The organism is Jeotgalicoccus huakuii, assembly GCF_036665975.1.
GTDB lineage: Bacteria > Bacillota > Bacilli > Staphylococcales > Salinicoccaceae > Jeotgalicoccus > Jeotgalicoccus marinus.
On record NZ_JAVIYN010000007.1, the window covers coordinates 1 to 57671 of the forward strand.

The 57671-nt window shown below is 36.4% G+C and carries 62 protein-coding genes, 1 pseudogene and 2 riboswitches (1 of these 65 running past the window's edge); of the genes and pseudogenes, 36 read left to right on the forward strand and 27 right to left on the reverse strand.

Annotated elements, in window-relative coordinates; genetic code table 11:
- Positions 1–512, forward strand: a 512-nt coding sequence (locus V6E76_RS04875; RefSeq protein ID WP_499797719.1) for an NAD(P)-dependent oxidoreductase, incomplete at its 5' end; no start/stop codon positions are given.
- Positions 513–572: 60 nt separating this feature from the next.
- Here V6E76_RS04875 and V6E76_RS04880 read toward each other — a convergent pair.
- On the reverse strand, positions 573–1331 hold the full coding sequence (locus tag V6E76_RS04880; RefSeq protein ID WP_026865974.1) for an SDR family NAD(P)-dependent oxidoreductase: 759 nt from the start codon (positions 1329–1331) through the stop codon (positions 573–575).
- Positions 1332–1464: 133 nt separating this feature from the next.
- On the opposite strand from V6E76_RS04880, the gene V6E76_RS04885 reads away from it, so the two are divergent.
- Together V6E76_RS04885 and V6E76_RS04890 are read left to right on the forward strand one after the other, a co-directional pair.
- Positions 1465–2001, forward strand: coding sequence for a DUF1697 domain-containing protein (locus V6E76_RS04885; protein ID WP_026865973.1), 537 nt, complete (start codon positions 1465–1467; stop codon positions 1999–2001).
- A 48-nt stretch (positions 2002–2049) separates the two neighbouring features.
- Entirely contained in the window at positions 2050–2544 is a 495-nt protein-coding gene (locus tag V6E76_RS04890) for a dihydrofolate reductase (RefSeq protein ID WP_026865972.1), read from the forward strand.
- Between the two features lie 56 nt (positions 2545–2600).
- Here the strand turns inward: V6E76_RS04890 and V6E76_RS04895 are convergent, their stop codons facing one another.
- Complete coding sequence (locus V6E76_RS04895; RefSeq protein ID WP_247350355.1) at positions 2601–3275, reverse strand: TVP38/TMEM64 family protein; 675 nt, start codon at positions 3273–3275, stop codon at positions 2601–2603.
- A 135-nt stretch (positions 3276–3410) separates the two neighbouring features.
- On the opposite strand from V6E76_RS04895, the gene V6E76_RS04900 reads away from it, so the two are divergent.
- On the forward strand, positions 3411–4505 hold the full coding sequence (locus V6E76_RS04900) for a DUF418 domain-containing protein (protein ID WP_247350358.1): 1095 nt from the start codon (positions 3411–3413) through the stop codon (positions 4503–4505).
- 54 nt (positions 4506–4559) lie between these two features.
- Here the strand turns inward: V6E76_RS04900 and V6E76_RS04905 are convergent.
- Positions 4560–5243, reverse strand: a pseudogene (locus V6E76_RS04905) (SDR family NAD(P)-dependent oxidoreductase).
- A 91-nt stretch (positions 5244–5334) separates the two neighbouring features.
- On the opposite strand from V6E76_RS04905, the gene V6E76_RS04910 reads away from it, so the two are divergent.
- Positions 5335–5625: a hypothetical protein gene (locus V6E76_RS04910; RefSeq protein ID WP_026865969.1), complete on the forward strand. Its 291-nt coding sequence runs from the start codon at positions 5335–5337 to the stop codon at positions 5623–5625.
- A gap of 112 nt (positions 5626–5737) precedes the next feature.
- On the opposite strand, the gene V6E76_RS04915 is transcribed toward V6E76_RS04910, so the two are convergent.
- The 4 genes from V6E76_RS04915 to V6E76_RS04930 all read right to left on the reverse strand — a co-directional run bounded on the left by V6E76_RS04915 (position 5738) and on the right by V6E76_RS04930 (position 7566).
- On the reverse strand, positions 5738–6115 hold the full coding sequence (locus tag V6E76_RS04915; protein WP_026865968.1) for a thiol-disulfide oxidoreductase DCC family protein: 378 nt from the start codon (positions 6113–6115) through the stop codon (positions 5738–5740).
- A gap of 81 nt (positions 6116–6196) precedes the next feature.
- Entirely contained in the window at positions 6197–6829 is a 633-nt protein-coding gene (locus tag V6E76_RS04920) for an NAD(P)/FAD-dependent oxidoreductase (protein WP_198687184.1), read from the reverse strand.
- Between the two features lie 159 nt (positions 6830–6988).
- On the reverse strand, positions 6989–7096 hold the full coding sequence (locus V6E76_RS04925; RefSeq protein ID WP_156889122.1) for an FAD-binding protein: 108 nt from the start codon (positions 7094–7096) through the stop codon (positions 6989–6991).
- A gap of 86 nt (positions 7097–7182) precedes the next feature.
- Entirely contained in the window at positions 7183–7566 is a 384-nt protein-coding gene (locus V6E76_RS04930; protein ID WP_026865967.1) for an RrF2 family transcriptional regulator, read from the reverse strand.
- A 147-nt stretch (positions 7567–7713) separates the two neighbouring features.
- Here V6E76_RS04930 and V6E76_RS04935 point away from each other — a divergent pair, with 147 nt between their 5' ends.
- The gene (locus V6E76_RS04935; protein WP_026865966.1) at positions 7714–8100 is read left to right on the forward strand and encodes a hypothetical protein; all 387 of its coding nucleotides are present in this window, start codon (positions 7714–7716) and stop codon (positions 8098–8100) included.
- A 27-nt stretch (positions 8101–8127) separates the two neighbouring features.
- Here V6E76_RS04935 and V6E76_RS04940 read toward each other — a convergent pair whose 3' ends face one another.
- Positions 8128–8514, reverse strand: a complete 387-nt coding sequence (locus V6E76_RS04940; protein WP_026865965.1) for a GtrA family protein — start codon at positions 8512–8514, stop codon at positions 8128–8130.
- Positions 8515–8664: 150 nt separating this feature from the next.
- On the opposite strand from V6E76_RS04940, the gene fabF reads away from it, so the two are divergent.
- Genes fabF through V6E76_RS04960 form a run of 4 tightly spaced genes read left to right on the forward strand, consistent with a single transcriptional unit; the run spans position 8665 to position 12072 of the window.
- Positions 8665–9900: a beta-ketoacyl-ACP synthase II gene (gene fabF, locus V6E76_RS04945; protein ID WP_247350376.1), complete on the forward strand. Its 1236-nt coding sequence runs from the start codon at positions 8665–8667 to the stop codon at positions 9898–9900.
- 29 nt (positions 9901–9929) lie between these two features.
- Positions 9930–10811, forward strand: a complete 882-nt coding sequence (locus tag V6E76_RS04950; RefSeq protein ID WP_247350378.1) for a DegV family protein — start codon at positions 9930–9932, stop codon at positions 10809–10811.
- The gene (gene plsX, locus V6E76_RS04955; protein ID WP_051220432.1) at positions 10812–11798 is read left to right on the forward strand and encodes a phosphate acyltransferase PlsX; all 987 of its coding nucleotides are present in this window, start codon (positions 10812–10814) and stop codon (positions 11796–11798) included.
- Positions 11799–11841: 43 nt separating this feature from the next.
- Positions 11842–12072 carry a glycine zipper domain-containing protein gene (locus V6E76_RS04960; RefSeq protein ID WP_156889121.1) on the forward strand — a complete coding sequence of 77 codons (231 nt, stop codon included), beginning with the start codon at positions 11842–11844 and terminating at the stop codon, positions 12070–12072.
- A 103-nt stretch (positions 12073–12175) separates the two neighbouring features.
- On the opposite strand, the gene V6E76_RS04965 is transcribed toward V6E76_RS04960, so the two are convergent.
- A complete protein-coding gene (locus tag V6E76_RS04965; protein ID WP_342664959.1) occupies positions 12176–13147 on the reverse strand; it encodes a YkvI family membrane protein in 972 nt (323 codons plus the stop codon).
- Positions 13148–13421: 274 nt separating this feature from the next.
- Here V6E76_RS04965 and V6E76_RS04970 point away from each other — a divergent pair, with 274 nt between their 5' ends.
- From V6E76_RS04970 to V6E76_RS04980, 3 genes are read left to right on the forward strand one after another with little or no spacing between them, the layout of a single operon-like run.
- Positions 13422–14315, forward strand: a complete 894-nt coding sequence (locus V6E76_RS04970; protein ID WP_247350381.1) for a MurR/RpiR family transcriptional regulator — start codon at positions 13422–13424, stop codon at positions 14313–14315.
- Positions 14316–14321: 6 nt separating this feature from the next.
- Positions 14322–14969 (forward strand): HD domain-containing protein, encoded by a 648-nt coding sequence (locus tag V6E76_RS04975; protein ID WP_247350384.1) that lies wholly within the window; start codon positions 14322–14324, stop codon positions 14967–14969.
- A gap of 15 nt (positions 14970–14984) precedes the next feature.
- Positions 14985–15455 carry a peptide-methionine (S)-S-oxide reductase gene (locus V6E76_RS04980; RefSeq protein WP_247350387.1) on the forward strand — a complete coding sequence of 157 codons (471 nt, stop codon included), beginning with the start codon at positions 14985–14987 and terminating at the stop codon, positions 15453–15455.
- Positions 15456–15775: 320 nt separating this feature from the next.
- Here the strand turns inward: V6E76_RS04980 and V6E76_RS04985 are convergent, their stop codons facing one another.
- The 3 genes from V6E76_RS04985 to V6E76_RS04995 form a co-directional block, all read right to left on the reverse strand.
- Entirely contained in the window at positions 15776–16909 is a 1134-nt protein-coding gene (locus V6E76_RS04985; RefSeq protein ID WP_247350389.1) for a trans-sulfuration enzyme family protein, read from the reverse strand.
- A 121-nt stretch (positions 16910–17030) separates the two neighbouring features.
- Positions 17031–17744 (reverse strand): aggregation-promoting factor C-terminal-like domain-containing protein, encoded by a 714-nt coding sequence (locus tag V6E76_RS04990; protein WP_026865956.1) that lies wholly within the window; start codon positions 17742–17744, stop codon positions 17031–17033.
- 256 nt (positions 17745–18000) lie between these two features.
- Entirely contained in the window at positions 18001–19569 is a 1569-nt protein-coding gene (locus tag V6E76_RS04995; protein ID WP_247350393.1) for a YhgE/Pip family protein, read from the reverse strand.
- A gap of 142 nt (positions 19570–19711) precedes the next feature.
- Between V6E76_RS04995 and V6E76_RS05000 the strand changes: the two genes are divergently transcribed.
- The 4 genes from V6E76_RS05000 (at position 19712) to mqo (ending at position 22821) form a co-directional block, all read left to right on the forward strand.
- Positions 19712–20302 carry a TetR/AcrR family transcriptional regulator gene (locus tag V6E76_RS05000; protein ID WP_026865954.1) on the forward strand — a complete coding sequence of 197 codons (591 nt, stop codon included), beginning with the start codon at positions 19712–19714 and terminating at the stop codon, positions 20300–20302.
- A gap of 107 nt (positions 20303–20409) precedes the next feature.
- A complete protein-coding gene (locus tag V6E76_RS05005) occupies positions 20410–20832 on the forward strand; it encodes a universal stress protein (protein ID WP_026865953.1) in 423 nt (140 codons plus the stop codon).
- A gap of 21 nt (positions 20833–20853) precedes the next feature.
- A complete protein-coding gene (locus V6E76_RS05010; RefSeq protein ID WP_026865952.1) occupies positions 20854–21276 on the forward strand; it encodes a universal stress protein in 423 nt (140 codons plus the stop codon).
- Positions 21277–21345: 69 nt separating this feature from the next.
- Positions 21346–22821: a malate dehydrogenase (quinone) gene (mqo, locus tag V6E76_RS05015; RefSeq protein ID WP_026865951.1), complete on the forward strand. Its 1476-nt coding sequence runs from the start codon at positions 21346–21348 to the stop codon at positions 22819–22821.
- A gap of 22 nt (positions 22822–22843) precedes the next feature.
- Here mqo and V6E76_RS05020 read toward each other — a convergent pair whose 3' ends face one another.
- Both V6E76_RS05020 and V6E76_RS05025 read right to left on the reverse strand, forming a co-directional pair.
- Entirely contained in the window at positions 22844–23272 is a 429-nt protein-coding gene (locus tag V6E76_RS05020; RefSeq protein ID WP_026865950.1) for a MarR family winged helix-turn-helix transcriptional regulator, read from the reverse strand.
- Positions 23273–23339: 67 nt separating this feature from the next.
- Positions 23340–23576 (reverse strand): DUF896 domain-containing protein, encoded by a 237-nt coding sequence (locus tag V6E76_RS05025; RefSeq protein WP_026865949.1) that lies wholly within the window; start codon positions 23574–23576, stop codon positions 23340–23342.
- A gap of 155 nt (positions 23577–23731) precedes the next feature.
- Here V6E76_RS05025 and V6E76_RS05030 point away from each other — a divergent pair, with 155 nt between their 5' ends.
- Positions 23732–25396 carry an ABC transporter substrate-binding protein gene (locus tag V6E76_RS05030; RefSeq protein ID WP_247350396.1) on the forward strand — a complete coding sequence of 555 codons (1665 nt, stop codon included), beginning with the start codon at positions 23732–23734 and terminating at the stop codon, positions 25394–25396.
- A 34-nt stretch (positions 25397–25430) separates the two neighbouring features.
- Here the strand turns inward: V6E76_RS05030 and V6E76_RS05035 are convergent, their stop codons facing one another.
- Positions 25431–27686, reverse strand: a complete 2256-nt coding sequence (locus tag V6E76_RS05035; RefSeq protein ID WP_247350399.1) for an excinuclease ABC subunit UvrA — start codon at positions 27684–27686, stop codon at positions 25431–25433.
- A gap of 149 nt (positions 27687–27835) precedes the next feature.
- Between V6E76_RS05035 and V6E76_RS05040 the strand changes: the two genes are divergently transcribed.
- The 4 genes from V6E76_RS05040 to V6E76_RS05055 are packed head-to-tail and all read left to right on the forward strand — an operon-like array spanning position 27836 to position 32360.
- Entirely contained in the window at positions 27836–29368 is a 1533-nt protein-coding gene (locus V6E76_RS05040) for a DUF6583 family protein (protein ID WP_026865946.1), read from the forward strand.
- 28 nt (positions 29369–29396) lie between these two features.
- The gene (locus V6E76_RS05045) at positions 29397–30617 is read left to right on the forward strand and encodes an ABC transporter permease (protein ID WP_499797720.1); all 1221 of its coding nucleotides are present in this window, start codon (positions 29397–29399) and stop codon (positions 30615–30617) included.
- Entirely contained in the window at positions 30614–31720 is a 1107-nt protein-coding gene (locus tag V6E76_RS05050; RefSeq protein ID WP_026865944.1) for an ABC transporter permease, read from the forward strand. The genes V6E76_RS05045 and V6E76_RS05050 overlap by 4 nt, the downstream gene beginning before the upstream one ends.
- Entirely contained in the window at positions 31707–32360 is a 654-nt protein-coding gene (locus V6E76_RS05055) for an ABC transporter ATP-binding protein (protein ID WP_198687175.1), read from the forward strand. Before V6E76_RS05050 ends, V6E76_RS05055 begins: the two co-directional genes overlap by 14 nt.
- Positions 32361–32396: 36 nt before the next feature.
- On the opposite strand, the gene V6E76_RS05060 is transcribed toward V6E76_RS05055, so the two are convergent.
- Positions 32397–32972, reverse strand: coding sequence for a TetR/AcrR family transcriptional regulator (locus tag V6E76_RS05060; protein ID WP_166626338.1), 576 nt, complete (start codon positions 32970–32972; stop codon positions 32397–32399).
- A gap of 143 nt (positions 32973–33115) precedes the next feature.
- Here V6E76_RS05060 and V6E76_RS05065 point away from each other — a divergent pair, with 143 nt between their 5' ends.
- From V6E76_RS05065 to V6E76_RS05075, 3 genes are all read left to right on the forward strand, one after another.
- Positions 33116–36343 carry an efflux RND transporter permease subunit gene (locus V6E76_RS05065; protein WP_247350406.1) on the forward strand — a complete coding sequence of 1076 codons (3228 nt, stop codon included), beginning with the start codon at positions 33116–33118 and terminating at the stop codon, positions 36341–36343.
- A 129-nt stretch (positions 36344–36472) separates the two neighbouring features.
- A complete protein-coding gene (locus tag V6E76_RS05070; protein ID WP_198687174.1) occupies positions 36473–37156 on the forward strand; it encodes an AraC family transcriptional regulator in 684 nt (227 codons plus the stop codon).
- An 81-nt stretch (positions 37157–37237) separates the two neighbouring features.
- Positions 37238–38134 (forward strand): EamA family transporter, encoded by an 897-nt coding sequence (locus tag V6E76_RS05075; RefSeq protein ID WP_247350409.1) that lies wholly within the window; start codon positions 37238–37240, stop codon positions 38132–38134.
- A gap of 47 nt (positions 38135–38181) precedes the next feature.
- Here V6E76_RS05075 and isaB read toward each other — a convergent pair whose 3' ends face one another.
- Positions 38182–38751 carry an immunodominant staphylococcal antigen IsaB family protein gene (gene isaB / locus V6E76_RS05080; protein WP_026865938.1) on the reverse strand — a complete coding sequence of 190 codons (570 nt, stop codon included), beginning with the start codon at positions 38749–38751 and terminating at the stop codon, positions 38182–38184.
- Positions 38752–38988: 237 nt separating this feature from the next.
- Between isaB and V6E76_RS05085 the strand changes: the two genes are divergently transcribed.
- Positions 38989–39537, forward strand: coding sequence for a helix-turn-helix domain-containing protein (locus V6E76_RS05085; protein WP_247350413.1), 549 nt, complete (start codon positions 38989–38991; stop codon positions 39535–39537).
- A gap of 20 nt (positions 39538–39557) precedes the next feature.
- Entirely contained in the window at positions 39558–40517 is a 960-nt protein-coding gene (locus tag V6E76_RS05090; RefSeq protein ID WP_247350415.1) for a hypothetical protein, read from the forward strand.
- Between the two features lie 53 nt (positions 40518–40570).
- Here V6E76_RS05090 and V6E76_RS05095 read toward each other — a convergent pair whose 3' ends face one another.
- The 7 genes from V6E76_RS05095 to V6E76_RS05125 form a co-directional block, all read right to left on the reverse strand.
- On the reverse strand, positions 40571–41653 hold the full coding sequence (locus tag V6E76_RS05095) for an MGDG synthase family glycosyltransferase (RefSeq protein ID WP_247350420.1): 1083 nt from the start codon (positions 41651–41653) through the stop codon (positions 40571–40573).
- Between the two features lie 146 nt (positions 41654–41799).
- A complete protein-coding gene (locus V6E76_RS05100) occupies positions 41800–42591 on the reverse strand; it encodes an energy-coupling factor transporter transmembrane component T family protein (protein ID WP_198687170.1) in 792 nt (263 codons plus the stop codon).
- Positions 42581–44032, reverse strand: coding sequence for an ABC transporter ATP-binding protein (locus V6E76_RS05105; protein ID WP_235678844.1), 1452 nt, complete (start codon positions 44030–44032; stop codon positions 42581–42583). The genes V6E76_RS05100 and V6E76_RS05105 overlap by 11 nt, the downstream gene beginning before the upstream one ends.
- Entirely contained in the window at positions 43992–44573 is a 582-nt protein-coding gene (locus V6E76_RS05110) for an ECF transporter S component (RefSeq protein WP_026865933.1), read from the reverse strand. Before V6E76_RS05110 ends, V6E76_RS05105 begins: the two co-directional genes overlap by 41 nt.
- Before the next feature lie 60 nt (positions 44574–44633).
- Positions 44634–44724: riboswitch (TPP riboswitch) on the reverse strand.
- 52 nt (positions 44725–44776) lie between these two features.
- Positions 44777–45190 carry a 6-pyruvoyl trahydropterin synthase family protein gene (locus V6E76_RS05115; RefSeq protein ID WP_026865932.1) on the reverse strand — a complete coding sequence of 138 codons (414 nt, stop codon included), beginning with the start codon at positions 45188–45190 and terminating at the stop codon, positions 44777–44779.
- 12 nt (positions 45191–45202) lie between these two features.
- A complete protein-coding gene (locus tag V6E76_RS05120) occupies positions 45203–46699 on the reverse strand; it encodes a pyruvate kinase (RefSeq protein WP_026865931.1) in 1497 nt (498 codons plus the stop codon).
- 60 nt (positions 46700–46759) lie between these two features.
- Entirely contained in the window at positions 46760–47023 is a 264-nt protein-coding gene (locus V6E76_RS05125) for a 4a-hydroxytetrahydrobiopterin dehydratase (protein ID WP_035855308.1), read from the reverse strand.
- Positions 47024–47150: 127 nt separating this feature from the next.
- Between V6E76_RS05125 and V6E76_RS05130 the strand changes: the two genes are divergently transcribed.
- Positions 47151–47579 carry a pyridoxamine 5'-phosphate oxidase family protein gene (locus tag V6E76_RS05130; RefSeq protein WP_198687167.1) on the forward strand — a complete coding sequence of 143 codons (429 nt, stop codon included), beginning with the start codon at positions 47151–47153 and terminating at the stop codon, positions 47577–47579.
- Between the two features lie 73 nt (positions 47580–47652).
- The gene (gene glnA / locus V6E76_RS05135) at positions 47653–48987 is read left to right on the forward strand and encodes a type I glutamate--ammonia ligase (RefSeq protein WP_156889120.1); all 1335 of its coding nucleotides are present in this window, start codon (positions 47653–47655) and stop codon (positions 48985–48987) included.
- Positions 48988–49033: 46 nt separating this feature from the next.
- Here glnA and V6E76_RS05140 read toward each other — a convergent pair whose 3' ends face one another.
- Both V6E76_RS05140 and V6E76_RS05145 read right to left on the reverse strand, forming a co-directional pair.
- Positions 49034–49762: an SDR family NAD(P)-dependent oxidoreductase gene (locus tag V6E76_RS05140; protein WP_198687166.1), complete on the reverse strand. Its 729-nt coding sequence runs from the start codon at positions 49760–49762 to the stop codon at positions 49034–49036.
- Positions 49763–49796: 34 nt separating this feature from the next.
- The gene (locus V6E76_RS05145) at positions 49797–51227 is read right to left on the reverse strand and encodes a phosphate--AMP phosphotransferase (protein WP_247350422.1); all 1431 of its coding nucleotides are present in this window, start codon (positions 51225–51227) and stop codon (positions 49797–49799) included.
- Between the two features lie 146 nt (positions 51228–51373).
- Positions 51374–51503: riboswitch (FMN riboswitch) on the forward strand.
- Positions 51504–51648: 145 nt separating this feature from the next.
- On the opposite strand from V6E76_RS05145, the gene ribD reads away from it, so the two are divergent.
- Genes ribD through ribH form a run of 4 tightly spaced genes read left to right on the forward strand, consistent with a single transcriptional unit; the run spans position 51649 to position 54920 of the window.
- The gene (ribD, locus tag V6E76_RS05150) at positions 51649–52680 is read left to right on the forward strand and encodes a bifunctional diaminohydroxyphosphoribosylaminopyrimidine deaminase/5-amino-6-(5-phosphoribosylamino)uracil reductase RibD (RefSeq protein WP_166626467.1); all 1032 of its coding nucleotides are present in this window, start codon (positions 51649–51651) and stop codon (positions 52678–52680) included.
- Entirely contained in the window at positions 52665–53279 is a 615-nt protein-coding gene (locus V6E76_RS05155) for a riboflavin synthase (RefSeq protein WP_166626329.1), read from the forward strand. The genes ribD and V6E76_RS05155 overlap by 16 nt, the downstream gene beginning before the upstream one ends.
- Entirely contained in the window at positions 53272–54441 is a 1170-nt protein-coding gene (locus tag V6E76_RS05160; RefSeq protein ID WP_026865923.1) for a bifunctional 3,4-dihydroxy-2-butanone-4-phosphate synthase/GTP cyclohydrolase II, read from the forward strand. Before V6E76_RS05155 ends, V6E76_RS05160 begins: the two co-directional genes overlap by 8 nt.
- An 11-nt stretch (positions 54442–54452) precedes the next feature.
- Complete coding sequence (gene ribH / locus V6E76_RS05165; protein WP_026865922.1) at positions 54453–54920, forward strand: 6,7-dimethyl-8-ribityllumazine synthase; 468 nt, start codon at positions 54453–54455, stop codon at positions 54918–54920.
- Between the two features lie 58 nt (positions 54921–54978).
- Here the strand turns inward: ribH and V6E76_RS05170 are convergent, their stop codons facing one another.
- Positions 54979–55317 carry a DUF6176 family protein gene (locus tag V6E76_RS05170; protein ID WP_026865921.1) on the reverse strand — a complete coding sequence of 113 codons (339 nt, stop codon included), beginning with the start codon at positions 55315–55317 and terminating at the stop codon, positions 54979–54981.
- 144 nt (positions 55318–55461) lie between these two features.
- Here V6E76_RS05170 and V6E76_RS05175 point away from each other — a divergent pair, with 144 nt between their 5' ends.
- From V6E76_RS05175 to exaC, 3 genes are all read left to right on the forward strand, one after another.
- A complete protein-coding gene (locus V6E76_RS05175; protein ID WP_166626327.1) occupies positions 55462–56913 on the forward strand; it encodes a SulP family inorganic anion transporter in 1452 nt (483 codons plus the stop codon).
- Between the two features lie 15 nt (positions 56914–56928).
- Positions 56929–57318 (forward strand): universal stress protein, encoded by a 390-nt coding sequence (locus V6E76_RS05180; RefSeq protein ID WP_026865919.1) that lies wholly within the window; start codon positions 56929–56931, stop codon positions 57316–57318.
- 138 nt (positions 57319–57456) lie between these two features.
- A protein-coding gene (gene exaC, locus V6E76_RS05185) for an acetaldehyde dehydrogenase ExaC (RefSeq protein WP_026865918.1) crosses the window boundary here: on the forward strand, positions 57457–57671 show its 5' end (the start). Its footprint extends 1306 nt past the window's final position; only the first 215 of its 1521 coding nucleotides appear in the window; it begins with the start codon at positions 57457–57459; the stop codon falls past the right edge of the window.

The window sequence follows — 57671 nt, forward strand, 5'->3', positions numbered from 1 at the left end:
AAGTTGTAGAGAAAGAAATATTTGATATTACTTCAGAAGATTTACAGAACCTAGATGTTGTTGTTAACGCATTTGGTGCCCCACTTGGTGAAGAAGAAGCACACGTTACAGCAGGTCGAGCATTGATTGAAGCACTAAAAGGAACAGATACTAGAGCGATTATCGTTGGAGGTGCAGGTAGTTTATACGTAGACGATGCACAAACAACTAAAGTGATAGATACTCAAGATTTCCCGGAAATTTTTGTTCCAACTGCGAGCGGACAAGGTAGAAACCTAGAAGACTTACAGAATTCAGAAGGTATCACTTGGACATTCTTAAGTCCATCAGTTGATTTTAATGCAGAAGGTCCTAAAATAGGTAAATATGAAACAGGTAAAGATAACCTAATGGTTAACTCTAAAGGAAATAGTTACATTAGTTATGCGGACTATACTTCTGCACTTGTGGATGAAATTGAAGAACCTAAACATATAAATGAGCGTTTTACAGTAGTTGGAGAAGAAGAATAAGAAAAAAGTTAAAAGGCATAACAGAATTAAATCTGTTATGCCTTTTTGTATATAACATCACTAATCAGCCTGCATACCACCATCAACATTGTACATTGAGCCTGTAACAAATGATGCTGCATCAGATCCAAGAAAGTATGCAACTTTTGCTACCTCTTCAGGTGTACCAAAACGGCCAAATGGAATGCCTTGTTTAAGTGCTTCACCTGATTTTTCAGGTTCTCCCGGTGATAAGTTATTTTGAATATCTGCTAGCATATCTGTATCAATAGCAGCAGGTGCAATCGCATTGACTCTTATGTTATGCTCTGCTGCCTCTAATGCTGCAGTTTTAGTTAAACCTGCTACGGCATGTTTGGATGCGATATAGCCTGGCATGCCTGCAGAACCAATGTATGCCGCATTAGAAGCGGTATTAACAATGCTGCCATATCCTTGGTTCTCCATTTGTGGAATCACATGTTTTAAGCCGAGAAAAACACCAGTAGTGTTAATTGACATAATCGTATCAAACTCGCTCTTATCTAATTCTTTAATCGGCTTAAATGGACCATTAATTCCTGCATTATTATAGAAAATATCGATACGATCAAACTTTTCAATTGTTCGTGCGACATATTTTTTTACGCTGTCTTCATCTGTGACATCACCAACTATAAGTTCGATATTGTCACCACCGAGGTTATCCTTAGCTGCATTCAATGCTTCTTTTTTTAAATCTACTAGGACGACTGTATTACCGTTGTCTAAATGTTCTTTCGCAATAGCTTGACCAATTCCGCCGGCGCCACCTGTAATGAGCACAATCTTATCTGTCATTATTGCAATTCTCCTTTTTCATTTAGTAATTCAAGTATAGAAATAATTAGAAAGAATAATCAAAATATTAGCTTATTATTTTGGGTATAATAAATTGAAGTGTTCTAAGATACTCATTTTAAGGAGGACGATTATGAAGTATATCGCTCTGTTAAGAGGTGTCATGCCGACAGGTAAGAATAAGGTAATGATGGCAGATTTAAATGAAGTTGTTTCTAAAGCGGGTTACGATAACGTAACAACCTACATTCAAAGTGGCAATATCATTTTTGATTCTGATAAATCAGCAGAAGAAATTAGCAGTGATATTCATGAGACGATTAAGAATGATCTCGGGCCGGAATTACCTGTTATTGTGAAAACTGTTGATCAGCTTCAAATGATTGCAGATCACAATCCCTATAAAGAAGAAAAATATAGAAATAGCGTTGTTTATATCGCTACAAGTATGTCTCAAATAGATACTGAGAAACAAGGAGAAATACAGGCTCTGTCTAAGGAGGGAGAATATATCACTTTTACTGAAGAGGCGATATATTATTATTTGTCTAACGGTATGCATAATGCCAAGATTAATAACAATTTCTTAGAAAAGAAATTGGGAATTACACTAACTACACGGAATCAAAACACGATTGAGAAAATTATTGGAAGGGTAAAGACTAACTAATCAATGATGTAAAGTTGTAGATTAGAAATCTTACAGGAGTGATACTGTATGTTGGCATATGTATGGGCAGAGGATCAAAACAGACTTATTGGCAGTGGTGACAAGTTACCATGGAGATTACCTAATGACGTAAAGTTCTTTAAAGATATCACCATGCGTGGTGATGTTGTAACGGGGCGTAAAACGTATGAAACAATACCAAATAGACCTTTAAAAGATCGGAGAAATATTGTCCTCACCTCGGATGAAAACTATGTGGCTGAAGGTGCGATTATCGTTCATTCTAAGGAAGAGATATTAGAAATTGATAAACAGGAAGCACGTGATTTGTATATCATTGGTGGCGCTAAATTGTTCGAACTATTTGAAGATGAGGTGGATGAACTCTTCAGAACAGTGATACACGATACTTTTGAAGGTGATGTATATTTTCCAGAGTCATTTGATTACTCTAAATTCGAATTGGTTTGGAAAGAAGAAGGCATAGTAGATGAAAGAAACAAACATGAACATACCTTTGAGCAATGGCGTAGGAAAAAATGAAAAGTAATCCGTATGTTCTTTAAATAGTTAACATACGGATTTTATTTATTGATATATTAATTATCTTCACGTGCATTTCGCCAATAGCGATAAGACACCCAAGTTGATATCAGTACTAATACCCAAGCCCCTACTAATATGATGCCATTGAATAGTGATTGGTTGGCAGCGAAGGCACCGAGGGCAACCAAGGAGATTTGTCCTGGTATAGATGCAACAAAAGTTGCTGCTACAAATGCATACTGATTAACCCCAAGTGCACCTGCCTCATAGTTAACAGGCCAGTATGGTAGGCCTGGCATCAATCTTGCCGTACACATCGCTAAGAAGCCTGCGTTACTCAAGTATTTTTTAACAGTTGTCCCATGCCGACCCAAGAGTTTAAACGTGAGATCTTGTCCTGTAAGTCGGGCTAACCAGTAGCCAAGCCATGATCCAATCATCACACCTGTGAAGGAGAATAAACTACCTGCAATGACACCGTATAATGAGCCTGCAACAAGCGCTGGTATTGTTACGGGAATTGGTGTGATCGCAATGAGTGCTGTTATCCCTATAAAGACTAACCAACCAGCCCATCCATATCCTTGAATCATATCTCTTAATACGGCAGGTTCAGGCACATTGACATTAAAACTCAACCAAATTAATAGGCCGATTACACCTACTGTTGCTAATAAAGAGATGGTAGATCTTAAAGAAAACCCATCTGATTGTTCTTCTGGATTCATGAAATTTTCCTCCTTTCACAGGTATAAAGTAGTAATTATTATTAAGAATCTATTTTTATCTAACATTATATACTTCTGAAGTGACATTATAGTCACAGTTATTGTAAAGCATGTCGACATAAGTTACGATACATCTTGTTAAAAATTAAGAAACGAGATGAAAAAATGAATACTTTAAACAAGAGGATTGATGCTTTAGATTATTTACGTGGATTTGCCTTGTTAGGTATTATCCTAGTCAATGTTGGCGCAATCATCAGTGTACAGAGCCCGCATACTGAACTTGATATTCTATATAGAAAACTTTTAGATTTTTTTGTAGAAAGTAAGTTCTTTACCATCTTTTCGACATTGTTTGGTATAGGCTTTTATATTTTTATAAATAATGCAAAAAAGAAGTCTCAAAATATTTACATGTTGTACTTAAGAAGAATCGTTGTACTTGCAGTATTTGGTCTATTACACATGCAACTTCAGCCGGGTGAAGCGTTGCTTAGCTATGCGATTTTCGGATTAATATTACTCCTGTTCTCATTTTTGAAAAAGGAATTGAATGTAATCCTTGGCCTGATACTGTTAGTTGCTTGCCTGTACTTTGACGTGAAAATTCTGGCTGCACTTGCTTACTTTATACTAGGTTATGCATTTGCACAATATGGTTTAATCTATACATTTACAAAAGCGAAAAGAAAATGGCAGATTGTTGGTATCCTTTCTGGTTTAGCTAGTGTGGCAGCAGTCCTAATTATGCAATCATACTACGTTTTACCTCATATTGACTTAGTTGAACAAACAAGTCGAACATTTGAAGAGTACCCAGATCAAGTGAACTCATATAATCATATCGTATTTATGCTATCACCAGTGCTGACAATCTTTTATGCAACATTAGTGATCAGCTTATTAAACACTAATCTCGGAATGAAATTACTTTCGCCCCTAAAATATTACGGACGAATGGCATTAACAAACTACATCGGTCAAACAGTTCTAATTTGGCTAGCAGGTACAATATTTTTTGATGGACCAACTCGCCTTATTTACACACTATTCCTTTGCATAGGCATATATGTCATCCAGTTAATCTTTACCTACTACTGGTCGAAAGTCTTTAAGTATGGGCCTTTAGAGTACATTTGGAGATGCCTAACTTACTTGAAAATTATGCCGATGACAAATAAAGAAAGAGCAGTCAAAGACTGCTCTTTCTTTATTTGTCATCGGGTGTGACGGACTGATGATACAGGACTGCTGTATCAGTCAGCATCCGTCCCTAATTTATTATTATTGTGCTGTAAAGCCACCGTCGACAGTTAGGGTGTTCGCTGTCATAAATGATGAATCGTCTGATGCTAAGAATAAAGCAGCTTTAGCCATCTCTTCTGATGTACCTAATCGTCCGATAGGTGTGACATCTGATAGTGATTGCTTCATTTCTTCATGAATAATTGGTGTATCAATGAAGCCTGGGCATAAGGCGTTTACTCTAATATTTTCAGCGGCATACTCAACACCGAGAGAACGCGTTAAATTAATTACGCCACCTTTTGCAGCATTGTAAGCAGCACTACCGGCTGCACCAATCCAACCATACATAGAAGCTGTATTGATAATATTTCCGCTACCTTGTTTTCTGAATAAGTCGATTGCAAATTTCGAGAATAAGAATACTGCATCTAGGTCAACATTAACTGTCTTTCTATACTCATCATAAGATACTTCGTGTGTTGGTTTAGTTGCACCTATTCCAGCGTTGTTAAATAATATATCTACTCGACCAAATTTTTCAATTGTCGTATCAAATACCTTCTTAGCATCTGCTTCACTCGTTACGTCCGCTTGTACGAAAACTGTATCTCAACCGATTTCTTTTGCAACTGTTTGTCGTTTATTTTCATCAAGATCTACGAGCACGAGTTTAGCGCCTTCGTGGTTAAATAACTCTACAGTCTTAATATGTGATTTTATTCATATTATACAAAATATTTTCTAGAATACTAAGATTGCCCACTTTATATTCTGGGTACGTGAAAGTATACACCGAAGGGAGTTTTTATTCATGGAAATTAAGAATGTACAATTAGAAGCAATCCCTGATTTCGAGCATCAGCTTGGACTGGAAGACGTAAAATATTTAACACTATGTACTGAAGAAGGTATCTTTGCCCACTTAAAAGGGGTAGCGACAGAAAATGAAGATGAAATTGAAGTATCTTTTGGTTTTATAAATGAATTCAACGAAAGTATTGCTAAACAATTATATGAGAAGTTTATAGAACAAAATATTTCCGAGGAAATAGTGTTTGATCCAGCTAGTGAAGCTGAAGAAGCATTTGTTGAATCATTATAAAAATAAGCCGTACGTTGTAAGTCAACGTACGGTGTTTTTGATTGTTGGTATAACTAGAAACATAAGGATTATAAGCAACAAAAAACACCCCGCTCTCACGAGGTGCTCTGAATTAAGCTAGATACATAGCTCTAAATTTATCGTTCGACATCTTGCATTTATCATCTTTAAAAACTCGGTGACGATTTTTCGCAATCCATCTATAAAGCTTATCTCTTAAACTTTTCGGAACGATATGGGTAATGCTCACAATTTTGAATAATGGATGAAGTGCTGTCGTAAGTTGAATAACGGCATCGGAATAGTAGTACAATTGGTTATTATCTATAAATATTAGGCTGTCGACATTAGGATTTAAGTCCACATTCTCTATAGTCCACTGGCTATTGAAATCCGTAATATACAAGTTTTTATCTTTATTGATAAAAACAACGAACTGGATTAACCGACTGCACATGTTGCAGTCACCATCATAGATTAAGATTTTCATATAACCACCTTAAAGGTTCAAAATTCTCTTTACTTCATTCTAACAAATTAGTTCTAGACAGCAGACTAACTTGTTTTTACCTTACTTATAAAAGTCTTCTTTTAAACGTTTAATTATCATGAATTTCGCCACATCTCCACCATCGGCGGCAGCATTGATTAATGGTCTTGCAAAGTTAGCTTTAGTCTCCCCACTAACAAATAGCTCAGAAACGGAAGTTTCACCAAATTGATCTGTTATGATTTGCCCTTTTTCATCACGGTCTACATCTAGATTCTTAAGGGATTCATAATCTGTATCCCATTTCATGGAAGCAATCATGCCACCAATTTCTTCGCTTGTATTGTCTTCAAAGATTAAGCTTTCGACTTGATTATCTTGACCAGTCATCTCTGTAATCACAGCGTCTTTATAGGCATAACCTTTTGAGTCAAACAGCGCTTTAAGTTCTTCGGTCAACACATCATTTCCATTGGTACAGATTAATAGATCATCACTCCAATTAGATAGAAGCATGACAATATGGTCAATTGACATTTCATCCACCATTATAGCGATACGGCGATGTTTCATTTCATAGCCATCACACCATGGGCAGTAGAATACTGATTTACCATAAAACTGTTCGAAGTTTTTAATGTCCGGGTAAAATTCTCTTATTCCAGTTGCCAGAAGCACTTGTTTACTTTCGTAGCTTGTTTTTTCTGTCGTCACTTTAAAAACTCCATCTTCTTTGACGATATTCACTACACGATCTTCAACTGTTTCAACATCTTCGTATTTTACTACATCTGCTTTGGCACTTTGTCTAAACTCATCTGGTGATACGCCATCTTGTGTTAAGTAGCCATGTGATTCTGTCGTTACCTTGTTTCAAGGTTGGTTATTGTCTATGACTAAGGCTGCTGTCAAACCTCGTCCAAAATTTAATGCTGCACTTAAACCTGCTGGGCCACCGCCAACTATAATTACATCGTACATATTATTCCACCTTTATATATATTATAGAGTCTTTATATCCATTATAACTCGATTAAAAAAACGAACTGAAGAATCAAATCGTTTTTTTAAACTAAAGAAGCGATGCTTTTACTTTTTAATGATTGAATCATATCATTTTCAACACTCATCATTAAACGATTAATCTTACATTCATCACCATGATTAAAGCTGTCCTCTAAAAGAGAGGGGTGTCCATCAATTGCATGGATAATATCGTAGACTGAAATATCCTGCCAATCCTCTGGTAGAGAATAGCCACCTTTAGCCCCACTACTCGCTATGATATATCTTTGTTTAACTAATCGAGCGAGTATTTTTGAAAGGTATGTTGTCGATACTTTCAGTTTCTTAGATAGGTCTGCAACTGGGAATTTTTCATTCTTATCTTGTTGGCTAGCTAAAAAAGCCATAACATGTAATGCATAATCTGTTCCTCTAGAAAACTTCAAAGCCTTACGCTCCTTTATGGATATTATGAGTCTATAATAACGGTATAAGTTTAATGTTGCAAGGAAAAGATTTAAACTTGTTCATATTGAGTTCATATACGACCAGTACTATGTAGGTATTACTAAAAAAGAAAAAGGAGCATTTTTATGAAAAGTCCGGTTAAAATTCTCTTGGTTGCAGCAGGCTTATTCGGCTTAATTGGTTCAGTCATGGGTGCACATATGGCGGGATCTGGTTCATATGCACTTCGACCAATTCACGCCCATATTCTCGTTGTAGGTTGGTTAAGTCTATTTTCTTGGTCAGTCTTTTACCAGGTATTTAATGTGAAATACAATGGTCTTGCAAAATTCCACGTTTGGACTGCAATTATTGGAACGACAGGTCTAGTATTAGGTATGTTTGTTAACAATGTTGCTTCTCTCGGCTTACCAGAAGTCTTTTCATTGATTCTCTATATTGGTGGCGGCGTTACATTGTTACTCAGCTTTATTACATTTTTTGTACAGACACTCTTATATCAGTCTAAATAATAAAATACCGCCATCAGGCGGTATTTTTTATATCGCTCTATAACGTCTAAACGAAATATAACGGTTAATGACATACTGGACTAGTGTTGCAAACATTGTCGCGAATATTTTTACTAATATCGCATTCCATCCTAGGGTCTGATGGAAGAGAAAGACGAGTAGAGAGACAATAACAAAGCCTATGATCCCAGCACTTAAGAAAGAGATATAGCGTTTGAAAAATTTGCTGGAAGCCTTGAAATTAAAATAGTAGTTGATTAGGAAATTTGTCGTGACCCCGACAAACGTACTAATCAGATTTACAAGCTGAACATGAATATCTGTAAAAGTATACAGGATGTAAAACAGCCCTAAATCCAGCACACCTCCAACACATGCAATTAAAATATATTTAAAAAATTCTACTCTCTTCATCAACGACACCTACCTATATTTCGTTGAAGTATAGCATAATGAAGGCCAATTTTCTAAGGGATTGAAGTTATAAGTGGAATACTTGTCGTTATGATAGGATTACAATGTATATTAAAATGGTATCTATTAAAGGAATTGAAGGGATGAAGTATGGTGCGAGTTGTTGTAACGGGCATGGGTGCCGTAACCCCGATTGGTAATAACGTAAACGATATTTGGCAAAGTATTAAAGATAATAGGCATGGTATTGGACGTGCGACAAAAGTGAATCCAGAAGATTACAAAACGACACTTGCTGCAGAAGTTAAAAACTTTGATCCAGAGCATGTGATCAGCAGAAAAGACGCGAAAAGAATGGATTTATTTGCGCAATATGCTGTGGTAGCGGCTAATGAAGCGATTGATATGAGTGGTTTTACAGTTACTGAAGGGAATGCTTACGATGTAGGTGTCATCGTTGGTACCGGATCAGGGGGTTATCTCGCTATGGAGAATAATGTGAGAAAACTACACGATAAAGGTCCGAACAAAGTAGAGGCACTCTTTCATATCAAAACACCAGTCAATATGGCAGCTGCAAGTATTGCCATGCATCTCGGAATAAAAGGAGACTCAATGGCAGTATCATCAGCATGTGCGAGTGGCACTCACTCTATCGGTGAGGCATTTCTTAAAATCAAATCTGAACAGCTGACCGCTTGTCTTGCAGGCGGTGCGGAAGCGACGTTAAATGATTCTTCTTATAGTGGTTTCTCAGTCTTAAAAGCGATGTCGACAGAGTCGGATCCAGACCGAGCATCTCGCCCATTTGACAAAGAACGTGACGGTTTTGTTCCTGGTGAAGGTGCGGGGATTTTAATGTTGGAATCTCTAGAATCAGCCGAGGCGCGTGGAGCTAAAATCTATGCTGAGATTGTTGGTTATGGTGCGACAACGGATGCATACCATGTAACAGCACCTCGACCAGACGGGCATGCTACTGGTACAGCAATGAAAAAAGCAATCAAGATGGCAAATATCTCAGCTGCTGATATTTCATATATTAACGCCCATGGTACGAGCACACCAGCCAATGATTTAAGTGAAACGAAAGCTATAAAGTTTGCGCTTGGAGAAGCAGCTTATAATGTAGCTATATCTAGTACAAAGAGCTACGTGGGGCATATGTACGGTGCTTCTGGTGGTGCTGAAGCGGTAGTGACAGTTCAATCATTGATGCATGATTTTATACACCCTACACTAAACTTAAGGAACCATGACCCAGAATGTGATTTGGATTATGTACCATTAACTGGTCGTACTCAAATGATTCAATATGCACTCTCAAATTCCATGGGATTTGGTGGACATAATGGTTCTCTATTGTTCAAAAATTGGAATGATTAGAAAGAGATATTTTCTAGGAGGAATTGCGAATGAAGATAGCAGTACTTTGCGATAGCTCAGCTTATTTACCTCAGTCGCTCCGAGAGCGAGAAGATGTGTTCCAAGTTGACTTTACCTTAGCGCTCCCAAATGGTGAGGTAATTACAGAATCAACTGATGAAGTCCATTTAAATGCATTGTTTAAAACATGGATGCAGGATACAAAAAATCAACCTAAGACCTCTCAACCAGCGGTTCAAGACTATCATAGAGAATTTAGACAAATTATCGGAAAAGGTTATACCACTGTCATTGGAATATTTTTAAGTTCTAAAGTAAGCGGGACTTTTCAAACTGCCGAGGCAATTAGTGAAGAATATAGAAACCAGTTAACGATTCATAACATTGACTCTCTGGGGCTGTCAGTTAATATGGAACAGTTAATTATTCAACTCACAAAAATGATTGATGAGGATAAGCCCTATGACACGATTAAAGAAGCGCTCACATGGTTAATGACCTCGAGTTGTTTTTTTGCTGGACTTGAGAAAAGTGATCACTTTATAAAAGGCGGACGAGGAAAGTCTTTAAAACCTGTTGCAGAGAAATCCTTAAAAACCTTCCCAGTATTAGAATATGTACAGGATGATACACCTTTGTTAAGAGAAACATATCGGACTACAAAACAACGAAATAAGGGATTGGCTGAACTTGCTTTAGCTTACAGTAAAGAGTTTCCTAATCACCAAATACAAATCAGTATTGGACATACACTTTCAGAGCACAAGGCGCTCAAATTAAAAGCAGCAATTCAGTCAGTATTACCTGAACAAGTCATTCAAACTAGACTGATTGGTACAGCCTTTTGTTCTCACCTCGGTCAAGGTGCCCTATCACTCGGTTTCATGCCAGTTTTTAAAGAGGTGGACTAGATGATAAAGATTGCAGTTGATACAGTAGGCGGAGATTTTGGAGTCAATACAACAGTCTATGGTGCTTGCCTAGCTATGGAAGAACAAAAAGACCTCAGCTGTCTATTTTTTGGTTCACCTCGTGAAATCAAGGCAGCTCTCCCTGAATTTTCGGACATGAACCGTGTAAAAATTATCGAGTCGAATAATGAGATTACAGATGATGATCATGCATTAAAAGCAGTCAGAAGAAAGCAGAACTCTGCTTTAGTTCGAGGTATAAAGGCCGTCAGTGAAGGACAGGCAGATAGCTTTATATCTGCAGGATCTAGCGGTGCAATCTATCTTGCCAGTATGTTTTATATTGGAACTATTGAAGGTATAGAACGTCCGGCAGCAGTCTCTATATTACCAACGGTCTCTAAAGAATCACCATACTATCTTTTGATTGATGCTGGTGCGAATATTGCGAGTAAACCGAAGTATTTAAGTGATTATGGTAAATTTGGTAGTGCGATTGCTAAACAATTACTTGGCGTGACAGAACCAAGAGTGGGACTTTTAAATATTGGTACCGAACCATCTAAGGGTGATGATTTTAGGAAGGCCGCCTATGCTAATCTAGAAAATGAGCAGACTATCAATTTCATAGGAAATGTAGAACCGACAGATATTTTAAAAGGTACGAATGAAATTGTACTGACAGACGGCTTTACTGGTAACATTCTGCTGAAATCCGTAGAAGGCACTAGCCAAATATTATTGAATGATTTATTGGCAGTTATAACTACAGAAGAATCGTTGGATAAGAAGACATTAGCCGTGGTCGAACGTGCTATTCAACAGAGGGTTAATAGATTCACCAATGAAGATATCGGTGGTGGTTTTATCTTGGGAATTAAGGCGCCAATTGTAATCACACACGGCTCAGCTGATGAGAAAATGTTTAAAAACAGTGTATTAACTGCAGCACGTTTAGCAGTGAACAATGCGTTTAAAGATTATTGATGGTACTATGGAACTAACCAAACAATGTGGGGAGGCTGTATTCTTGGATAATGAAGAGAAAAAGGACCCTCAGAATGAACATGAGAGCGGCTTGAACATGCAGTGGTTTGCGATAGGAATTGCTTTTGGGCCTGTGATTGGGATGTTTATAGGTATATTTATTGATAATCTTGCCTTAGGAGTTGCCTTGGGTATGCCCGCTGGTATCTTATTAGGCGTTATTATGGGAGCGATTGACCCCAAAGGTGAAAAAAATAAGAATAATAGTAAATGAATAATGATATGCTCCCCCTAAGTAGACACTTAAAAAAGTAAAAACTTAAGGGGGAGCTTTTTTTGAAATCAAATATAGTGCACACAACTAGTGAATTATTATATTACATTAATTTTTTCTTACTTGTCTTGTTTGTAATCCATCTAATGAGTAAGGCTAAGGTAATAAATAGACCGATATAACCAAACAGTGGATAGACAGTATTTACTAAGTCAGCAAAGCCTACAAAGCTAAATAGATAGCCTAATATTAGTAAAATGAATAGTAAGAGTCTATATGGTTTACTATTTGGAGCAGTAAAGCGATTTAGTAGTGGATATAACATACCCACACAGCTGTTAAAAATGACGGCAACCATTACGGTAGCCATTGTATACATTAATACGGGATGGATTTGTTCTGCCATGAGTAGAGTCGGTAATTCAACCGTATTTGCTTCTTGGATATTACTTAAAATACCTGCCACCATTATTAATAGTAATACTGAGAAGATAACTCCGCCGTATAAAGCACCACGTCGAGCAATTTTATGTCTGTCTGCTTCTGCACCGACGATAGTTAAGAATGAAAAACTGTTACCGATAATTAAACCACCATATGTGATAGCGTCCCACCACCAAGATCTTGTAGGTGTGGTAAAAATATCAGTGTGTTGGTTTACCTCACTGAATGGTACGCTCGGATTTAAAATATTATAACCTGCAATAACTAATACTGTTATTACGAGTAAAGGCGTGACTGCGCCTAATATAGAAAGTATGCTGTCGAATTTAACTTGTAATACGACAAATAAGAGTAACACAATAATAAGTGATCCGAGCCAGGTTGGTACACCAAAGCCATCATAAAAGGCTGCTCCACCACCTGCAATCATTATTATAGTTGTTCCATAAAGGAAGAAAATGAGTAGGTAATCAATGATTCGACCTACTATAGGACCAAACATTGCATTTAAAGATATGTCATAAGATTCCGCTTCGAGTCGATAACCGACTTTTGCAACTTGTCTTGTTGCAAAGATAACAATGAGTCCGGAAATTATAGCTCCAACAAGGCTGAACTTTCCATAATTCACAAAAAACTGTAGGATTTCTTGTCCAGTTGTAAAACCTGCACCTACGATAAAACTGAGATAAGCAAAAGCAATTCTGATAGAGTCTTTATTAGCAGTGCTGATAATATTCCTCCTCTAGAGTTTTGAGTCAACAATAAATTATGTTAACATACTTTAGTTATAAATAAAGTATGATAAGCCAAATATTTTTATTTTGGTGGATATCAAACCATTTTATTATGCTATAATTTGATACTAAACGTGGTTATGTACCCATGAACATGGAGGTGTGGATATGGATGACAGAACTATACTGGACTATTTAATAGAGAATAAGAGTAAAATGACAAAGAAACATCAGGCTATTTGTGATTATCTATTAGAAAATCATTCAGAAATTAGTATGATGTCAGTAAAAGAATTTGCACAAGAAGTGGGTGTTGGAACAACTACAGTCTTACGTTTTACTCAAGAATTAGGATATAGTTCGTTTTTTGATTTAAAGAAACAGTTCTTTGAAATTCACAAAACCTATGCATCCAAGTGGAGTCGTATTCAATCGTCATTTGATGTGGATCAAGACGAAAACTCTGATAAGTTGATTGAAGATATTTGGAGTGAAAATATTAGTGTATTAAAGCGTACTTTAACACCACAACTTTTAGACAGCTTACATGTGGCTGTAGATCTATTAGTTGAAAGTAAGCATATTCATCTTGCTGGATCAAGACCTTATAAAGCAATGGCGATGTATATGGAAGCTTTACTAACAGAATTTGAACCTAGAGTACATCAATTGTCTATGGATATAGATAATATTTTAGACCGATTAATATTACTTAATCATGAGGATGTTATTGTAGTTATTGCCTTCTCTCCATATTCCAATCGCATGATAGATGTTGCGGAGATTGCCCATAAGAACGGTATTCCAGTGATTCTTATTACAGATGAATTATCAAATCCGATCAGTCAGTATGCCAAAATTATAATGAAGGTAGATACCAGTACCAAACACTTCACTGTAATTTCTTTAGTGACATTAATTGAAGCAATCGTTGTTGAATACGGTAGTAGGCTCGCACCCCAATCAGGTGATAATGTAGAGACATTAGCTGATTTATTAAAGGAAAAGTCTTACTTGACCGGTGTAGATTTAAATTTAAACTCTAAAAAATTTAAGGGGTAAAACTTTATGAAAGCAAACATCGCCCTCAAAGAAATTGAGGACTGGGTAAAAAACCAACTCATACATGAGACAACTGGCCATGATTGGTATCACATTGAAAGAGTGACGAATCTGAGTAAAGAATTGCTGAAGTCTGAAAATGCAGATACCTTTACTGTAATCGCTGCTTCCCTTCTTCACGATATTCCTGATGAAAAATTAGAGGATGACGTTGAGGCCTCAATGAAAAATATAAAAGATTTTTTACTAAGTCTTGATATTGAGGAAACAGTTATCGATAAAATTCTAACAATCATTAGCACAATATCATTTAAAGGTGGTCATGGTGATAAGCTGACATCTATGGAGGCATGCATTGTTCAGGATGCCGATAGACTGGATGCTATTGGGGCAATCGGCATTGCGAGAACCTTCCAGTACGGCGGTGCGAAGGGGCAAGCTATGTATGACCCAGAGGTAGAAGTCAGAAACGATATGAGTGCAAAAGAGTATAGAAAAGGAAACTCTACATCTATCAATCACTTCTATGAAAAACTGTTACTATTAAAGAATAAACTGAACACTGAACGAGCTAAAGAAATTGCACAAGAGAGAGAAGACTTCATGAAATTGTTTCTGGACCATTTCTTTAAAGAATGGAATGGTGAGTTTTAAAGGGGGGTGTAAACTATGGAAACAGTATATCTAGCTGGTGGTTGTTTATGGGGTGTACAAGCCTTTGTAAAAACACTTCCGGGAGTTATACATACAGAAGCAGGACGCGCGAATGGTTCTACAAACACATTAGAAGGTGATTATGATGGTTATGTAGAATGCGTGAAAACGGAATTTGACCCTGATGTCACCTCCGTATCAGATTTAATGAATTTTCTTTTTGAAATCATTGATCCGTTTAGTATTAATAAGCAAGGCGTCGATGAAGGTCCTAAGTACAGAACTGGTTTTTATAGTGAAGACATTGAACATCTAAAGGAAGCTAAAACTTTTATAGAGGTTCGCCATGACCGAGACGAAATTGCGGTAGAAGTTGCTCCGTTATTAAATTATGTAAAAAGCAGTGAAGAACATCAGGATAGATTAGATCATTACCCTAACGATTATTGTCATATTCCACGGGCACTATTGGAAAAGTATAAATGAATTGAAAATACGACCAGGGTATGCACTGCTTTTGAAATATCATGATCTGGAATTAAGACTTCTGTTTCAAGTGGTAGAGTGATTTGGTTCATGTTATAATGTTTATACATAAGATTCCTCTTTTCTTTGTTTGTGTCGTAACTACATTGTATCTGAGGGTCTTATTTTTTTGTAGCGATATCGTATATTTTCATATAAAAAAGCGCACTTGACTTCTTGGGGAGTAGCGTCTGCGTGAGACTACAGGCTCACGCGACGCCCCAGAAAAGCAAGTGCGCTTTTTGATTTAGAGAGGGACTTATGTCCCAGCCCCTATTTTATTATATTTGTTTCAGAGCTTGATTTAAGTCTGCTTTGATATCTTCTACGTTCTCAAGACCTACTGATAATCTTAGGAGACTGTCAGGAGAAATCGTTAGTTCTTTTTCAACAGACGCACGGTGCTCAATGTAAGAATGCGTACTGCCTAAACTTGTTGCTTGAACAATCATTTCTACACTATTAGCAACCTTCAGAGCGTCATCTGCCCCACCCTCAACTTCAAAGGATAAGAGTCCGCCAAAGCCGGACATCTGTCCCTTAGCGATATCATGACCTGGATGATTATTTAGTCCAGGATAATGAACAGCTTTAACCTTGTTGTGAGATTCTAAAAATAGGGCCACATCCAAGGCATTTTTAGCATGTGCATGGACTCTTAAAGATAAAGTTTCTATACCACGAAGTGCCAACCAGCATTCAAATGGAGATGGGACCCCACCTTTATTGGCTTGATGGAGTCTCATATTCTCTAACATTTCACTGCTTTCTTTCGCAATAACTGCACCTAGGAGCACATCACTATGACCACCAATGTATTTTGTAACAGAATGGAGTGAAAAATCTGCACCTAAGTCAAGTGGTTGTTGGAAAACAGGTGAAGCGGTCGTATTATCCACTACGGTAATCGCACCAACACCCTGAGCTAAGGATACGACTTTTTTAATATCAGTGATATTTATTTGTGGATTAGACGGTGATTCAATCCATACTATACCTGTTGGTTTCTCATTGATTGCGGTTTTAAGTGCATCGCCATCAGTCATATCGATAGTAACTATGTCGAAGCGCTGTCCAATATCCGTCTTTTCTATTAATAATTTAACACCGAAATACATCTCGTTAGGTAAGACGATTCTTTTAGGATACTTTTTCGGTAAAGATTCAATGACTGCGGTTATTGCTGCCATACCAGAAGAGAATGCGATTGCATCATAACCGTTTTCTAAGGCGGTCAGACATTCTTCAAGGGATCTTCTATTTGGATTTTTACTGCGGCTATACATTGTCTCATTAATATATCCACCATCAGCTTGTCTTTCGTAGGTCGAAGATAGGTGTATAGGTGCTGTTACAGCACCAGTATTTGGGTCAACACTACGACCAACATGTATTGCTTTTGTTTCAAAGTGCATGCTATCCCCTCATTTCTTTAGATGAAATCATTCTACACTTTATTATCTGAATAATCACTAAAAGCTGACAAAAAAGAGACTCCAGATCATCTGGAGTCTCTTTGGTTATATAATGGTGATCTTACCACCAATTGTTTGCATTACGGAATTGGATAGCGTTATCGATTGAACCATAACGTCTTTCAGCGTAGTCAAGCATACCTGCAGTTTGATCTGCTACTGAACCAGTTCCCCAAGATTCTTTAGTTTGACCAAGACCTTGGTAGCCGTTTGGACTTACTGCGTTCGGGTTACCACTTGATTCTGGAAGAACAATGTTATTCCACATAGCTTCAGTACCACCTGCAGCTAAGAATTGTGATTTAGTTGAACCATTTGAAGATGAAGTAGATTGAGTTGGAGCAGGAGCTGCTGGCTCAGATACTTGTTGTTGTGTTTCTTGAACTTCAACTTCTTCTACAGCAGGTGCTGCTTGTTGGTTTTGTGTGTTGTAGTTAGTGTTGTTTGTTTGTTCAACTTCTTGAACTTCTTCTACTTTAGGTGCTTCTACAGTTTCGTTAGTGTAGTTAGTCGCAGTAGCGTTACCGTTAGCACTGTATGCCCAAGAGTAGTTCGTTCCATCTGAAGTAAAGTCATAGTTCACATTGTTTAATGTGAAGTTGTAGTCATATGCACCTTCATGGATTGGAGCTGCATTTAATTCAGCTGGGTTATTTTGAACTGTTTGTGCAAGTTCTTCTTTATTGATTGATGATGCATCTACGTCTTGATCTGCTACTACGCCTGTTACGCCTAAACCTAAAGCTAATGATGTTGCTAATATTGTTTTCTTCATTTGTTTTCTTCCTCCAAAAAAATAATTCTAAAATTTCAATGCCTATTCTTTAACTGTCGTTCTGTCGACATGCACTGTATTTTTTACTGTCTCTCTAGGACAGTTACTAATGTATCACATAAATTGATTACGTATGTTACAACGCAATAATAATGCAATTACAGTTAGAGACAGCTTTGTAACATTGAAATATTCCTGTATTATTTCAGACTATTGACATTAGGATGTCAAAAATTTGGGAAAGAATTTCTGCTTACTATCCTTCAAAACGACTCATCTTATTGATTTTTTCTTCATATGCAGGGAATTTATCTTTTAGCCAAAGTACGAGTAGGATCACCAAGAAAAGAACGATTGAAATCACTGCTAGATAAATGATTACTGTAGAGAACTCTACGTTGAATGCTTGATTAAATATCGCATCTTTAAAGCCTGAAACAATAAAGGCCATTGGTAATACATCGAAGAGTGATTGATAGAAATTATTAGCAGTTTCTATTGGGAAGGTACCGCCACTTGATGATAGTTGGACAATGAGTAAGACAATACCGAGAAACTTACCAAAGTTACCGAATATGGTAACCATTGTCGCAATGATTATTATGGACACTAATGACCACATAATCATGGCAAAGTAAAATCTCCAATGACTGTATATATCAATCTGCATAATCCAAACAATTGTTGCATAAAGCAAACTTGAAATCAGTACGGAGTGAGAGATAAATAATAACCCACGGCTAATCCATCTTGAGACTACGGAAGCTTCCTTATCAAAAATTTTGTTGATAGGGTAAACAACGTTAAACGTTATTGCACCGATAAATAAGCTGACTGCAACAACCAATGGTGCAAATCCTTGAGCGTAGTTATCAGTTTCCACTGATGTTTCAGTTGTCAGTTCAATCGGATGTGTAATTGCATCGGCACCTTCTGATGTAAATACTAGGCCAGACTCATCCATGCGATTTTGAAGTTCTTGGAATTGGCTCTGAACTTCCTGTAAGCCACCAGATAGTTGTTCTGAACCAGCTTTCAATTCACTTACACCACTGTTCAGTTGACCGATACCGTTATTAAGATCACCTGCACCACTTTCTAACTGACTTTGTGCACCAGTAATAGGTTGAGCGTAATTACCGAGTAAGGCTGATGCTTGATTGAGTTGACTAGAAAATTGTTGTTCACCACTATAAAGCGTATTTGAACCTTCTTGTAGTTCTGCTGTAGAACCTTGAAGTTGTAGAAGTCCCTGATCTAGGGCAACCGCACCTTCAGTCAGTTCATTAATGGCTTGTTCAGCTTCGCCGCTACGATCAGATACTTGAGCAATTTCATCAATTAAACTAGAAGTATAAGTACTAGTAATCTCAGTTTGTATATTCTTCTCTAATTCTGAACCTGCTTGTTGAGCCATAATTGATCCGATAAAGTTATAGCCTGGATTTGTGTGAAGTGTGAGGTTTACTTTTTCTGGTTGTTCACTTAATAAAGAAGCAGCATTATCTGATGCATCTGATGGAATCACTAGATAACCATAAGCATCCCCACTCTGTACTGCTTCTTTTGCTTCATCAAGTCCTGTAAACTTCCAATCGAACCGATCGTTGTCCGACAGTTCCTCTTCAATATTGGAACCTATATTGATATCCTCTGTACCTTCATCTTCATTTACTATATGAAAGGCCATATCTCCTGTACGATCATAGGGATTCCACATTGCGCCGAGAAAAGTTAAGGAATAAATAACGGGGAATAAAGAAACGAAAAATAAAGTCGCTATTAATAAAGGTTTCTTAAATATAAATTTAAAATCTTGAAACATTAAATCATCCTCTTTTTTTATGGTAGAATTATCATACACTGTGTACAATAACCCATTATATGTACAAAACAATATTATTCAATAGTCGATATTCACTAATGTGTAAGATATCCGACACTTTGCCTAGAAAGGTTGATTAAAATTGAAAAAAGATTTAAGAGTACAAAAAACTCTCCGTGCCATAGACCAAGCTATGGTGGATTTACTCAAAGACAAATCGTTTGAAAGTATTACGATACGGGATATCAGTCAAGCAGCAATGATTAACCGTGGAACATTTTATACTTATTATAGAGATAAATACGAAGTAATTGCAAGCTATCAAAGCCAAATGATTAAAGATATTGATCGTCTTTTGTATGAAAATATTAGTGGAGAAAGTCTCAATCTACTAAATGACCAACAGCTTCAGGAGACAATCGAAGGATTTTTTAATTATTTAAAGGATAATAGAGAAAGGGTCATGGTTATTGCAGCTGGTCTTGGTACAAGCGCCCTATCTGAATATTTTTCTCATCATATGTTTGACTTTTATAAAGTAAAAAGCCAAGAGTTTGGTGTAGAATTTGAAAGTGAAGTCGATGAAGAATACCTGATTACTTACATGATACATGCTCATATGGGGCTCTTATTTAAGTGGTTGACTGATGGTTGTGTAGTGCCCGTTTCGAAAATGGCAGATTTTATCGAAACATTTACTGTTAAAGGCGTATTCAAAGCTGTTGGAATCTGATATGCTTTTTGTCAATTCTATGCATATTATTAATTCTATAAGGGAAGATAATAAATGATGCCTAGAAATAGTTTTATACTTATAGAAATATATAGGGAGGTGTAGGTATGTACAAAAATATTTTATTACCATATGATTTTGGGAACTCTTTTGACAACGTACCTAAGGAGCTAGAAAAGCTAACGAATCCAGATGAAGCGTATATGATCACTATTTTTAATGTCATTACTGAAAATGAAATGTCCAGTGATGTGAAGTTTAATGGTAAACGTTTCAATGAGATTGTCGAAGAGAAAAAGAATTTGCTAAAATCTTTTACAGATGAATTAGATAAGCTGAATCTTAACTATGAAATCCGTTTTGAAGTTGGTCGTGTTATTCCTCAATTGCTAAAGGAAATTAATGCCCATGACTACGATATGATAGTGATGAGTAATAAACGATCTAAAAGAGATATCAAGCATGTTCTTGGCCATGTGACACACAAAATTGCAAAAAGAGTCAACGCACCTGTGATGATCGTCAAATAAGTAAAAGAGAGGATAGTAAATATGTATAAAAAAATATTAGTACCTTTTGACTTTGGAAACTCTTTTGTTAATGTTCCTGAGCAACTTCAAAAATTGTCTGGTTCGAGTAAAGAAGCTAAGATTACAGTGTTTAACGTAATTGCAGAAAATGAGATGGCTGATAATGTAAAGTTTCACGGGAAACATTTTGATGAAATTGCTAAGGAGAAAGAAGCAGACATTCAATATTTCAAGGATGAGCTGGATAAGTATGATTTAAATTACGAAATTAAATTTTCAACAGGTAGAGTACTCCAAGAACTAAAGAAAGAAATTGAGAATGGAGATTACGAAATCGTTGTAATGAGCAACAAGAGATCAAGAATGCAAATTAAACATGTACTTGGTCATGTGACGCATAAGGTAGCGAAACGCGCGAATATTCCGGTCATTATTGTTAAATAATAGAATGTGAAAATATGCCGGGAAACCGGTATATTTTATTTAATTCAAAAAGTAGAGAGCTGGTTAACTATGACAAATTCTAAAAATGTAATATTAATCGGAGCAGGCATTATGAGTGCGACCCTAGGAACGTTTTTAAAAAATCTAGAAGGTGAGTGGAATTTAAAAATGTTCGAGCGACAAAATGCACCTGCTTTAGAAAGTTCTAATGAGCTTAATAATGCAGGTACAGGGCATGCTGCCTTATGCGAATTAAATTATACAGTAGAACAAAAAGATGGCAGCATTGACGTTGAAAAGGCAAAAGAAATTAACGAGCAATTTGAAATTTCTAAGCAGTTTTGGTCTTATCTCGTAAAAAATAAGGCGCTGGATGAACCTGAGTCTTTCATTCGTCCACTCCCACATATCAGCTTTGTACAGGGAAAAGAGAACGTTAATTTTCTAAAAAATAGATATGAAGCTTTAAAATCACTACCGATGTTTGAGGGATTGACCTATACGGAGAGCCATGAGGAAATCGGCCAATGGATTCCACTGATGATTAACGGCCGTGACAAGGCTGAAAGTATAGCGGCAAGTAAAGTGGATTATGGTACAGATGTGAATTTTGGTGAATTAACAAGGAAGCTTGTAACGAATCTACAAGCGCAGCCAAATACAGCGGTTAGCTTCAATCATGAAGTTGATGGTTTTCGTCGTTTAGATAATGGGAAATGGGAAGTCAAAGTGACGAATTTAGAAACTGGAGCGACGGAGTTTCATTCTGCTGATTACATCTTCATTGGTGCAGGTGGGCATGCGATACCGCTTCTACAAAAGACGGGCATCCCTGAAAGCCGCAATATTGGAGGTTTCCCAATTAGTGGTGCATTTTTAGTGTGTAATAATCCTGATATTGTGAGTCAACATGGTGCCAAAGTGTACGGTAAGGAGCCAAAAGGTAAGCCGCCAATGACGGTACCTCACCTGGATAGACGTTATATTGATGGTAAAGAAAGCTTGTTATTTGGACCATTTGCAGCAATCGGTCCTAAGCTTTTAAAATATGGCTCTAACACGGATTTATTTAAATCAGTCAATCGCTTTAACTTGCTGACTATGATGTCGGCAGGATTGAAGAATATTCCACTTGTACAGTACTCAATCGAACAAGTACTCATGAAGAAAGAGAATAGAATGGAAGAATTGAGACGTTTCGTACCTGATGCGAGGGATGAGGACTGGGATCTGCATATCGCAGGTAAACGGGTCCAAGTCATTAAAGATACGAATGAATATGGACGTGGTTATATACAATTTGGTACTGAAGTTGTAAACTCACAAGATCACAGCGTGATTGCCCTACTTGGAGAATCTCCAGGCGCTTCCGTATCGGTACATGTTGCCTTAGATATTATCGACAAAAATTTCCCGGCTTATAAAGAAAAATGGTTAGATAAATTATCAGAAATGATACCATCTTATGGTCAGTCTCTAATCAGTGATTCAACCTTGTTAAAAGAAATTAGAAATAATAATAATAAAATACTCAAACTAAATTAAGAACTGATGGAGGATTCCTCCATCAGTTTTTTTCTTCGCATATGATATTTAGTAAGTCTTCTAAAGCGGATTTTTCTGAACCTGACAAGTGAGCGAATGCTTCACTTATATCTTTTGTATATACTGGGTGAATTTCGTTGAATACTGATTTACCCTCGTCGGTCAAAATCGCCTTACAAAAGCGCTTATTATCAGCCTGTATTTCTCTACGAACTAAACCTTTTTTCTCTAATTTATTTACAATATACGTAATGCTACCACTGGGTATCATCAATTTTTCACTTAAGGTTTGTATGTAATGTGGCCCATGCTCAAATAGGCATTCTATTACGAGTAAATTTTCAAATGTGAGTCCTTGATTCTTAATATGAGTTCTTGCTTTATCATTTAGAATTTTTGAAGCAGTCATCAATGACTTATATAAATGTAAATCTCTCTCTTGAACTGACATAAGACATCCTCCTCTTTTTAAATAGATAAAGCCCTCATCTCGTAAGAGATGAAGGCGGCTTAAAATTCTATGAGTGGCCGTTTAAAAGGTTTTTAACTTTTTCAACATTTAATTTAGCAGGTGTTACATCTATACCGTCTTCATTTTGAATCGTTATTGAAGTGATATTAGAAGAAACCTGACCACGAATTTCTTTAAGATACTCTTGTCTTAATTCAGCACGTTCTTCAATTTCTGCCTCTGTTAAACCTACTGTACGGTTCTTTTGAGCAAGCTCATTAATGCGTGTCAAACTAGAAATCATGCGTATTTCTCCTTCCTTCTTTTAATATCCTATTACTAGGCTATATAAATCCTAACATTAGGATGTTATATTGTCAATACTGAACATAATTAGATAGTATTTTCTGACTATTCAATATATAATTTATATATTCAACTAAAAGGGGGTTACATATAATGCAAAATTTCAAATGGTTTTTGGTAATACTTGTTGTCATATTACTTGGAGCTTGTACCAATGATAGTGAGGTCGATGTTGAGGGAGAAGAAAGTTCTACTTCAGAAAAGACAGGGGATGTGGTTGTAGGATTTGACCAAGACTTGTCGACGATTGATCCTCATGGTACGAATGATGTCATTGGAATCCAAGTAAGGCGTCACCTCTTTCAGACCTTAGTTGCAAGAAATCCTGATATGAGTCATAAAGCAGGTCTTGCTAGTGAATGGTCACAGGTGGATGAAACGACATGGAATTTTAAATTAGTAGAAGACGTGACATTTCACAATGGATCAGCGTTTACTGCAGAAGATGTTAAAGCATCTTTAGAGCGTGTTGTTGACCCGAGTGTCGGTACGCCGACGCAATTCTTGTTTGAAATGATTGAAGAGATTGAAATTGTTAACGATCATGAACTTAATATTATTACGAGATATCCATTTGCTCCACTGCCTGATAACTTAGCACATACTGCTGGTAGTATTATGAGTAAAGAAAGTATCGATGCCGATTATGAACAAGCTTTAGAACAGGCAGGCTCAGATGTAAACTTGGATGAATATTATGAGCTAAGAGATGAAGGTGGAGATGACTTTACGGCCCTATCTGATGAAATATCAGCCTTTACAAGCGAGCATATTTCAGCAAATCCAGATGGTACGAACTATGTGAAATTTAAAGCTAGGGCACCTGGACAAAACATAGAACTCGAACGCTTTGATGACTTTGCCGGTGATAGTTTAATTGATAACCTCACCTTCGTTATTATCCCAGAATCTGGTTCGATGATGGCTGAGTTAGAGTCAGGTGGCATTAATATCACAACACCTGTTGATATGGCCATGTTTGATCGTATTAACAATAGTGCGAACACTGAATTAGTTGAATCTGATTCACTTAGAACAAATTACCTAGGGTTTAACACAGAAAGTGAGCCATTTAATGATGTAAAAGTGAGACAAGCAATATCCAGTGCCATCGACAGAGAAGCAATTAAAAGTGGTATATACGATGGTAAGGCAGAAATACCAAATAGTTTAGTGTCGAAAAGTGCATTTGGGAATTCAGAAGCGTTACCTGAATTAAGCCAAGATATGGACTTAGCCAAACAGGCTCTAAGTGAATCAGCTTACCCTGAGGGTTTTAATGCTACAATTTGGGTTAATGATAGTCAGGACCTCGTGGATACAGCAGTGTATATTCAAGAGCAGCTTAGAGAATTAAACATCAATATTGAAGTTGAGCAATATGAGATGGCTACATTTTTAGAACGATTAGGTAATGGTCAGCACGATATGTTTTTACTAAGTTTTACAGCATCGACAGGTGACGCAGACTATCTTTTATCCTCATTGACCTTGGGTAGTAATGAAGGATTTGGAGGAAACCGTGCATTTTACAAGAATGATGAAGTGGATGCTGGTTTAGAAGCAGCAAGAAGTGCGACAGATGATGAAACGCGTGTGACAGAGTATGAAAATCTTCATAGTATTTTAATGGAAGAATTACCTTATGTACCGCTTGTACACCCTAATATGACGCTCGCTTATAACACAGATCAATTGGAAGGTGTAGAACTTGATGCAGCAGGATATATTCGTTTAGAAAATGCAACATTTAAATAAGGAAAAGGGTGAGATTTTAAAATCTCACCCTCTTTTATTGCTTTATATAACGCTTTAAATGTTTAGCCGTTACAGATTCTTCGACATTAAGAAGGTCTTTAGGTCGGCCGCTAAATAAGATTTTTCCGCCTTCTATACCGGCACCTGGGCCCATATCGACAATCCAGTCGGCATGGGTCATCATCGTTAGGTTGTGCTCTATGATCAGCACTGTATTTCCTCTATCGATGAGTTGATTAAAGCAATTTAAGAGTGTTGGAATATCTTCTTCATGTAAACCTGTTGTAGGCTCATCAAAGATATAAGTTTCCTCAGTATTATCTGCATCAAGATATTTAGAAAGTTTCACTCTTTGAATTTCTCCACCGGATAAAGTATCTAAGGATTGTCCGAGTGTCATATACTGTAGACCGGTAGCTTGTAAACGACTTAAAAGGTTTATAACGATAGCGTTATTTTTAAAAATGTTGAGCGCTTCTTCTACAGTTAATGCCAGAATATCTGCTATAGAATAGCCTTTCACCTTAGCTTCAAGCACTTCTTTTTTATAACGGGTACCGTTACAAATCTCACATACTTGAGAGAAATCTGGCATAAAGGCAAGTTCAGTTTTAATTATGCCTTTCCCCTTACAATTTGGACATGCGCCTTTGGAATTATAAGAAAACATGCTCTTAGAAAGGCCAGTTTCCTTGGCGAATATTGTACGTACTTCATCAAATATATCCATGTAAGTTAATAAGTTTGAGCGATTTGATGCGTGCACAGCTTGCTGGTCGATAATGATAGCATCTGAATGTTTGAACCCTTCTCTAAGTAAGGTGCTTTTACCCGAACCAGCAACACCTGTAAAAATTGTCAGAGCATTTTTAGGTAGCGATACGCTGACGTTATTTAGGTTGTTCTTGCTTATATGTTTCAAATCGATAAATCCCATACCACTATTGTAATCATCTTTTAAATTATGCTTGTGCGTTAGTGCACTAGCAGTTGGGGTATTTGCAGTTAAAATATCTTGATATTTCCCTGTAAATATTATTTCGCCACCGTGTTGACCAGCACCTGGCCCCATATCGATGATTTGATCTGCGATTTTGATTACGTCAGGATCATGTTCTACAACGAGAACAGTATTGCCCTTATCTCTAATATCTAACATGATGTCATTAATCTTTTGTATATCTTCAGGGTGAAGCCCTACACTCGGCTCATCAATTATATAAACGAGATCAGTTAATGGACTATTCAAATGGCGAATCAATTTAATACGCTGTGATTCACCGCCGGATAAAGTCGGTGTTTCCCGGTCTAAAGTTAAATAGTTGAGTCCTACATGTTTCAGTGCTTCAAGTTGTTTGATTAGAGGTTCAATGATGACTTGTTCTTTCTCACTTTTTAGCTCTCTTAAAAAAGGCACAGTATCTTCAATTGGTAAGGCTGTAAAGTCAGCAATATCAAGGCCATTTATTTTTGAACTTAATACTTCTTCATTTAGCCTCTTGCCGTGACAATCTGGGCACTCACGACTTGTGACAACTCTTTCAACATCTTCTAAAAAACGGTTTTTCTCAAAATTATCATTGAGTAAGAATGAACGTCTAAAACGGTGAATCAACCCTTCAAATTCTGCTGTTCTTGGCCAATTATCTGGGGGATTTTTGAGTTTTTCCGGCTTGGTATATAAAAATGTATTCATTTCATCTTCTGTATAGTCTTTAAGTTTTTTGTCGTTATCAAATAGACCACTATACAAGTAACGCTTTCCTCTCCAGCTATCTGGACGGAAAGAAGGAAATTTAATTGCATCTTCATTTAGCGATTTATTGTAATCTAGAAGCTCGTTTAAATCAATGTCTTCGACATAACCTAGACCTTGGCATCGTTGACACATACCTGCGGGATTATTAAAGGAGTACACATTGGAGTATCCAACAAAAGGTTGACCAACTCTTGACCAAAGTAATCTAACTGATGAGTATATATCTGAAATGGTACCGACTGTTGACCTTGAATTTCCACCTAGTCTTTTTTGATTGATTACCATAGCGACTGGAAGATTATCAATTTGATCTACATCTGGTTTTTCATATTTAGTCAATTGATTTTGAATATATGCTGAGTAAGTTTCGTTCAACAGACGTTCTGATTCTGCGGCAAGTGTGCTAAAAACAAGTGATGATTTACCAGAACCTGACCGACCTGTGAAAACAGTTAATTTATGTTTTGGAATATCGACGCTAACATTTTTTAGATTATTTTGTTGTGCACCGATTATACGTATTGAAGACAAAGCAATCACCTCATCTACTGTTTACCCGAAATTGTATATTTGATACAAAAAGTGACATAAATTTGACTAAATGTTAAAGAAAATGTGTATTATGTTTTCATTTGGGGAAACTTGTAAATTGAAGATAAGAATACTAAGGAGATGAGCATATGGGTAAGAAAGGATTTACTATACTTGGTGTCTCTGTCGGCGCCCTCATTGTTCTGGCAATCGGTGGATACTTTGTTTACCAAAATGTTGTGAATACACCTAAGAACACCTACCTTATGTCGGAGTTGGATAGCACTGAGAATATGACTGAAATGTTCGAGGAAAGATTTGAAGATGAATTAGAATGGTACGAAAATTCTATGGATAATCCAACAGAATCGAGCATGACGCTTACAGCTGAGACTAATGATCCTAACTTAGAAGAAAGTGGTATCTCAGAAATGATTAATAATGCTGAGATTAACATAACTGGGAGTCAAGATATTAACGAAGAACTCGCAACATTTGGTTTAGATGCAAATGTTGGTGCGTTTACCATTGAAGATGTTGCTGGTTATGTTACTGGAGAAAAAATGGGTCTTACGCTACCATTTATTGAAGATTACTTAGTTTTACATGAAGAAGATACAGGGACTTTTCTAAATCAAATGGATCCTGAAACGTTCCCTAATGAAGAAAATATTGATTTCTCTACCTTCTTCCAAACCAATGCATTAACAGAAGAGGAACGTGAGTATTTTGTTGACGAATATTCAAGTTTCCTACAAGAAAATTTACCAGACGAAGCCTTTGAAGAAGAAAGTGAAGAGATAACAGTCGGTGAGACAACAGTTAATGCAGATAAGCTGACGATGACTTTATCAGAAGAAGAAATGCACACATTCTTAAGAGAACTTTTAACAAAGATGTCTGAAGATGAGAGACTGATTGAATTAATCGAAGCTCAGATGACTCAAGCGAATATGAGTATGCCAGCAGGTGAAGAGATTGAAACAGACCCAAGTCAGCAACTAAAAGATGCTGCTGAAAATGTTGAGGATATCGGGTTCCCAAATGGTATGACATCAGTTATTTGGACTGATGATGAAGATAATATTGTACAACGTGATCTAGATGTATCCGTAACGATAGATGAGCAAACGGAAGATATTGAATTGGACTCAACACATGAAGTGCGTGAAGATGGAAATCTAATCAATGTTTCACTGGGTACTGCTGAAGATAAAGTTAACTTTACTTTTGATTTAAACGAAGTAGATTCAGGCTATGAGGATGTAATGACGTTAAATGTTGAGGATGAAGACATTTTAGTCCTTAACTCAACGAAAACTGAAGAAGAAGATAATGAGATTTGGAATCTTGAGGCAACAGTAAATAACTTTAGCCCTGATCAAAGTACGCCATTTAATATCTACATGGAGTCATCAACAAACTATGGAGATGATCAGGCATCAGGTGATATCCAACTATATGCAGACGACGGTACGAATATTACCAGAGACACTGCAGTTCTAAACATTGCACATGAAAGTCAGTCTGTTAATGAGGTCGAGATTCCTTCATCAGAAAATGAAACAGATATTGGTAAGATGAACCAAGAAGAGCTTGAAACATACTTTACTGAAGAAGTGGAACCTAAACTAGAATCATGGCTTAGCGAAAACTTCGGTACAGGTGCTAGTGTTCAATAATTTAAATAATAGGAAGGGTGCGATAGCAATGAAAAAAATGAGACATATCCTCGTATTCATTGCTAACGACCTTCATAGATTTAAGAGGAAGTGGCTATCACTTCCTCTTATTTTACTTGCTCCAATTCTATTTACGGCTCTACTAATCTGGATATTAGGTAATGTTTTATCAGTAGAAGACGAACAAGATATCAACATTGGTTTAGTGAATATGGATGAAAATGAAACGACTGACATGCTCGTCAATACTTTAGCAGATACAGCTGATTTTACAGACGGTATAGAGATGGAGCGATTAGATATAGATGAGGCGAATGCTTTAATTGATAATAACGAGCTGTCTGCATTTATTGTGTTTCCAGAAAATTTTGCAGAAAATATGATGGAGGGGCAAACAAGTCAGCTAGAAGTGACTGGGAATCCAGATCGTAAACTTGAAAGTTATATGATTAGAAGTGTAGTGGACACCCTCATTCGACATCTTAGAAATTCCCAATCCAATGTACTTACAGTGAATCACTATGCAAAATCATTTGATATGTCAGATGAACAAAGAGAGGATTTGATCTTTCAAGAATTTGTGAGCCAGTTTGTGCAGGTTATTTCTTCAGACACCTTAGTTGATGAAGAAGAAGTATCACAGAACTTTAGTTTAGGTATATCTTACTTCTTATTAAATGGCATGTTTATTTTATTAACTATTTGGCTGTATTTACTGTACCTGATGTTAATGAAAGATAAAAACCCAGGACTCAGTGAAAGAATGAAACTACTAGGTGTAGGACATCTGGCACAAGGAATCTCAAGAATAACTGCTCTGATGCTAATTATGATCCTACCTTCTGTACTTATTTTGATGACGGCTCTTTATTTAATCGGAAATGCATTAGTCATAGAAAATTTAATGAGAATTGGCATTCTAATTTTCATACATCTATTAATAACGGTTATCTTGCTCCTTATTATCGATTGGTTGTCTAAGAGCTATAAACTAACGATGATATTACAATTAATGATGCTTTCACTCATTATTGTTTTTTCAGGAGCGATTATACCCAGCATTTACTTCCCTTTATATTTCGACTGGATCTTTGACGTAACTTATTCATATCAGGCACTGAATTGGCTTCAGGAAATTGTATTAAATGAACGATTTACGATGGAAATTAATATTATGTTATTCAGCTTGTGTACACTATTGGTGATGATGCTTATCATTGGTTTATTAAAGGAGCGTAGAGTCTCATGATGGATATGATTAAATCGAGATGGATCCTCTTGAAACGGCACCGCTTGAAGCTCATTTTTTGGTTGTTTATACCGTTATTTGTAACGGTAGGTGCAGTCTACGTGACTTCTAATGTATCAGAAGATTTTAGAGTGCCAGTAGCTGTAGTTGATGAAGCTGACGTTGAAGAAACTGATAGGATAATCAAAGGGTTAGAAGAGAGTAATTATATTAGAATAGACCATTTTGAAAGCAGTGAAAAAGATGATGCTTTAAGAGTTTTAGAACAGTATCAATATGACAGTGTCTTGGTGTTTGGTGAAGATTTTGAGGATAAAATTTTGTCAGGTGAGCGGCGTAATATGGTTGAAACATACTATACAGATCGTTCTTTTGCATACAGTACGGTTAAGGAGTTACTTGCCTCGTTAATACAAGAATCCTTAAATAGTCAAAGAATCACTGAGCAAATACAAGACCTAGAAATGGAATTGTTTAATGAAACCACAATAGAATCAGAAACTATACTTGAAACAAAAAATCAAATTGATATGGACTCTAACCTAGTCAGCCAAAACTTCACTTTTAAGGGTAAGGAGACCATGGAACAAAATGATAGCACAATCGATCCTTGGTTAATCTGGGCATATGTATCTCTTTTAACAACGGTATTCATTTTTGAATTTGTTACACGTGAAACAAGGAGCGAGACAAAACAACGTTTTTTATATCTAAACTATTCGTTTAAGGCATTTATGATTACCTCATTTTTAGCTATGCTGATAGTAATGTACATGATTGATCTAGTCACATTACTTATTATTAAGGCAATGTTTGATCAGAGTGTTAGTATAGTTAGCCTACTCATCTACAGAGCTATAGTGAATATTATTGTATTTATTGTTGCATTCTACTCTAGAAGTAAATTATCACTATATAGAAATGGGCTAGGTTTGATTGGTGTCTTATTAGGACTTCATATCATTATGCCATTCTTAAATGGAATATCGAACTTTCACCCTGTTATCGCACTAGTTGAGAATAATAACAACTTCGTGATGCTGTTTGTAACCATCTTAGTATTAACTGTTTGTTTAGGGAGGAATCGCAATGCTAGAAGTTAAGTCTTTGTCTAAAAGCTATGGTAAGAAAAAGGTGCTCGAGAACTTTAATCTTTCTGCATCTAAGGGAGAAGTCATTGGGCTCGTCGGCGAAAATGGAGCAGGCAAGTCCACCTTGTTAAAAATACTTGCGACACTGCTAAAAGAAGATAGCGGGCAAGTGCTTTTGAATGACCGAGATTATAAAAAGCACTACCGGTCACTCAGGCAGTACATTGCATATGTTCCACAAGAACTCGCACTATGGGAAGACCTAACGGTTATGGAGAATATGAAGTTCTTTGAAAACCTATCCAAGACAAGGCGGTCAAAAGAGGAATTAAAATCTATACTTGAAGCAGTTCAGCTTAAGCAAGATGATAAAAGAGTCAATCAGTTATCTGGTGGAATGAAAAGAAAATTAAACCTAGCTGTTAGCATAATTAATGAACCGAAACTATTACTATTGGATGAGCCAACAGCAGGTATTGATTTGAAATCTCGTATAGAGATTGGAGGTTTCTTAAAGAAATTAGCACAAGAGCAAGAGGTGCTTATAATATATACCTCTCATGACATGAATGAAATTGAACAAATATGTGATAGGGTCGTTATAATTGGTCAGGATGATTTTTACAGAAACCTGTTACATCAATACATCTAGATGCGTTATTTTATAACGCATAGTGTTACAAATAGGTTATTTACTAATCAAGGTCTGTAGGATGCTTATTACACCATCCTGTGAAATATCTTCTATGAGTTTTTCTAATTCAATTTGGTCTAAGGTTGACCCTCTTTCTACCCAAAGTTGGAATACACCAATGATGGCTGACATGTGATACTCAATAATAAATTGAATTTTTTCTGGTTCGTTAATATCCGAACCGTTTAGGTATTCCATTAGTATTTCACGTGTGCGTATTTTTAATTCATGAACAAAGGAGGGATCACCTTCAGGTCCAAGTAAAACGATTATCTTCTCTTGGTTCTCCATGAAATAATCATTGGAATGGCTGAGCGTATCAAAGATTAAGTCTTCCTTCTTCTCTATTCTTTGAATCGGGTAAATAATCATGTCCTTACTCGGCATAATAGACTCTTTAATCTCTTTAAGTACTTCATATGTATCTTTGAAGTATGCGTAAAATGTTCCACGATTATAGCCTGCACGATTTGTTATTTCTTTGACAGTGATTTTTTCGATGGGTTTATCTTTATAAAGTTCCCAGAATGCTTCAATTAAATTTTCTCTTGTAAGTGATTTTTGTAACAATATAGACACACCTTTTCTTTTCCGACACTGCGGATCATACTGTTGATTGATATAGACATGTTTTTTAGTTTAATATATAGAATTGTACAACACGTTGTTGGATACATACAAATACAATAAAAATAATGAGGGGCGAAAAATAATTGAAGCTATCTGATTTTTCTATAAGACGACCTAAATTTACAATCGTCGTTATGATAATACTTATGCTCTTAGGTGCAGTCTCATTAACAAGACTCCCTTTGCAGCTAATGCCACCGATTGAACCTCCTATTGCCGCGGTAGCAACAACTTACCAAGGTGCTGGGCCTGAGGAAGTGATGGAAGACGTTACAGTACCGTTAGAATCTGAATTGTCGTCTATAAATGGTTTAAGTAATATTTCTTCTCAGTCACAGGAAAACTCTTCAGTTGTTATTATGGAATTTGACTATGATATGCAGATTGAAGATGTAGAAAGTGATATTAGAAGGGCGATTGATGCAGTTGAATTACCTGAACAAGCAGAATCACCGTCCTTTTTAGAATTTGATATCTCTATGTTGCCTAGTATTCAACTGGCAGTCACTTCTGAAGGAGAAAGTGTTGTTGATTACCAAGATCAAGTGGAAGACTTAATTACAGAGCTTGAAAATATCGAAGGGGTCGCATCAATCACTGAGAATGGTGCAGTGACTCAAGAGATTCAAGTGAACTTAGATATCGACGCACTTGAAGAAGTCAACATGAGCCAGAGTGATGTGGCAGGATTAATCGAAGCAAATAACATATCGATACCAAATGCTACGATTGTCGATGAAGAAGAACGTACATCTATAACGACGCGTACGGTTAGTAATATTGACAGTGTTGAAGCCTTACGCGAATTAGTTATTACGGACATACCTGATGGCGGGACACTCACTCTAGATGATATCGCAGATGTATCTGTTGAAGCACAGGACTCAAACTCCATCACAAGATTGAATCAAGGTGAGGCCTTATCTATAGACGTGATGCTCGCTTCAGATGCGAATGCGTCGCAAGTTAATAAAGAGTTTAATAAAGTTCTTGAAGAAAAACTTTCTGAAGATGAATTTAGTAACCTAACAGTTGAATCACTTTATGATGAAGGTGAGTATATTGATCTTGCAATAAATAGTGTCTATACGTCACTTATTTCCGGTGCAATACTTGCTATGGTTGTACTCTTCGCTTTTCTTAGAAATTTAAAAGCACCGCTGATTATTGGTTTAGCAATACCATTCTCAGTCATAACAACTTTTGCGCTATTATTCTTTACAGATATAAGTATAAACTTAATGACACTAGGTGGTTTGGCACTCGGTATTGGTATGCTAGTGGATAATGCTGTAGTTGTTATTGAAAATATATATAGGCATCTATCTATGGGCAAAAACTCCAAACAAGCTGCAAGTGATGGTACAAAAGAAGTTGCATCTGCTATTATTGCATCAACTTTAACAACAGCGGCTGTGTTCTTGCCGGTTGTGTTTGTTAGTGGTTTAGTTGGACAACTATTTACACCACTTGCGATTACAGTAGTGTTTAGTTTATTTGCATCGTTGTTTGTCGCCTTAACTGTTGTTCCCATGATTGCAAGCCGTATTTTAAGCGCACCTAAACAGAACATGGAAAAAGTCAGACAGGAAAGACCATATATGAAGTGGTTGACGCTTGCGACGCGTTGGACCTTAAAACATCGTCTCTTAGTTCTTTTCATCACGACTATACTAATGGCATTAGGTTTACTAGCTATCTTTAACCAAGGTATGACTTTGATGCCTGAAAGTGATGAAGGTGCCATTACGATTGAAATTGAAAAAGAACAAGGTACTATTTATGAAGACACTCTAGAAACAGTGCAAGAAATTGAGAATTACTTAGAAGATTATTCTGAAATTGATATGTACCTTAGTAACGTTGGCTCTTCTCAACCAATGATGTCGATGACTGAAGAGACAAACAAGGCTAGTGTTACGGCAACGCTTGTTAGTCAAAATGAGCGTAATGTGACGACAAATGAATTCATAGAAGATATTGAAAGCGATGTGGAATCCCTAGATGAATCAGCTGATATCAATGTGATTCCTATGTCTCAATCAGGTATGTCATCAGAACCGAATACCTTGATGTTGAATGTATCTGATGATGATTCAGAAAGATTGAAGAAATCAGAAACAGCAATAATTAGTGCTTTAGAAGAAGATGATCAGATTGACAGTGTGACATCTAGTCGTGAAGATCTGGTTTCCGAGATGCAGATCAATGTTAACCGTGAAGCGGCTAGAGAGAATGGTTTACAGCCAGCTCAAATTGGTCAAGCACTTTATGAAGCTTCCAATGGTATAGAATCTTCTACAGTAGAAGGTGAAAATGATTTCTTAACGATAAATGTGAAGTACCCAGATAGTTATTTAGAAAGTGTAAATAACTTTAGAAATCTAGAAATTGCTAATGCTGAAGGTGAATATGTTCAGGTTAGTGAGGTTGCAGAGTTAGTTGAAACTGAAACTCTACCGTTAATTAATAGAGATAGTCAGGAAGAAACTAGCGAACTCACAGTAAACTACGATTCTTCTATGTCATTAAATGAAGCGGGTACCTATGTCCAAAATATAGTAGATGATGCAGACTTTAGTGATGATACACACTATTCAGTGGGTGGAGATTTAGAAATGCTTGGAGATGCCATTCCACAAATCCTTCTTGCAATTGTCCTAGGGATTGTCTTTATCTACTTAGTTATGGCAGCTCAGTTTGAGTCATTCAGACATCCATTCATTGTTATTATTGCAATGCCATTGACTATCATTGGTATTGCGCTCGGACTGATTGTAACGAATAGTCCACTCAGTATTGTATCCTTTGTCGGTATTATCATGTTGCTGGGTATTGTGGTCAATAACTCCATATTGCTGGTGGATTATACTAATCAGCAGAAAGAAAAAGGAATTCCAACAATTGATGCACTTGAACTCAGTGTGCAACATCGTTTCCGTCCAATACTAATCACAGCCCTAACGACAGCACTAGGTATGTTACCACTTGCTATAGGTATTGGCGAAGGCGGAGAAATGATTGCACCGATGGGTATAGTTGTAATCGGAGGTCTTGTAAGTAGTACCTTCTTCACACTATTTGTCATTCCTATTTTCTATAGTTATATCGACAAAGAAACGCGTAATATGAATAAGAAATATATGACACCAGATGGTGAAGTGATTACTCAAAAAGAAGTCGATGAGATGAAACGTCAAGAAGAACAAGGCGATATGAACATCGAAGAGACTGAAGAAGAAAAAGAAGACTATATCGATGAAATGCAAAAATTAATCGATAAGATGCGTGAAGACAACAATAATAAATAAGTTTCATAAATAGGCTATCCAAGGGGATAGCCTAATTTTTATGAATAAGTCTAAAAAATGGTGTTTATTGTTCAATTATGATTTGATGAAACAAAGCGCAAGATTTGTTCGTAATAAAGGGGGAGGACCATGACTTTAGATATTACCTGTGAGAAAAGAATTTACACGAATGACGTCACATCACACTTTCACGAACATGGACAGCTATTATTTCCTTTGTATGGCTCAATGGATTTAAAGACGATTGAGCAACAGGTGAAACTAACACCAGACTATGTTTACTATTTAGCTCCAAAAAGTAAACATACCTTTCACTCAACTGATCAGAATGAGTTTTTAGTCCTGGATATTCCAAATAATATGTTACCAGGTGAAACGAGAGATATGTATGTTGAGATGAATACGCAGTGGGCATCAGTAAAACAATTATTAATGAACGAAACAGCAAATAATGCGATTGCAAATTTAACCAATTATGTAGTGGATAAGTTAGATACAACTACACCAAAATCTATTGATTACATTCATAAAAATTATAAAGATAGGGTCAGTATTGAAAGGTTGGCTGCTGAGGAAAATTATCATCCTGCATACTATTCGAAGTGGTTTAAAAAACAAACGGGGAAAAGTGTAAAAGCGTATTTAGATGAATTGCGCTTATTAGAGGCTAAAAGACTCTTACAATTCTCATCTTGGACTATCACACGAATTGCGGGAGAAATTGGCTATGATAATGTGTCGTCGTTCACACGCTGGTTCGTAAAGGCACAAGGCATGTCACCTCATGCTTTTAAAGAGCTTAAGAAAAGATAAATCATATGTTTAAAACTGTAAGGAAGGTTTCTATGTAACGAGATATGATACTCGTAATAGAAATTTTATGAGGTGATTAATATGATTAAAATTTTGAGCCCACTGCTCATATTATTCGCAGCGATTCTTTGGGGTACGGCTGGGACTGCACAGGCCTTAGCACCTAGTGAGGTACATCCCATTTCGATCGGTGCAGTCAGACTATTTATAGGTGGAGGATTCTTGTTAATGTTAGTCTTAGCCACTCGAAGACTAAGACTTAATGAAATTCCATATAAAATAGTCATTGGTGCAGCTTTATGTATGGCACTATTTCAGCCATTCTTTTTTTCAGCTGTATCTTTAACAGGTGTTGCGATTGGGACAGTCGTAGCCATAGGTAGTTCTCCGGTTCTCGCAGGTTTAATTGAGATGATAATTTTAAGAAAGAAGCCAAGCAAAACATGGTGGATTTCCACCCTACTATCAGTCGTTGGAGTGATTCTTCTATTCTCGAATCAAGGTACGACCCAAGTAGATCCTAGAGGGATTTTACTCGCACTTGGTGCAGGATTGAGCTTTGCAAGCTATACAATAATAAATAAGAAAGTCGTTTCTAGTATTCCAGCCCTACCTGCTGTGGCAGTAGTATTTACGATTAGTGGATTGATGTTATCGCCATTTTTATTTATCTTCCATGCGACTTGGGTTTTCACATCTGATGGATTAATCACTGGTTTGTACTTAGGCGTCATTGTAACAGGTATCGCTTATTTCATGTTTGCTAGAGGGTTAGCTAATGTTGATTCATCAACTGCTGTAACCTTATCCCTAGCAGAACCTCTGACTGCAACAATGTTAGGTGTGTTTATGTTGGGTGAAGCGATGTCACCTTTATCTTGGTTTGGTCTTATCCTTGTTCTTCTAGGTATTGGAGTATTAATATCATCCACTGTAAAGAAATCTAAGCGTTTTGAAGCGGAATATTCAAATGTATAAACGAATGACACAAAAAAGGATCTCACTCGTGAGATCCTTTTTGAATATTAATATGAGCTGCTGTAGCCAATTACAGTTTGGACGACATAATCATCTTCTACGTTAAAGGCAATCACACTCTTTTCATCTTCGTCTTCTTGATCACCAAGTTTAAATACATAGGTGTCGTATGGTTTATTTTTATGTTCAATAAGTTCGTAGTCATCACCGTATGAATCGATGATATCATCGATTTCTAATTGCTCATCTTGTATAGGGAAAACAACCTTAGTTACACTATCCCCACGTACAGTAAACTTCTGATCATTTTCTTCTACAAACTCAGATTGTTCATCTTTAACTTTCTCATAATCTGCTTTAGAAGCTTCAATTTCATGACCATTAAAAGCAAGTGTACCATCTTCCTCTAATGTCTTAGTAAAGGCATCATTTAAAAGGAATTGCCCATCACCAAAGCCAGTATCACCTTGGTATTTATAATTGGTATTACTGTTTTCTTTTTCAGCGGCTTGTATTGTGTTATTGGTGTTAATCTCATTATCGATTTGTAAGCCTGTGACAACTGTAGCTGCAATTCCAGCAGAAGCAAGAACTTTAACTAGTTTATGAATGTTCATGTCTTCATCTCCTAAAAATAGATTCCGAACTTTGAGTCTGACATATTTATTCTATAACTGCAAATGACAAGGGGTAAAATTAAAAATAATGCTATGCATTATATTATAACATATAGCGTTATAATTGCGATGTATTTAGTATGTAAAAGTATTTAGACACTGTATTTTGAAAATGTAAAAGACGATTGGTGTTAATATTGTTATAAGATAATTACTTTGAAATTAGGAGAAAACTAAATGGAACTTAATAAGCAGATTAAGAAATTTAGAGATCGAGATGGTTACTCTCAAGAAGACTTAGCTGAAAAACTTTTTGTTTCACGTCAAACAATCTCGAACTGGGAGAATAATCGAAGTTACCCAGATGTGCATAATTTAATGATGCTTAGTATCTTGTTTGATGTTTCAGTTGATGAATTAATTAAAGGAGATATTCAGTATTTACGAGATAAAACTGAGCAAAAGAAATGGACAATTTGGTCTAATATCATGTTAATTTCGGCAATCGTTTCTGCCTTCTTATTTGTTCCTGCAATGCTTTTGGACAATCGTGTGTTATTAATCACGTCTATTGTATTGTATATACTTGCGATTGGTGCTTCTATACCCATTGAGATTCTAAAACGTAAAGAAGGTATATATACCTACCGTCAGTTAATTGATTTTTACGATGGTAAGGACATTAAAAAGAAGAAACGTTTCAGTGATATTGTCCTCACCTACCTTACCTTTCCTATTCTACTTATTATTGTGATATTGATTAGCTTTCTCATGTTTTCCTCCTAATTCTAAAAAAGGAATGATTCATGATGAATTTCTTTTCAAGTAATCTAATTGTAATTTTAATCATTTATCTTGTGCTACCATTGGCTGACCTCTTTTTTGACTTAAATGGCATATTGATCGCTTTACTTATTACTGTTTGGATGGCTACTGTTATTTTTCATGAACTTGGCCATTGTTTTATTGCTAAATGTAGACGTATGAGAATTGCATTTATTTCTGGTTTACCCGGAATGTATATGAATGGCAGATACTTTTTTAAGGTTCCGATGTACTTTAGTTTTGGTGCAATGCTTGCCTATAAACCGTTAAGAAAAGGTCATATTACAAAGCATGATATAATCTGGCTCAATTCAGGGGGGTTCATATTCAATTTAATTTCAGTGTTAGTCCTGTTATTAATCGATCAACTCTTTAGTTTAGATAGCTATATTTTAAATTTTGCTATATGGATGAACATAATTATTGGTGTCGTTACTGGTCTAAATCCATTTGCAGCAGATGGTAAAAGCATTTGGAACTTATTACGTGGAAAAAATGATGAACTGAAATTCTACGACTCTATGAACTATATTTATGATTCTGAAGTTAGTAGTACACGTATTTTAGAAGAGCTTGATAGAGATCGAGATATTATTTCTACTTATGCGAGTAACATTGCGTGGGTTGAACGTCATGTGGATAGTAATGAAATTACACAAGTGTATCAAACTGAACTTCACGATTCTGAGACGCTGAATTATAAGCTTATCAAAGCGTTTCAATTGTTATATAAAGCAGCCGATGGACATCAAATTGATGATAAAGAAATTGAGATATTTAATGAAGTGAATACGAGTTTATATGTTGTATTTGGACAAGTCTATCAGTACTTTAAAACTGGTGATGAAACAATATTAGATAATCTCTTAAGGAAAAGGATATGGTTACCGAGTCAAAGAGAAAACAAGCTTCTAATCAATGCAATTCAAAGAATAATATAGACAAAAGAGAGCTGTATGTTCTGATATTGAACGTACGGCACTCTCATTTATATTTAAACAAGATTTTCTATGATGGATTCAGCTGAACTAGCAGTTCTTACTCTACGCATCTCCGTTTTAATCGAATGGATGAAATTTTTATCAGCTAGTAAATGCTCTGTATATTCTTTTAGTTCTTTTCGATTGTTTGCAACAAGGGCTAATTTCTTTTCTTGGAAATACAGAGCATTTTCCATCTCTTGGCCAGGAGTCGGTTTATATAGGATTACAGGTGTCTCAGTCGCTAGGGCTTCTGTTAGGGTAATGCCTCCAGGTTTTGTAATCATGATATCTGCACATGACATCCAATGATTCATATTTGTTGTATAGCCAATGATGAGTATATTCTTATAGTTGTGAAATTCTAATTTAAGTTGTTCTCTTAAAATATCGTTTTTACCACAGATAATGATGACTTGATTATCATTTTTAGTAGCTATTTTCTTCACGTACTTCTTAAACCCTTTTAGAAGGCCGAGCGAACCTGTACACACGAGAATAGTGTTTTTGTCTGTTGATAAGTTGAATTTGTTTAGCCAAGCATTCCTGTCAGTTTTAATCTTGAATTCTTTACTGATAGGAATACCCGTGACTTTGATCATCTCAGGTAAAACACCTTTTTTAATTAAGTCGCCCTTCATTTTTTCTGTAGCAACATAATAGACATCAGTATTATTAATTACCCAATTTTTGTGCACACAGTAATCTGTAATCACTGTATGAATTGGTATATCTAGGCCGAATTCTTCTTTAATGAGACTTAAAACAGGTGTTGGGAAAGTATTTAAAATGAGGTCTGGATTATGCTTATCAATTATATTTTTTAAATAAGCTAAACCATATTTTTTGTAGAAACAAGTGTTTAGTTTTTCCTGACGGGCATAATAGAAAAACTTGTAGGTCGGTTTGAAGTGAGCAAAGCACTTTAAATACCAGTCTTTAATAAGTCGGGTTAATAAAGGGTGAGCCTCTAAATAAAGATCGTGTGTTACAACGTCGATATCATAGTCATTGAGCGCCTTGTTTAAAGTATTGCTTACCATTAGATGACCGTTACCAAAAGAGCCAGTGATCACAAGTACTTTAAGTTTAGACATTATTATATTCCCCCACATAATGTAATGAACTAGAGTGCAGTAAGAATCATATTTTTCACTTAAATACTATCATGAGATAAAAGAATTATTGAAAAATAAATAAACTCTTAACAATAGTAAAAATCCCTTTTAAAATTCAAAGGGATTTATCTTGCATCACTAGTATTAAAGATAGGGTAGTTTATGCCTAAATACGATGAGATTAATAGAGCGATTAAAATAGTAATGACAAAGAATATATCATTAAAGGAAAAAGTTGTTTGTCGGTAGTAGGTTCTCTGATTATCACTGAACCCTTTGGACTCCATAGCAATACCTAGGCGATATGCTCGACGTATACTTTGGCTCATCAAGGTAACGATTGTCATTCTTAGTCCTTTAAAACCAGAAATCCGTTTCTTATCTATTAAAGGTGCACGAACTTTTCTAGCACGTCTTAACTGTACATATTCTGAGAAAATTAATGGAATCATATTGATAGCTGCCATAAAAGAATAGGCATATTTTGACTTTATTTTGAAATGAATCATCAAAGCATAAAATACATCCGTAATCTTTAAAGTGAAGATTACTAATGCGCCAAATAACGATAAAATAACGCCTCTCATGGTGATATGAATACCACGGATAAAACTCTCTTCTGTAACATGGATGATACCTAATTTAAATAAGGTTGTATCGCCCTGTCCGTATAGAATCATATAGGTGCTGGATAATAAACCGGACACTAAAATAACGCCTAATAGAATACATAAATAACGCCATTGGATACCACTTAAGGTAAACAATAGTATCGCCATTATACATACAAAATAAAGCAAGGTATTCGGGTTATGAGTAAAGACGACAATCACAAAAAGTGCAGCAGCTGCGATAATTTTGGTAACTGGGTTAACGTTATGAACGAAAGTATCGTTATTCTTAATGCTATCGAACATTGTGTGTGTCCTTTTCTAGGATCATGCCATCCAGAATTTCTAAACGACGGGATGGATAACGCGTTTGAATATTCACGTCATGGGTAATCATAATTATTGTTGTACCAGCTTTAACCAATTCATCAAAAAGTTCCAGCATAAAGAACGTGTTTTTTTGATCCAGTCCAAAAGTCGGCTCATCTAATAACAACAAATCAGGTATGCCACCTAATGCTGTTGCCACACTTAAGCGTCTCTTTTGCCCTGTGGATAATTCTAGTGGATTTAGATGGGCAGAATGTTCTAGCGAAAACATTTTTAAAATATCTTCTGTCTTCTGTTTTGCTAGATTCTCATCATATCGGTGTTCCATATTGATATATATTTCGTCATAAACTCTATGAGTTATAAATTGCAGTTCTGGATTTTGAAAAACTGGGTAGACATCTCCGATGATATCCTTTGTTTTCTTTACAAGCTTATTCTTATAGATAATTTGTCCTTGATGGGGAATCAACTTCATCAATGCACTAAGAAAACTTGATTTACCCGCACCATTTGGACCTTCTAATGTAAGCCATTGCCGAGACCTTATGTGTAAATGATCAATGTAAAGTATATCAATGCCGCGTCTGTCTATTTTCATATCTCTAATTTCTAATAAAGGCGCTCCGTCTTTATTACTTTGTACAAATTGTGGTGCTTGGTTCCACGACATTGGATGCCAGACGCCGTATTCATTAAGTAAGTCAACGTGGTGACTTAGTACAAATTTTGGATCTTTATCGAGAATAATTTCTCCATCATCATTCATTAGGATGACACGGTCGACCTTATCCCAAATATATTCAACTCGGTGTTCTACAATCACAACAGTTAGGTCGGACCAAATAGATAAAATCGTTTCCCAAAGATTTTTTGCAGAATCATCATCTAACATGCTTGTTGGTTCATCTAAAAATAAAGTGTCCGGTTCTTGTATGAGTGCTGCAGCAACAGATAGCTTTTGTTTCATCCCACCAGATAGTTGATTAATTGATAAGTCTAAAGGTACGTCTAGTCCAATTCTTTTTAAAGCGTTAGTCATCATGTTGTTCATCAGACTAGGAGCAATCCTCTGGTTTTCTAGGATAAATGCAAGTTCTTCTTCAACGGTTGGCATGGTGAACTGGGCATCAGGGTCTTGGAATACGTAGCTTGAAGCATTTGGTATATCTAAATAATCTGCTTTTACAGGTGTATGAATGACTTTAGGAATCAATCCGCCCATCACATTTAGTAAGGTGCTTTTACCGGAGCCAGAAGGACCGACAAGTAACACCTTTTCCCCTTTCTTAACACTTATATTGATGTTTGAAAATAATAGCTGCTCTGTCTCAGGGAATTTGAGTTTAAGGTTTTCGATATTTATATCAGTCATATTAAAAACCATCAGACGAATCGCTTTGTTTTTTACCAACATATTTTAAGACACCGGTCCCTTTTACACCTTCATAGAGTTTATGACCTAACCATCCGGCGACGATTGCGCCACTGATAATTCTGAAGATAAGCATCAGCATTAGGTTCCAAGTTTCTAAATGACCAAGGTAGCCATAATACCAATCAAGCGGAATTGTTGATAAGGCTGCTGCTACACCTGCGAGTACAGCTACATATAACTTAGTACTGTTATATCTATAGAGTAAGAAAATGATCTCACATGCCAGTCCTTGGAGTAGTCCATACATGATTAAGACGATATCGAACTGTAACAGAACGATCGTTTCTCCAGAAGCTGCTGCAAATTCTGCAAGTAAAGCGACACCCGGTTTTCTAATAATTAAATAAGCTACAATTGCAGCAATGAACCACATACCATAGACCAATTCATTGATGTGTAAACCAAGGGGCTGCAAGACGGTATATACACCATCCCAGAGAGAATAAAGTACTGCAAAAACTAAGGCGATGACAACTGTGATCAATACGTCTGTCAAAGTTAAAACATTGCTGTTTTTCATAGAATAAACCTCCGTGATTTTTACAAATAAAAAAACACACCACTAACGGAATGGTGTGCATATAAAAATATGCCACTTCCCTACGCTAGTATGATCTAGATCAGGTGATAAGGGTGATTCTCAGCCTTTACAGGCACCCCTAGTGGTGGTGATTTCAATATTTGATTATCTCAATCATAGTACACTTACACATTTTTGTGAAGTTAATTTGTAACAGTCACGCCGTGATTCGTACTTTCGTATAGGGTGACTTTAATTAAATCATCTTGCGGCTTTAAAATTTTGTTAAATTCATCTCTGATCCATAGTGCGATATTTTCCGCAGTAGTATTCATATTTACTAGCGTCTCATTTAATATCTGCCCATCTAAAAGCGGCCGGATTTTATTGTGGTATAAGGCGTCAATAGCCATAAAGTCAGTCGCTAAACCGGACTCATCAATTGGTGAGTTCACATCAACCGTCAATCTATAGGTGTGGTTGAGTAAATCTTTATACTGTGTTTTGGAAAAAAAGATTCGATTATCACAAGTGAATGTGTAATGGAGATGAATGGTGACCTGTTCTTTCTTATAGGCAAAATTGCTTGGTGCTTGTATATGACTCAGTGTTGACATAGTTTTCATCCTTTACTCATTAAAGAGTGCCTTAGATATGTTTAGGGCTCTTAACATTGCTGTTTTTTTATAGTTATGGTCTTCGCTCTTAATCAGTATATCATTCACTGTTTTAACACCTTCTACAATGTAATCTCCCTTGTTTAGCATAATACACTCTGCTCTTGCACCTGCGACAACATCAGATATTTCTGAACGTGTTGGGATACCGTTCTTAATCAGAGATTCTAATACTTGAGTTGCCCAAATCATTGGAATGTGTGCAGCCTCACATATCCATAATAGTTCTTCTTGAATTTCACTCAAGCGTTCATAGCCGATTTCTACAGCGAGGTCTCCACGAGCGAGCATGACACCAAAAGGTCTGTGTGAAGCGGCTTCGGCTATGATATTAGGGAATTCTTTTATGGCTTCTACAGTTTCGATTTTAGCAATAATAGGCATGTCTTTATTGTCATCAGGGAGCTTATCCTGTAATACCGATTCGATAAAAGCCATATCCTCTTTTGATTTAACGAAGGAAAAAGCGATCAAATCGGCATGTTGGCTAGCAAAATCTAAGTCTACTAAATCTTTTTCTGTTAAGACGTTTAAATCGATATCTACATCTGGGAAATTAATGCCTTTCTCTGTCTTAATTTTAACGCCATTTTCTTTAGTTACTTTAGTCACTTTTAAAATTAGGCCTGAGTCAAGAACCTCTGTTACCTTAGCCTCAACTTGACCGTCGTCAATCTTAATCAGTTGCCCAACATCAATATTTTTAAGGACTTCGGGTACTGAAGTGTTAACTGCAATTTCAATGTTAGCTGGTAAAGTCATCGCATCTTCATTAGATAAGAGGAATGATTCACCGGTTTTCAATTTAGGGTTTCTCTTGGAAGTAAGTAGATTTTTAATGCGAACTTTAGGACCGCTAATATCCATCAGAATACGACATTCTGTGTTCCCTTCTTTAGCCGCCTGTTTTATGTTGTGAATCATTTTCTTCCAAACACTACTGTCATCGTGGGCACAATTAATACGGGCTGTATTCATGCCTGAATCTATAAGGTCTTTTACAAGTTGATAGTCTGTTGCTGCGTCACTTGGCATAGTCACCATGATTTGTGATTGCCTGATTTCAGGGCCTTTGCCAAGCAAAAGGTCAGTATTATGTTTAAGCATGCTATATCGATTTTCGCCATCTTGATATTCTGGATAAGAAACATCATCTTGTTCATGGCCTGTTATATAACCTAAGGTTTTAATTACTGAATCTAAGTTTGACAAAACATGGGGCTCGATGCGTCCAAGAGAAGAAACGCCCCAAGGGATTAAATTATTTTGGATTTCTCGATGATCGTACTGCCTGAACGCCATATAATATGCTAAATTTCGAAGACTGTCACTATAGCTACTTCTTGTGTTAGATTCGGACCACTGGTCTAGCAATTTTTGGCCATCATCTAGCACTTGTACTTTCAACGATTTTACATCTTCAAGTATCCTTTTTGCTTCCTCGTTCATGATCAACCTCCTTAAAGGTGAAAAAGCTGCCCGGCCATTCATTAACCGGACAGCCGATCTTTATATATATATTTCATCTGTTGCTTTGGCACCTTCTATATCACGTTCCTTGAGTTCGTGTGTTGAGAATGTAGTCCAAACAACTGTAATCGTCGAATAATTAATTCTGATACCTGGGTGGTGTTGTACATCTTCTGCATACTCTGCAAGCTTATTGACGAAGTCTATGCCTTCAGGGAATGTTTCGAACTTAAATTTTTTAATTAACTTCTCATCTTCAAGAGTCCAACCTTCCAACTGCTCTGCTTCTTCTTTTATATTCATGTTAATACCTCCCGTTTATAATTTATCTATTTATTATTTACCCATATTTAAATATAAAAATCCAAAATGATTTAATATGTTTACCATGTGGTAAAAGATATCTAACTACATAAAGTGGGTGATATAAATGGATATAGAAAAGATAACGACACGTATTAAAGAAATTTTAGAAGAATCAAAAGTAGGCGTATTATCAACTGCTAAGGACAATATTCCAGACTCTCGTTACATGTGGTTTTATAACGATGGTTTAACCCTTTATGCTAAAACAAATGATCAGTCAAGAAAATACGAGGAGCTGATTGATAATCCTAACGTCCATGTATTGTTAGGGTTTAATGATGAGAAAAAACACGCGTTTGTAGAAATAACAGGATCAGTGGAAATAGTAAAGGACCAAGAAGTAATAGAAAATATTTGGGAAGAAGCGGATGAAGAATTTTTTGGATCTGTAAATAATCCTAATCTGGTTGCCCTTAAAGTGAAACCTAATCATATAAAGATTATGAGAGATAAGAATTTTGATGAAGTAGAAATTGATATCGAAGATATATAGTTTAGATTTATTCTTACAGGGCATACAAACTATGAGAAGGATTTTTAAAATCTAATTAGGAGTGATTATGTTAATGAGTAAAATATCTGCTTCAGATATTTTAGAAAGTGCAAAAAAAGAACAGGTAGACTATGTGAAACTTCAGTTCACTGACATACTAGGCGCCCTGAAAAATGTGGAAATTCCTGTTGAACAATTAGAAGAAGCTCTTGAAGGTCAAACAATGTTTGATGGTTCTTCAGTAGAAGGTTTTGTTCGAGTTGAAGAGTCAGACATGTTTTTAAAACCCGATTTTGACACGTGGGCAGTATTCCCTTGGTTGGAAGAAGAGTTCAAGGTGGCAAGGCTCATTTGTGATGTACATGATTTTAATAATCAACCTTTTGAAGGTGATCCGAGAAGTAACTTAAAACGTATTGTAAGTGAGATGAAGGATATGGGTTATGACCAGTTTAACCTAGGTGCTGAGCCAGAATTTTACCTGTTTAAGCTTGATGAGAATGGTGAGCCGACGAATGCAGTAAACGACACCAGTGGTTATTTTGATGTGTCTATTTCAGATACAAGTGAAGCGTGCCGTAGAAAGATTGCTAGAACATTAAAAGAAATTGGTTTTGAGGTCGAAATGTTCCACCATGAAGTAGGTCCTAGTCAGCACGAAATCAGTTTCAAATATAGCGATGCTGTAACGGCAAGTGATAACATTCAAACGTTTAAATATATTGCAAAAACCGTTGCTCATCAGTATGGTCTACATGTAACCTTTATGCCAAAACCCCTTTATAATGAACCGGGTAGTGGCATGCATTATAATGTATCGCTGTTTAAAGATGATAATAATATATTCTTTGATAAAAATGATGAATTTGGCTTAAGTGAAGAGATGCGTTACTTCATGGCCGGTCTATTAGATCATGCTAGGGGTTATACTGCAATTTGTAATCCTTTAGTAAATTCCTATAAACGATTAACTTCAGGTTTTGAAGCACCAAGATACATTGCTTGGAGTGGCAGAAACCGTACACCGCTCTTAAGAATACCGGGTACTAGAGGTGCGGGAACGAGAGCAGAAGTAAGATCGCTTGATCCGTCTGCGAACCCTTATCTAGCGACGGCAGTCATCCTAAAAGCCGGTTTAAGTGGTATCCAAAAAGAGAAAGATTTAACAACGCCTGTTGATGAAAATATATATAATATGTCACACAAAGAAAGAAAATCAGAAGACATAGAAGATTTACCAACAACTTTATATACAGCAATTAAGGCGTTAAGGGCAGATGAAGTCATTCAAGAAGCTCTTGGTCAACATATATTTGATCATTTTGTAGAGAATAAATTATACGAATGGCAAAGATATAGTGCGCAAGTAACGTCATGGGAAATGACAGAATACTTGACTCAGTACTAAAATAACACCGTTATAATGACTATCGTTATAACGGTGTTTTATCGATTTATAAATAATCTTTTACATTGTAACTCTCTTGATTTCCGAAATCGTCAGAAGTTACAACCTTGATGAGTGCAGCTGCAACATCTTCAGCTTTTGCTAGCGCATTATTTGACTTATATTCTTTAAAACGATCTAGGTTTGGAAATTCATTGATGTCTGAAGAACGAATAGTTTCTTGCATTCCAGTATCAATCACACCTGGGTAGAATATGGCACTCTTGATGTTATTTTCTTGATGTATGTTCTCCTTATTTAAAACTTCATGAACCATATTAATAGCTGCTTTTGAACTACAGTAAGCACCCCAACCCTCAATGCCGTTTACCGCAGCCCCACTTGTTACAGTTAGAATACGTTTGGTACCTTTGAAATCTTTAAAACGATTGATGAATCCCTTGATAAGTAGTGTTGGTGCAACAACATTTGTTTTATAGTTATCTAGCATTTCAGAACCATTTAAATTGCCTAGTGATTGTACAGGGTCTACAGTACCTGCTACATTGAGTAAATACACTTCATCGCCATTACTAGGTTCAATAGCTGAGAAAATATCTGATATTGAATTTTCTAAGGTGTCGATGTCATTAAAGTCAGTGAGAAAACTCTGGTGTATAACTGTATTATTTTCTATAGGACTACGTGTAATGCTAATGATTTTGTCGTCCTTTAGTAAGTTTGCAACTGCCTGACCAAGTCCCCTATTTGTTCCTGTTAAAAACACATATCTCATGATTTAAACTCCCTTATGTTTGATAATTCTTATACTACACTTCTTTTAGGCGTGATTCACACATTTTTATAATTGTTTCAAGGGCAGTAATGCGTGCATAGCGCTTGTTATTTGCAGAAATAATGCACCATGGTGCAATTATAGTCGATGTGTAATTAATCATATCTTCTGATGCTTCTAAATATAAGTCCCATTTATCCCTATTTCGCCAGTCCTCTTCAGTAATTTTCCAAGCCTTTTCAGGTGTGTTCTCACGGTCTCTAAATCGTTCTAGCTGTTCTTCTTTATCTAGAGATAGAAAGAACTTTATTATGATTGCACCGGCGTTGGATAAGGATTTCTCAAAATCATTTATTTCTTGATAAGCCTGTTGCCACTCTCTCATAGTTGCAAAACCTTCTACACGTTCAACTAAAACACGTCCATACCAACTTCGATCAAAGAAGCCGATATGACCAGTTCTCGGAATTCGGTTAGCGAAACGCCATAGATAATGATGAGAAAGCTCAATATCTGACGGTGCACCTATGGCGTTATTTGTATATCCTGTCGGGTCAAGTAATGCTCTTGTATGTTTGATATTACCGCCCTTCCCAGCTGCATCTATACCTTCGTAGACTAAAATTAAAGGTATTTTATGTTCATATAACTGAAACTGAATTTCTCGCATTTTTTCTTGGAGTAAGGGTAATCGTTTCTGATAATCTTTTTTCTTCATTTTTTCTTTGTCAAAATCAAATGTGAACAGCTTCGTTTCAAAATCCCTTGTGAATTTACCGTCGACAACTGGTTCTTCTGCTGTAGAAGCGCGTTCAATTCTTGACTCAAGACGGTCGATGAGAATTTTATACATATCATTGACAGCTTGGTCACTGTTGTGGAAATTCACAACTTCCCAAGGACAAAGTGTTTGTCTGTTGATGAAATACGACATTTCCTCATCATAATCATGGTGCTTAAGTAAACCTTGGAATTCTTCAGCTTTCCATTTTAAAACAGGGTTTCCCTTTAATTTTTTAATATGACGTTCACGCGCTTCTTTGTCTGTATTAATAAAAAGTTTAATGATTTCGTAGTCATTATTAATCAGCGTTTCTTCGAAATTTTCCATATCCTCTTCTAGTTCTGCCATATTAAAAGGTGTATGTGTGGCTTTGTAGTAATCTTTTAGCTCTATATATTGAGAATACCAACTTCTGAAGTGGATATTGATATCGCCTTCCGGCGGTAAATGATACCAATAACGTTGTAAAAATGGATAGCGTACATAAGCCTCTCTTGGTGGCCTAGCTGCAATGAAGTTCGTATACTTTGCATCAAGGGCCATATATAATGCATTAGCGAGTCTTGATTTACCTGAAGCGGGGGCCCCTTCAATTAAAATCATGACAGGTATTTCTAATTCGTGTGCAGCTCTCGTAACTTCACCTAGTTTATTTTCTAACTTTTCGTTAATGTCGTCCATCAACCCATCCCCTTAAGGTAAATATTTTGTCTATTATTTCCCTTGTTATACATAAAGAAAACAAAGTATAAAGTATTGAGAAATCAAAAGATTGCCTTTTCCCGACTTGTATACTATAGTTTAGTCAGAGTTTTTCAACTGAATAAATATTCTTTCGGGGCAGGGTGAAATTCCCAACCGGCGGTGAGAGCCCGCGACCTGTACGTTATTTTACGTATGGCTGATTCAGTGCAAGTCTGAAGCCGACAGTTAGAGTCTGGATGGGAGAGAGAATAATGCAGCAGCGTAAAATCTTTATAATTTTTGCGTTTATTTAACATTGCAATTTGTGCAATGTTATTCAGCATACATTATTTTAGCGCCGGTGGATGATTTCATTCCCGGTGCTATTTATATTCAGGAGGTAAACTTGAATCACTATATGGATATAGCTATATCAATGGCTAAACTAGCAATTGGACAGACAGGTATGAATCCGCCTGTTGGTGCGGTCATCGTAAAAAATGGTCGCATTATTGGTACTGGTTCCCATTTAAAAAGTGGTGAAATGCATGCAGAACTTGCAGCGTTACAGGCTTGTATTGAGGATCCAGAAGGTGCGGATATCTATGTTACTTTAGAACCATGTTCGCATCACGGTAAGACGCCGCCTTGCACTGATGCCATAATAGAATCAGGTATCAAACGTGTTTATTATGCCTATAAGGATAATAATGATAAGGTGTCAGGCATTCAAAAATTATCAGCACACGGAATTGAAGTGATTTATTCAAGGCATGAAGCGGCAAGTGAACTTTATCGTCCTTTTAATATAAGGCTTATGAACAAAAGACCCTATATTACTCTCAAGTGTGCACAGACACTGGATGGTAAGATAGCACGTCAAAACGGTGACAGTCATTGGGTGAGTAACTCGGAATCAAGAAGGGATGTCCATCAAATTAGACAGCTTCATGATGGCATTTTAATCGGTGCAGGTACTTTGATAGCTGATGATCCCTTATTGACAGTTCGTCTTTTTGATAATGATAAACAACCGATACCAATCGTTCTACTGGGTTCAAAAGTTTTAAATCAATCGTTGAATTTATTGAAGCACCCAGTTCAACCTATTGTATTTACGACTAATGAAGAAAATTTGAAGTTTAAGGATACTTTTAAAGTATATGTAGGCAACTACACTTTGACAGAAATATTAACAATATTAATTGAAGAGAATGTCTCTTCCGTGCTTGTTGAGGGTGGTACAACTGTTCACACTCAATTTATAAATGAAAACTTATTCGATGACCTCATCATTTACATTGCCCCGAAAATATTTGGTTATTCTAAATATCAATTACATAGTGGTGTCTTGGATACCCACGATGGACTGATATTGCAAAACGTTGAAAAACTCGAGTCAGACATAAAGCTTACCTACAGGAGGACTCGACAATGTTTACAGGATTAATCGAACACACTGCTCCGGTTTTAGAGATCAATCGACAATCGGAACTTACTTCTTTAAAGATACAAAATACTCATTTCAAAAATTTAATACAAGGTGAATCTATTGCTGTTAACGGTGTATGTTTAACAGTTACTAATTTTACAAATGATACTTTTGAAGTAGACATCGTCAATGAAACCATGAACGTTACAAACTTCAATCAGCTGCAACCAAACCAAAGTGTAAATCTAGAGCGAGCATTAAGACTTGACCAACGTTTAGGTGGTCATCTCGTTGGTGGTCATGTGGAGGGCACTGGTCAAATCATCACGTCTTCAATAGACGGAGATGCCCTTGTTCTTGAAATAACAGTGCCGGATATGCTTATGAAGTACATGGTACATAAAGGCTCTGTAACGATAGACGGCATTAGCCTGACAATATTTGAAGTCGATTATGAACGTTGTAGAATTACTTTGAATATCATTCCAGAGACTCAGAGACAGACGAATTTAAGTAACAGAATTGTCGATGACAACGTCAATATTGAATCGGATATGATTGTCAGACATGTCGCTCACTTAATGTCGTTTAAACAGGCAGGTGGGACCCATGTTTGATGCTATTGAAGCTGCACTTGCAGCACTAAAAAATGGCGAGCTTATTATCGTGACTGACGATGAAAATAGAGAAAATGAAGGAGACCTTATTGGTATTACGGAATTTATCGATGAAGAAGCAATCAATTTCATGGCAACACACGGTCGCGGTCTTATATGTGCACCAGTTTCAAAAGAAATTGCAAGACGAGCTGGTCTTAATCATATGGTCGAATATAATAGCGATGAGTTTCAAACAGCTTTTACGGTTTCAGTTGACCATGTGAACTCGACAACAGGAATCAGTGCTTTTGAAAGGTATGAAACAATTCAAGCTTTGATAAGTAATCATCTTTCAACAAGCGATTTTAATCGACCAGGACATGTATTCCCACTGATTGCTAAAGACGGAGGTGTCAGAGAAAGACAAGGGCATACTGAAGCGGCAGTTGACTTAGCAAAACTCACTGGTGCAAAACCAGCGGGGGTAATCTGTGAAATTATGAATGATGACGGCACTATGGCAAGATTAGATGACCTTATCCCCTATAAGAAAAGGCACAATTTAAAGATGATAAATATTAAAGATTTAAAAGCATATATAGAAAAAAATATGACAGTATCACATGAAAGTACAGTATCTCTACCAACAAGCTATGGTGATTTTAAGTTACATGCTTTTACAGACCAAGACGGTTTAGAACATCTCGCTTTGGTTCATGGTGATATAAAAAAACGTATGAATGTGAGAATTCATTCTGAATGTCTAACGGGTGATGTGTTTAAGAGTGAGCGTTGTGATTGCGGAGAGCAACTAGACCTTGCCATGAAAGTCATGGCTAAGGAAGACGGCGTTATATTGTATATGCGTCAAGAAGGCCGTGGCATTGGGTTAATTAATAAGCTGAAAGCATATGAATATATTGAAGCGGGTTATGATACCGTCACTGCGAATGAACATTTGGGATTCGACGCTGATTTGAGACGTTATGATGCAGCTGGGAGTATTCTGAAGTATCTAGGTATAAATGAAGTAGATTTATATAGCAATAATCCGATGAAGGTCACTGGTCTAAGTAATGAGGGCATTATTGTGCATCAAACTTCACTTATTATTCCGCCCAACAGCCACAATGAATCATACTTGAGAACTAAAAAAGAAAAACTAGGACATTTATTATAGGAGGAAGTATTATGAATGAATTACAGGGAAATATGGATGGAAAAGGCTTAAAAATTGCGATAGTAACTGCAGAATTTAATGGTTTCATCACAGAGCAATTATTAAAGGGTGCCCATTCAACATTGTTAAAATACGGGGTGATTGATGATGACATTGACTCTGTACATGTACCAGGTGCATTTGAATTGCCATTGATCGCCAAAACATTAGCAGAATCAGGTCGTTACGATGGTGTTATAACGTTAGGATGTGTCATAAGAGGTGCCACAACACATTATGATTATGTATGTAACGAAACAGCAAAAGGGATTAGTAATGCTAGTCTATCTACAGGTATTCCCGTTATTTTTGGCGTTATAACGACGGAGAATGTTGAACAAGCTATAGATCGTGCGGGTGTTAAAGTAGGGAATAAAGGTTCAGAAGCAGCGGCCGCAGTCATAGATATGGCAAGAAAATTAAACTTGATTAATGCATAAATTAGGTAAAGAAAACCGGCTGACAAATATAAATTGTCAGCCGGTTTAATGATATCGGTCAGCGAATTAGTTGTCTGATATGATCAGGTAACATAATTACTTCTGCTTGCATATCAGCTGGTCGGAATGTCTTATCGATACAAGCATCCATATATTCTAGGTGTTTCTCATCGATATCTGCATCACTGATTTTCTCACCATCATCAGCTTGAATGCTGTACCAGTATAAGTATTCAACATCCATGAAGACCTCTCGGAAGATTGTTTCTACGTACATCTTTTCTCCTTCTAAGTTCATCAAAACATCATCCATGTTCTCTTGCATGTATTTAATCCACTCATCAACTATTTCGCTTTTTCCTTCTTTAACTTTAAACTTAGTGAGTTCAGCTCTCATGATAGCTCCTCCTCGTATATTTACACTATATATAATTATTTTATATTAAATTTTATCATGTTGCGAATAAATAAGTGTGATCTTAACATTTTATAAACAAACATCTGCTATAATAATATGCATTAATCTTTGAGGAGTTAGAAAATGTTGGAAAAATTTAAAAGAGAATGGTTGACTGCTCCAGGCACAAACATCCTAGCTGGTATAGTGGTTGCCCTAGCATTAATACCAGAAGCGATCGCATTCTCAATCATCGCAGGCGTAGATCCAATGGTTGGTTTATATGCATCATTTCTTATTGCCGTCATTATATCCCTTGTGGGTGGTCGCCCGGCAATGATTTCAGCTGCAACTGGTGCAGTTGCCTTAATTGTCGTACCGCTAGTACGGGATTATGGTGTAGAGTATTTATTTGCAGCAACGATTCTAATGGGTATCATTCAAATCTTACTAGGTATATTTAAGGTAGGAAAACTACTTAAGTTCATACCAAATTCGGTTATGATTGGTTTTGTAAATGCCTTAGCGATCATGATTTTTATGGCACAACTACAGCATATATTTGGTATATCACTTGATACATATATTTATTTCATTATTACTTTAATTATTTTATATGTTGTACCAAAATTCTTAAGGACTATACCCGCTCCATTGATTGCGATAGTGACCTTAACAGCGGCCTACATGATATTTGGAGCTGAGGTTAGAACTGTAGGTGACCTTGGTGCAATTGAAAAGTCATTGCCGAGCTTTTTAATTCCTGATGTACCATTTACATTGGAAACTTTAAAAATAATTTTCCCATATTCACTATCTATGGCAATAGTTGGTTTGGTGGAAAGTTTATTAACCGCACGTATCGTTGATAATGCAACTGATACTTACTCTAGTAAAAATAGAGAGTCTAGGGGTCAGGGTATAGCGAACCTCGTAACAGGTTTTTTTGGAGGAATGGGAGGCTGTGCAATGATAGGACAATCTGTTATTAATGTGAGATCAGGAGCGACGACGAGACTCTCTACTTTTACAGCTGGTTTTGTGCTCATGCTGATGATTATTGTACTGGGCGATTTGGTTGTCCGAATCCCTATGCCGATCCTGGCAGGGATTATGGTCGTTGTTACTATTAGTACCTTTGATTGGAAAACCTTCAAGTATATAAGAACTGCACCAAGGACGGATGTCTTTGTAATGTTATTATCTGTTGCTATAATCTTGTTAACAGATAATCTGGCGATTGGTGTTGTGGCAGGCGTATTCTTTAGTGCCATATTCTTTGCGACTAAGATTTCTAAAGTATCAGTCGAAATGGATGAATCAGAACATCATTTTACATTTCGTGTTGTGGGGCAAGTATTCTTTGCTTCAATTGACACAATGATTGAACAGATAGAATTTAGACCCTATGATAAGCATATCTACTTAGATTTTTCACAGGCACATTTGTGGGATGATTCTGCGGTGGATGCCATTGATACTATAGTTAGAAAGTTTGAAGATAAAGGGAACATGGTATTTGTCTCAAAACTTAACGCTGATAGTAGAAAAATTATGAAGGAATTAAGCGAATTAAACGAACAACATCTTACTTAAACTAGGAGGGGTACGGTGTATCAATCAGTTTTATTGGCAGCGGATGGTTCAGAAAATAGTTTTCGTGCAGCAGTAGAGTTGATGCATTTTATCGGTGAAAAAACAAAGGTAACAGTGCTGAATGTTACCGAAATTGAACATTCGAAGGATGAAGTATTACATGGGCTGAAGCCAGCGAATCTGGATTCCATCACAACGCTATTCGACGAAAGTAACGTTGATTATAACGTTGTTATAGAACGTGGTATACCTGAAGAAACTGTCATTAAATACGCTAATAGCAGAGATTACGATATTATAACGCTAGGCAGTAGAGGATTAAATAGTCTACAAGAGATAATGATGGGAAGCTTAAGTCGAAAAGTCGTTAAAAAATCAGAAATTCCAGTTTTAATTGTTAAATGAGGATGGGTGAGCGAGACTTATGAGAAAGAATATAAGTTAAGCTCACCCATTTTAAATTTGACGAGGTGAAAGCCTTTACATTCAATTGTCTGATTAGTTAGAATACAGATAGAAAGTATAAATGAAGGGGGTAATAAAGTGGTATTTGAATTTCCAAACAAAGCTGACGCTAAGTACAAAATCAAAAGCCAATACGAAAACTTTATCGGTGGAGAATGGACGCCACCATCAGACAATGAGTACTTTGATAATGAATCACCTGTTTTAGGTGAGGTCGTATCTAAAGTACCTCGGTCTAAGCAGGAAGATGTTGATAAGGCTGTTGCAGCAGCAACAGAAGCTCAAAAATCATG

Bases quoted from the DNA above. Each gene is read 5' to 3' on its own strand.
- V6E76_RS05140 (WP_198687166.1), bottom strand. From the start codon at position 49,762: ATGAGATATGTGTTTTTAACAGGAACAAATAGGGGACTTGGTCAGGCA.
- V6E76_RS05175 (WP_166626327.1), top strand. From the start codon at position 55,462: ATGTTGGAAAAATTTAAAAGAGAATGGTTGACTGCTCCAGGCACAAAC.
- V6E76_RS05070 (WP_198687174.1), top strand. From the start codon at position 36,473: ATGACTTTAGATATTACCTGTGAGAAAAGAATTTACACGAATGACGTC.
- V6E76_RS05075 (WP_247350409.1), top strand. From the start codon at position 37,238: ATGATTAAAATTTTGAGCCCACTGCTCATATTATTCGCAGCGATTCTT.
- mqo (WP_026865951.1), top strand. From the start codon at position 21,346: ATGACAAATTCTAAAAATGTAATATTAATCGGAGCAGGCATTATGAGT.
- ribD (WP_166626467.1), top strand. From the start codon at position 51,649: ATGGATATAGCTATATCAATGGCTAAACTAGCAATTGGACAGACAGGT.
- V6E76_RS05030 (WP_247350396.1), top strand. From the start codon at position 23,732: ATGCAAAATTTCAAATGGTTTTTGGTAATACTTGTTGTCATATTACTT.
- fabF (WP_247350376.1), top strand. From the start codon at position 8,665: ATGGTGCGAGTTGTTGTAACGGGCATGGGTGCCGTAACCCCGATTGGT.
- V6E76_RS04925 (WP_156889122.1), bottom strand. From the start codon at position 7,096: ATGTACGATGTAATTATAGTTGGCGGTGGCCCAGCAGGTTTAAGTGCA.
- V6E76_RS04970 (WP_247350381.1), top strand. From the start codon at position 13,422: ATGGATGACAGAACTATACTGGACTATTTAATAGAGAATAAGAGTAAA.
- V6E76_RS05105 (WP_235678844.1), bottom strand. From the start codon at position 44,032: ATGTTGGTAAAAAACAAAGCGATTCGTCTGATGGTTTTTAATATGACT.
- V6E76_RS05040 (WP_026865946.1), top strand. From the start codon at position 27,836: ATGGGTAAGAAAGGATTTACTATACTTGGTGTCTCTGTCGGCGCCCTC.
- V6E76_RS05050 (WP_026865944.1), top strand. From the start codon at position 30,614: ATGATGGATATGATTAAATCGAGATGGATCCTCTTGAAACGGCACCGC.
- V6E76_RS05145 (WP_247350422.1), bottom strand. From the start codon at position 51,227: ATGGACGACATTAACGAAAAGTTAGAAAATAAACTAGGTGAAGTTACG.
- V6E76_RS04950 (WP_247350378.1), top strand. From the start codon at position 9,930: ATGAAGATAGCAGTACTTTGCGATAGCTCAGCTTATTTACCTCAGTCG.
- V6E76_RS04885 (WP_026865973.1), top strand. From the start codon at position 1,465: ATGAAGTATATCGCTCTGTTAAGAGGTGTCATGCCGACAGGTAAGAAT.
- V6E76_RS05155 (WP_166626329.1), top strand. From the start codon at position 52,665: ATGTTTACAGGATTAATCGAACACACTGCTCCGGTTTTAGAGATCAAT.
- V6E76_RS04990 (WP_026865956.1), bottom strand. From the start codon at position 17,744: ATGAAGAAAACAATATTAGCAACATCATTAGCTTTAGGTTTAGGCGTA.
- glnA (WP_156889120.1), top strand. From the start codon at position 47,653: ATGAGTAAAATATCTGCTTCAGATATTTTAGAAAGTGCAAAAAAAGAA.
- V6E76_RS05045 (WP_499797720.1), top strand. From the start codon at position 29,397: ATGAAAAAAATGAGACATATCCTCGTATTCATTGCTAACGACCTTCAT.
- V6E76_RS05025 (WP_026865949.1), bottom strand. From the start codon at position 23,576: ATGATTTCTAGTTTGACACGCATTAATGAGCTTGCTCAAAAGAACCGT.
- V6E76_RS05010 (WP_026865952.1), top strand. From the start codon at position 20,854: ATGTATAAAAAAATATTAGTACCTTTTGACTTTGGAAACTCTTTTGTT.
- V6E76_RS04910 (WP_026865969.1), top strand. From the start codon at position 5,335: ATGGAAATTAAGAATGTACAATTAGAAGCAATCCCTGATTTCGAGCAT.
- isaB (WP_026865938.1), bottom strand. From the start codon at position 38,751: ATGAACATTCATAAACTAGTTAAAGTTCTTGCTTCTGCTGGAATTGCA.
- V6E76_RS04895 (WP_247350355.1), bottom strand. From the start codon at position 3,275: ATGAATCCAGAAGAACAATCAGATGGGTTTTCTTTAAGATCTACCATC.
- V6E76_RS04915 (WP_026865968.1), bottom strand. From the start codon at position 6,115: ATGAAAATCTTAATCTATGATGGTGACTGCAACATGTGCAGTCGGTTA.
- V6E76_RS04995 (WP_247350393.1), bottom strand. From the start codon at position 19,569: ATGTTTCAAGATTTTAAATTTATATTTAAGAAACCTTTATTAATAGCG.
- V6E76_RS05100 (WP_198687170.1), bottom strand. From the start codon at position 42,591: ATGTTCGATAGCATTAAGAATAACGATACTTTCGTTCATAACGTTAAC.
- V6E76_RS05130 (WP_198687167.1), top strand. From the start codon at position 47,151: ATGGATATAGAAAAGATAACGACACGTATTAAAGAAATTTTAGAAGAA.
- V6E76_RS05160 (WP_026865923.1), top strand. From the start codon at position 53,272: ATGTTTGATGCTATTGAAGCTGCACTTGCAGCACTAAAAAATGGCGAG.
- V6E76_RS04985 (WP_247350389.1), bottom strand. From the start codon at position 16,909: ATGCACTTTGAAACAAAAGCAATACATGTTGGTCGTAGTGTTGACCCA.
- V6E76_RS04940 (WP_026865965.1), bottom strand. From the start codon at position 8,514: ATGAAGAGAGTAGAATTTTTTAAATATATTTTAATTGCATGTGTTGGA.
- V6E76_RS04935 (WP_026865966.1), top strand. From the start codon at position 7,714: ATGAAAAGTCCGGTTAAAATTCTCTTGGTTGCAGCAGGCTTATTCGGC.
- V6E76_RS04890 (WP_026865972.1), top strand. From the start codon at position 2,050: ATGTTGGCATATGTATGGGCAGAGGATCAAAACAGACTTATTGGCAGT.
- ribH (WP_026865922.1), top strand. From the start codon at position 54,453: ATGAATGAATTACAGGGAAATATGGATGGAAAAGGCTTAAAAATTGCG.
- V6E76_RS05125 (WP_035855308.1), bottom strand. From the start codon at position 47,023: ATGAATATAAAAGAAGAAGCAGAGCAGTTGGAAGGTTGGACTCTTGAA.
- V6E76_RS04975 (WP_247350384.1), top strand. From the start codon at position 14,322: ATGAAAGCAAACATCGCCCTCAAAGAAATTGAGGACTGGGTAAAAAAC.
- V6E76_RS04880 (WP_026865974.1), bottom strand. From the start codon at position 1,331: ATGACAGATAAGATTGTGCTCATTACAGGTGGCGCCGGCGGAATTGGT.
- V6E76_RS04980 (WP_247350387.1), top strand. From the start codon at position 14,985: ATGGAAACAGTATATCTAGCTGGTGGTTGTTTATGGGGTGTACAAGCC.
- V6E76_RS05005 (WP_026865953.1), top strand. From the start codon at position 20,410: ATGTACAAAAATATTTTATTACCATATGATTTTGGGAACTCTTTTGAC.
- V6E76_RS05020 (WP_026865950.1), bottom strand. From the start codon at position 23,272: ATGTCAGTTCAAGAGAGAGATTTACATTTATATAAGTCATTGATGACT.
- V6E76_RS05110 (WP_026865933.1), bottom strand. From the start codon at position 44,573: ATGAAAAACAGCAATGTTTTAACTTTGACAGACGTATTGATCACAGTT.
- plsX (WP_051220432.1), top strand. From the start codon at position 10,812: ATGATAAAGATTGCAGTTGATACAGTAGGCGGAGATTTTGGAGTCAAT.
- V6E76_RS05095 (WP_247350420.1), bottom strand. From the start codon at position 41,653: ATGTCTAAACTTAAAGTACTTGTGATCACTGGCTCTTTTGGTAACGGT.
- V6E76_RS05055 (WP_198687175.1), top strand. From the start codon at position 31,707: ATGCTAGAAGTTAAGTCTTTGTCTAAAAGCTATGGTAAGAAAAAGGTG.
- V6E76_RS05090 (WP_247350415.1), top strand. From the start codon at position 39,558: ATGATGAATTTCTTTTCAAGTAATCTAATTGTAATTTTAATCATTTAT.
- V6E76_RS05120 (WP_026865931.1), bottom strand. From the start codon at position 46,699: ATGAACGAGGAAGCAAAAAGGATACTTGAAGATGTAAAATCGTTGAAA.
- V6E76_RS05085 (WP_247350413.1), top strand. From the start codon at position 38,989: ATGGAACTTAATAAGCAGATTAAGAAATTTAGAGATCGAGATGGTTAC.
- V6E76_RS05170 (WP_026865921.1), bottom strand. From the start codon at position 55,317: ATGAGAGCTGAACTCACTAAGTTTAAAGTTAAAGAAGGAAAAAGCGAA.
- V6E76_RS05115 (WP_026865932.1), bottom strand. From the start codon at position 45,190: ATGTCAACACTGAGTCATATACAAGCACCAAGCAATTTTGCCTATAAG.